Source organism: Salmonirosea aquatica (assembly GCF_009296315.1).
GTDB classification, from domain to species: domain Bacteria; phylum Bacteroidota; class Bacteroidia; order Cytophagales; family Spirosomataceae; genus Salmonirosea; species Salmonirosea aquatica.
The window spans coordinates 4865245-4922915 of record NZ_WHLY01000002.1 but is presented as its reverse complement, the minus strand read 5'-3'; the positions used below and the strand labels follow the sequence as shown (position 1 = coordinate 4922915).

General features: G+C 51.2%; 52 protein-coding genes and 1 pseudogene (2 of these 53 only partly in view). 41 read left to right on the top strand and 12 right to left on the bottom strand.

The genetic code is table 11. The features are described 5' to 3' along the window. From GBK04_RS21450 to GBK04_RS21435, 4 genes are all read left to right on the top strand, one after another. Positions 1-387: the end of an endonuclease/exonuclease/phosphatase family protein gene (locus tag GBK04_RS21450; protein ID WP_152763244.1), read on the top strand. Its footprint begins 672 nt before the window's first position; only the last 387 of its 1059 coding nucleotides appear in the window; the start codon falls outside the window, past its left edge; it ends in the stop codon at positions 385-387. Positions 388-399: 12 nt separating this feature from the next. Beyond that, positions 400-1167 carry a peptidoglycan editing factor PgeF gene (gene pgeF, locus GBK04_RS21445; protein ID WP_152763229.1) on the top strand — a complete coding sequence of 256 codons (768 nt, stop codon included), beginning with the start codon at positions 400-402 and terminating at the stop codon, positions 1165-1167. Between the two features lie 444 nt (positions 1168-1611). After that, positions 1612-4923 carry a SusC/RagA family TonB-linked outer membrane protein gene (locus tag GBK04_RS21440; protein ID WP_152763227.1) on the top strand — a complete coding sequence of 1104 codons (3312 nt, stop codon included), beginning with the start codon at positions 1612-1614 and terminating at the stop codon, positions 4921-4923. A 36-nt stretch (positions 4924-4959) separates the two neighbouring features. Continuing rightward, complete coding sequence (locus tag GBK04_RS21435) at positions 4960-6723, top strand: RagB/SusD family nutrient uptake outer membrane protein (RefSeq protein ID WP_152763225.1); 1764 nt, start codon at positions 4960-4962, stop codon at positions 6721-6723. A gap of 103 nt (positions 6724-6826) precedes the next feature. On the opposite strand, the gene GBK04_RS21430 is transcribed toward GBK04_RS21435, so the two are convergent. Further along, positions 6827-7747, bottom strand: coding sequence for a hypothetical protein (locus tag GBK04_RS21430; RefSeq protein ID WP_152763223.1), 921 nt, complete (start codon positions 7745-7747; stop codon positions 6827-6829). A gap of 346 nt (positions 7748-8093) precedes the next feature. On the opposite strand from GBK04_RS21430, the pseudogene GBK04_RS21425 reads away from it, so the two are divergent. Next, a pseudogene (locus GBK04_RS21425) lies at positions 8094-8638 on the top strand (RagB/SusD family nutrient uptake outer membrane protein); the annotation flags it as partial. A gap of 98 nt (positions 8639-8736) precedes the next feature. Further along, a complete protein-coding gene (locus tag GBK04_RS21420; RefSeq protein ID WP_152763221.1) occupies positions 8737-12378 on the top strand; it encodes a VCBS repeat-containing protein in 3642 nt (1213 codons plus the stop codon). A 6-nt stretch (positions 12379-12384) separates the two neighbouring features. Here the strand turns inward: GBK04_RS21420 and GBK04_RS21415 are convergent, their stop codons facing one another. From GBK04_RS21415 to GBK04_RS21405, 3 genes are all read right to left on the bottom strand, one after another. Next, on the bottom strand, positions 12385-12966 hold the full coding sequence (locus GBK04_RS21415) for an HD domain-containing protein (protein WP_152763219.1): 582 nt from the start codon (positions 12964-12966) through the stop codon (positions 12385-12387). A 76-nt stretch (positions 12967-13042) separates the two neighbouring features. After that, a complete protein-coding gene (locus tag GBK04_RS21410; RefSeq protein ID WP_152763217.1) occupies positions 13043-14752 on the bottom strand; it encodes a lamin tail domain-containing protein in 1710 nt (569 codons plus the stop codon). 136 nt (positions 14753-14888) lie between these two features. Next, positions 14889-17441, bottom strand: coding sequence for a TonB-dependent receptor (locus GBK04_RS21405; protein ID WP_152763215.1), 2553 nt, complete (start codon positions 17439-17441; stop codon positions 14889-14891). Between the two features lie 382 nt (positions 17442-17823). Between GBK04_RS21405 and GBK04_RS21400 the strand changes: the two genes are divergently transcribed. The 4 genes from GBK04_RS21400 to GBK04_RS21385 all read left to right on the top strand — a co-directional run bounded on the left by GBK04_RS21400 (position 17824) and on the right by GBK04_RS21385 (position 22001). Then, on the top strand, positions 17824-18864 hold the full coding sequence (locus GBK04_RS21400) for a sensor histidine kinase (RefSeq protein WP_152763213.1): 1041 nt from the start codon (positions 17824-17826) through the stop codon (positions 18862-18864). Beyond that, entirely contained in the window at positions 18861-19601 is a 741-nt protein-coding gene (locus GBK04_RS21395) for a LytR/AlgR family response regulator transcription factor (RefSeq protein ID WP_152763211.1), read from the top strand. The genes GBK04_RS21400 and GBK04_RS21395 overlap by 4 nt, the downstream gene beginning before the upstream one ends. A 108-nt stretch (positions 19602-19709) precedes the next feature. Beyond that, complete coding sequence (locus tag GBK04_RS21390; RefSeq protein ID WP_152763210.1) at positions 19710-20240, top strand: gluconate 2-dehydrogenase subunit 3 family protein; 531 nt, start codon at positions 19710-19712, stop codon at positions 20238-20240. A 45-nt stretch (positions 20241-20285) separates the two neighbouring features. After that, positions 20286-22001 (top strand): GMC oxidoreductase, encoded by a 1716-nt coding sequence (locus GBK04_RS21385; protein WP_152763209.1) that lies wholly within the window; start codon positions 20286-20288, stop codon positions 21999-22001. 119 nt (positions 22002-22120) lie between these two features. Here GBK04_RS21385 and GBK04_RS21380 read toward each other — a convergent pair whose 3' ends face one another. Next, positions 22121-22993 (bottom strand): SMP-30/gluconolactonase/LRE family protein, encoded by an 873-nt coding sequence (locus GBK04_RS21380; protein WP_152763208.1) that lies wholly within the window; start codon positions 22991-22993, stop codon positions 22121-22123. 151 nt (positions 22994-23144) lie between these two features. On the opposite strand from GBK04_RS21380, the gene GBK04_RS21375 reads away from it, so the two are divergent. The 6 genes from GBK04_RS21375 (at position 23145) to GBK04_RS21350 (ending at position 27418) form a co-directional block, all read left to right on the top strand. After that, positions 23145-24716 carry an N-acyl-D-amino-acid deacylase family protein gene (locus GBK04_RS21375; RefSeq protein WP_152763207.1) on the top strand — a complete coding sequence of 524 codons (1572 nt, stop codon included), beginning with the start codon at positions 23145-23147 and terminating at the stop codon, positions 24714-24716. A 48-nt stretch (positions 24717-24764) separates the two neighbouring features. Next, complete coding sequence (locus GBK04_RS21370) at positions 24765-25679, top strand: TIGR01777 family oxidoreductase (protein WP_152763206.1); 915 nt, start codon at positions 24765-24767, stop codon at positions 25677-25679. A 132-nt stretch (positions 25680-25811) separates the two neighbouring features. Further along, positions 25812-26045, top strand: coding sequence for a type II toxin-antitoxin system VapB family antitoxin (gene vapB / locus GBK04_RS21365; protein WP_152763205.1), 234 nt, complete (start codon positions 25812-25814; stop codon positions 26043-26045). Further along, complete coding sequence (locus GBK04_RS21360) at positions 26045-26416, top strand: type II toxin-antitoxin system VapC family toxin (RefSeq protein WP_152763203.1); 372 nt, start codon at positions 26045-26047, stop codon at positions 26414-26416. The genes vapB and GBK04_RS21360 overlap by 1 nt, the downstream gene beginning before the upstream one ends. Before the next feature lie 79 nt (positions 26417-26495). Next, positions 26496-26957 (top strand): GNAT family N-acetyltransferase, encoded by a 462-nt coding sequence (locus GBK04_RS21355; RefSeq protein WP_373331192.1) that lies wholly within the window; start codon positions 26496-26498, stop codon positions 26955-26957. Positions 26958-27037: 80 nt separating this feature from the next. After that, positions 27038-27418: a hypothetical protein gene (locus tag GBK04_RS21350; protein ID WP_152763199.1), complete on the top strand. Its 381-nt coding sequence runs from the start codon at positions 27038-27040 to the stop codon at positions 27416-27418. A 31-nt stretch (positions 27419-27449) separates the two neighbouring features. Here the strand turns inward: GBK04_RS21350 and GBK04_RS21345 are convergent, their stop codons facing one another. Beyond that, on the bottom strand, positions 27450-28874 hold the full coding sequence (locus GBK04_RS21345; protein WP_152763197.1) for a phytoene desaturase family protein: 1425 nt from the start codon (positions 28872-28874) through the stop codon (positions 27450-27452). Between the two features lie 261 nt (positions 28875-29135). Between GBK04_RS21345 and GBK04_RS21340 the strand changes: the two genes are divergently transcribed. From GBK04_RS21340 to GBK04_RS21320, 5 genes are all read left to right on the top strand, one after another. Beyond that, a complete protein-coding gene (locus GBK04_RS21340) occupies positions 29136-30371 on the top strand; it encodes a spore maturation protein (RefSeq protein ID WP_152763195.1) in 1236 nt (411 codons plus the stop codon). Positions 30372-30468: 97 nt separating this feature from the next. After that, positions 30469-30951 carry an amino acid permease gene (locus tag GBK04_RS21335; protein ID WP_152763193.1) on the top strand — a complete coding sequence of 161 codons (483 nt, stop codon included), beginning with the start codon at positions 30469-30471 and terminating at the stop codon, positions 30949-30951. After that, entirely contained in the window at positions 30843-31805 is a 963-nt protein-coding gene (locus GBK04_RS21330) for an APC family permease (protein WP_373331474.1), read from the top strand. The genes GBK04_RS21335 and GBK04_RS21330 overlap by 109 nt, the downstream gene beginning before the upstream one ends. Before the next feature lie 178 nt (positions 31806-31983). Beyond that, on the top strand, positions 31984-33429 hold the full coding sequence (locus tag GBK04_RS21325) for an RNA/DNA-binding domain-containing protein (RefSeq protein ID WP_152763189.1): 1446 nt from the start codon (positions 31984-31986) through the stop codon (positions 33427-33429). A gap of 669 nt (positions 33430-34098) precedes the next feature. After that, positions 34099-34470 (top strand): nuclear transport factor 2 family protein, encoded by a 372-nt coding sequence (locus tag GBK04_RS21320; protein ID WP_152763187.1) that lies wholly within the window; start codon positions 34099-34101, stop codon positions 34468-34470. A gap of 37 nt (positions 34471-34507) precedes the next feature. Here GBK04_RS21320 and GBK04_RS21315 read toward each other — a convergent pair whose 3' ends face one another. Next, entirely contained in the window at positions 34508-35377 is an 870-nt protein-coding gene (locus GBK04_RS21315) for an NmrA family NAD(P)-binding protein (protein WP_152763185.1), read from the bottom strand. Between the two features lie 137 nt (positions 35378-35514). Here GBK04_RS21315 and GBK04_RS21310 point away from each other — a divergent pair, with 137 nt between their 5' ends. The 10 genes from GBK04_RS21310 (at position 35515) to GBK04_RS21265 (ending at position 42753) form a co-directional block, all read left to right on the top strand. Next, the gene (locus GBK04_RS21310) at positions 35515-35943 is read left to right on the top strand and encodes a winged helix-turn-helix transcriptional regulator (RefSeq protein ID WP_152763183.1); all 429 of its coding nucleotides are present in this window, start codon (positions 35515-35517) and stop codon (positions 35941-35943) included. Positions 35944-36133: 190 nt separating this feature from the next. Next, positions 36134-36820, top strand: coding sequence for a ribose-5-phosphate isomerase RpiA (rpiA, locus tag GBK04_RS21305; protein WP_152763181.1), 687 nt, complete (start codon positions 36134-36136; stop codon positions 36818-36820). Positions 36821-36879: 59 nt separating this feature from the next. Then, a complete protein-coding gene (locus tag GBK04_RS21300; RefSeq protein WP_152763179.1) occupies positions 36880-37959 on the top strand; it encodes a DUF5700 domain-containing putative Zn-dependent protease in 1080 nt (359 codons plus the stop codon). Between the two features lie 57 nt (positions 37960-38016). Then, the gene (locus GBK04_RS21295) at positions 38017-38532 is read left to right on the top strand and encodes a putative immunity protein (protein ID WP_152763177.1); all 516 of its coding nucleotides are present in this window, start codon (positions 38017-38019) and stop codon (positions 38530-38532) included. A 211-nt stretch (positions 38533-38743) separates the two neighbouring features. After that, complete coding sequence (locus GBK04_RS21290) at positions 38744-39091, top strand: carboxymuconolactone decarboxylase family protein (protein WP_152763175.1); 348 nt, start codon at positions 38744-38746, stop codon at positions 39089-39091. After that, positions 39088-39885 carry a phytanoyl-CoA dioxygenase family protein gene (locus GBK04_RS21285; RefSeq protein ID WP_152763173.1) on the top strand — a complete coding sequence of 266 codons (798 nt, stop codon included), beginning with the start codon at positions 39088-39090 and terminating at the stop codon, positions 39883-39885. Before GBK04_RS21290 ends, GBK04_RS21285 begins: the two co-directional genes overlap by 4 nt. 76 nt (positions 39886-39961) lie before the next feature. Further along, positions 39962-40711, top strand: a complete 750-nt coding sequence (locus GBK04_RS21280) for a Type 1 glutamine amidotransferase-like domain-containing protein (RefSeq protein ID WP_152763171.1) — start codon at positions 39962-39964, stop codon at positions 40709-40711. A 48-nt stretch (positions 40712-40759) separates the two neighbouring features. Further along, positions 40760-41203 (top strand): DMT family transporter, encoded by a 444-nt coding sequence (locus GBK04_RS21275; protein ID WP_152763169.1) that lies wholly within the window; start codon positions 40760-40762, stop codon positions 41201-41203. Between the two features lie 94 nt (positions 41204-41297). After that, positions 41298-41600 carry a DUF1330 domain-containing protein gene (locus GBK04_RS21270; protein ID WP_152763167.1) on the top strand — a complete coding sequence of 101 codons (303 nt, stop codon included), beginning with the start codon at positions 41298-41300 and terminating at the stop codon, positions 41598-41600. 4 nt (positions 41601-41604) lie between these two features. Further along, positions 41605-42753, top strand: a complete 1149-nt coding sequence (locus tag GBK04_RS21265) for a M23 family metallopeptidase (protein ID WP_152763165.1) — start codon at positions 41605-41607, stop codon at positions 42751-42753. Between the two features lie 31 nt (positions 42754-42784). Here GBK04_RS21265 and GBK04_RS21260 read toward each other — a convergent pair whose 3' ends face one another. Further along, on the bottom strand, positions 42785-43642 hold the full coding sequence (locus GBK04_RS21260) for an SDR family oxidoreductase (RefSeq protein ID WP_152763163.1): 858 nt from the start codon (positions 43640-43642) through the stop codon (positions 42785-42787). A 93-nt stretch (positions 43643-43735) separates the two neighbouring features. On the opposite strand from GBK04_RS21260, the gene GBK04_RS21255 reads away from it, so the two are divergent. The 4 genes from GBK04_RS21255 (at position 43736) to GBK04_RS21240 (ending at position 48710) form a co-directional block, all read left to right on the top strand. Further along, positions 43736-45073, top strand: coding sequence for a DEAD/DEAH box helicase (locus tag GBK04_RS21255; protein ID WP_152763161.1), 1338 nt, complete (start codon positions 43736-43738; stop codon positions 45071-45073). A 48-nt stretch (positions 45074-45121) separates the two neighbouring features. Beyond that, positions 45122-45937: a formate dehydrogenase accessory sulfurtransferase FdhD gene (fdhD, locus tag GBK04_RS21250; protein WP_152763159.1), complete on the top strand. Its 816-nt coding sequence runs from the start codon at positions 45122-45124 to the stop codon at positions 45935-45937. Between the two features lie 135 nt (positions 45938-46072). Further along, the gene (locus GBK04_RS21245) at positions 46073-48373 is read left to right on the top strand and encodes an FdhF/YdeP family oxidoreductase (RefSeq protein WP_152763157.1); all 2301 of its coding nucleotides are present in this window, start codon (positions 46073-46075) and stop codon (positions 48371-48373) included. Positions 48374-48485: 112 nt separating this feature from the next. After that, the gene (locus tag GBK04_RS21240) at positions 48486-48710 is read left to right on the top strand and encodes a VF530 family protein (protein WP_152763155.1); all 225 of its coding nucleotides are present in this window, start codon (positions 48486-48488) and stop codon (positions 48708-48710) included. Positions 48711-48774: 64 nt separating this feature from the next. On the opposite strand, the gene GBK04_RS21235 is transcribed toward GBK04_RS21240, so the two are convergent. From GBK04_RS21235 to GBK04_RS21225, 3 genes are all read right to left on the bottom strand, one after another. Next, on the bottom strand, positions 48775-49914 hold the full coding sequence (locus GBK04_RS21235; RefSeq protein ID WP_152766287.1) for an aldose epimerase family protein: 1140 nt from the start codon (positions 49912-49914) through the stop codon (positions 48775-48777). A gap of 83 nt (positions 49915-49997) precedes the next feature. Further along, positions 49998-51170 (bottom strand): galactokinase, encoded by a 1173-nt coding sequence (galK, locus tag GBK04_RS21230; protein ID WP_152763153.1) that lies wholly within the window; start codon positions 51168-51170, stop codon positions 49998-50000. Positions 51171-51207: 37 nt separating this feature from the next. Further along, positions 51208-52143: a D-2-hydroxyacid dehydrogenase gene (locus tag GBK04_RS21225; RefSeq protein WP_152763151.1), complete on the bottom strand. Its 936-nt coding sequence runs from the start codon at positions 52141-52143 to the stop codon at positions 51208-51210. Positions 52144-52310: 167 nt separating this feature from the next. Here GBK04_RS21225 and GBK04_RS21220 point away from each other — a divergent pair, with 167 nt between their 5' ends. The 6 genes from GBK04_RS21220 (at position 52311) to GBK04_RS21200 (ending at position 56676) form a co-directional block, all read left to right on the top strand. Beyond that, positions 52311-53816: an alpha/beta hydrolase family protein gene (locus GBK04_RS21220; RefSeq protein ID WP_373331191.1), complete on the top strand. Its 1506-nt coding sequence runs from the start codon at positions 52311-52313 to the stop codon at positions 53814-53816. A gap of 106 nt (positions 53817-53922) precedes the next feature. Continuing rightward, the gene (locus tag GBK04_RS21215) at positions 53923-54882 is read left to right on the top strand and encodes an isopenicillin N synthase family dioxygenase (RefSeq protein ID WP_152763147.1); all 960 of its coding nucleotides are present in this window, start codon (positions 53923-53925) and stop codon (positions 54880-54882) included. Between the two features lie 69 nt (positions 54883-54951). Further along, the gene (locus tag GBK04_RS21210; protein ID WP_373331190.1) at positions 54952-55878 is read left to right on the top strand and encodes a chromate transporter; all 927 of its coding nucleotides are present in this window, start codon (positions 54952-54954) and stop codon (positions 55876-55878) included. Beyond that, positions 55791-56126: a chromate transporter gene (locus GBK04_RS30905; protein WP_373331189.1), complete on the top strand. Its 336-nt coding sequence runs from the start codon at positions 55791-55793 to the stop codon at positions 56124-56126. The genes GBK04_RS21210 and GBK04_RS30905 overlap by 88 nt, the downstream gene beginning before the upstream one ends. Positions 56127-56227: 101 nt before the next feature. Continuing rightward, positions 56228-56443 carry a type II toxin-antitoxin system HicB family antitoxin gene (locus tag GBK04_RS21205; RefSeq protein WP_152763145.1) on the top strand — a complete coding sequence of 72 codons (216 nt, stop codon included), beginning with the start codon at positions 56228-56230 and terminating at the stop codon, positions 56441-56443. Continuing rightward, positions 56443-56676: a type II toxin-antitoxin system HicA family toxin gene (locus GBK04_RS21200; protein ID WP_373331188.1), complete on the top strand. Its 234-nt coding sequence runs from the start codon at positions 56443-56445 to the stop codon at positions 56674-56676. Before GBK04_RS21205 ends, GBK04_RS21200 begins: the two co-directional genes overlap by 1 nt. On the opposite strand, the gene GBK04_RS21195 is transcribed toward GBK04_RS21200, so the two are convergent. After that, positions 56639-57671: the 3' portion of an autotransporter outer membrane beta-barrel domain-containing protein gene (locus GBK04_RS21195; protein WP_152763143.1), read on the bottom strand. 401 nt of this gene lie beyond the right edge of the window; 1033 of the gene's 1434 nt are visible here — the last part of the coding sequence; its start codon lies beyond the right edge, outside the window — the gene reads right to left on this strand; it ends in the stop codon at positions 56639-56641. The genes GBK04_RS21200 and GBK04_RS21195 overlap by 38 nt on opposite strands.

Here is a 57671-nt window from a genome sequence, read left to right as displayed (position 1 = left end):
AAGGAAATACTACTCGTAGGCAAACTAGCCAAGAAATCGTCCCTGCCCGTCATCGTCACCGGCGACCTTAACGATGTAGCATGGAGCTATACCAATGCCCTTTTCCAGAGTACCAGCGGATTGCTCGATCCCCGGCGGGGGCGCGGTTTTTACAATACGTTCCATGCGCACCACAGATTCTTTAGGTACCCGCTCGACCATATTTTTTGCTCTACCCACTTCCAGCTGGCCGAAATAGAGCGGCTGCCCGACATCGGCTCCGACCACTTTCCCATGTGGGTAGAGCTCGTGTACGTACCCAATCAAACTTACGAGCAGGAGGAACCCGAAACCGACGACCAGGACGAAGAACTGGCGGAGGAGAAAATATCAAAACCCACCGATTGAGTTAGTCCACTAATGAACACTCCGCCTGCCACAAGTTCGCCCCTTTACCGGTCTCCCGATATTTTCGCGTCTTTTCCTGAGCTACTTGCTGCCGAGAGTACGCGCCACGGTGGTGTGAGTCCGGCTCCATTTGCCTCTCTAAATCTCGGGCTGTCCACCGCCGATATTCCCGAAAACGTGGCAGAGAACCGATCCCGATTCTGGCGGGCTCTGGGCGTTAATCCCCATCAGGTAGCCACCTCGCATCAGGTACATGGGTCGGAAATCCTGACGGTGACCCAACCGGGACATTATTCGGGCTATGATTCCCTAATTACCCGGCATAAGGGAATTCTGCTGGCCGTGACCGTCGCCGACTGCACACCGGTATTGATTTTCGACCTCAGGCATGAAGCAGTGGCTGCCATTCATGCGGGTTGGCGGGGTACCGTGCAGGGAATCGTCACAAAGACATTGGAAAAAATGCAGCTGGAATTCGGCACTGATCCGGCCGACTGCTACGCCTACGTAGGTACCTGCATCGACGAATGTTCTTTCGAGGTAGGTCTGGAGGTAGCTGAACAATTTTCCGATGTACACCAACGATTCGATCCGGCAACGGGAAAGCATCTTGTGGACCTGAAAATAGCCAATCGAGATCAACTCCTAGGGGTGGGTGTAAGAAAGGATCACATACAAATTTCCGCCTATTCAACTGTCCTGCACAATCATACCTACTTCTCTTATCGCCACGAAAAAGGCCAAACCGGACGAATGCTGGTTTGTATTGGAATTGTATGAAATATATTTTCCATAGATCGGATTTCTGTTAAAAGAAATTTGCATTTTTGCATTATTCTACTACGCAAAATAAAATTTCTAAGCAACCTTTTCACTTTCCTTTGCGTATACTTTCTCATATTGGTTACTTTTTATAATCAGGCTTCTGTCTATACAGGGTAGTGCCTTTTGACTACTTTTCAGTAACACTCTGAATTCTAACGTATTCACTAAACGTTAGATATAAATTAATTTTTAATTAAAAGTCTGCTTAAGTTAAGCAGCTAATTCTCTCTTTAAGTGTCAATTAGGCAATTAACGGGCACAGTATAGTTTCATTTTATCAATAAAAATTTGAATATTTTTAGATATTGGTTTACTTTTGTTTTTAAATAATTTAAAGATAATTTTATGTTTATCAAATTGTTTTAACAACCAAATTTTTTTTCAAACCAATCTAACCTAATGAGAAAAAGCTACTTGAATTGGCTTAGGAACTCGGGAATTCTCGCGCTCCTAGCCGTGTTGAATCTCACTGCCTTCGCCCAGGACCGCCGGGTGACAGGAACTGTGAAAGACGCTAGCGGGCAGGGAATCCCTGGTGTGAACATCGTGCAGAAAGGTACCCTGACAGGTACTACCACTGATGCAGAAGGTGCTTTCGGCATCAACGTAAATTCACCGAGCAGCATTCTGGCATTCTCCGCTATTGGCTTTAAAGCCACCGAAGTAACGGTAGGTACCCAAAGCACAATCGATGTCGTGATGGAAGACGACGTCAGCCAGTTAACCGAAGTGATCGTAACGGGTTACACCACTGATAACCGCCGCGAAACGGCGGGTGCCGTAGCTACCGTGAAGGCCAAGGACCTGACCCAGGTACCCTCTGGCAACGTGGAGCAGCAGTTGGCCGGCCGGGTGGCCGGGGTAACGGTTATCACCAACGGACAGCCCGGTACCAACAGTCAGATTCGCGTACGCGGTTTCGGCGCTTTTGGTGGTAACGAGCCCCTGTATGTGGTTGACGGAGTTCCGGTAGGAAACACGAACTTTCTGGCTCCTGACGATATCGAGTCTACCACGGTACTGAAAGATGCCGCCGCTGCATCCATCTACGGAGCACGTGCTGCCAACGGCGTTATCGTTTATACGACCAAGAAAGGCAGCAAAGGGGCTAAGAAGCTGAGTGTCACCTACGATGGTCTGTTTGGTGCGACCGATCCCGGTAAGCCTTTCAAATCGTTGAGCCCCCAGGAATATGCCGACTGGACCTTTATCGCGGCCCGCAATGACGCGATGCAGAATCGGACCGAGCCTAAATACGAACATCCGCAGTTTGGAGCTGGCCCCAATCCGGTGATTCCCGACTACATCAACGTAGGTGGTGCTCCGGGGGTTGTGGGTAACATAGACCTGGCTGCCGAGAAAGCAAAATACAACGTCGATCCCAAGGCGGGGGGCATTTATCAGGTAGTGCGTGCCAATAAGCAAGGTACCGACTGGTACGATGCCATTACGCGGGTAGCTCCCCTCATGCGTCATTCGCTGGGCTTTTCGGGCGGTGGCGACAAAAGCCGGTACTACCTGAGCTTCAGTGCCCAGAACCAGGGCGGTATTCTTATCTATAACGATTTCAAGCGCTATACCTTCCGGGCCAATACCGAGTTCGATCTGTTGAAAAACCTGCGGATTGGCGAGAACTTGCAGTTTACGTATCTACAGGTACTGGGTCAGGGTGGCGGTAATAACGGTGCGGGCGTAGCAGCTGATGAGAACGACATCAACCTGGCCTACCGCATGCCGACGATCATACCAATCTATGACGAATTCGGTGGTTATGCCGGTACGGCAGCCAAAGGCTTCAACAACCCCCGTAACCCGGTAGCGCAACGAGATGGCGCGAAAAACAACCGGGGTTTTAACGGCAACGGTTTTGGCAACGTATATATTGAGTTTGACCCCATTCCAGGTCTGACTTTGCGCAGTTCAATCGGTGGTCAGTACAACAACTACTACTTCTACAATTACAGCCGTCTGCAATACGAAAACTCCGAGAACAACTCGGCTTTCGGCTACGGTGAGGGCGGTGGGTACTCGTTTGGTTATGTATTCACGAACACCGCCAGCTACAAACAGCGTTTTGGCAAACACTCTATTGATCTGCTCGCGGGGCAGGAAGCACTCAACACCGGTATTGCTCGCGGAATCAGCGGAAATGGCCAAAATCCTTTCTCGATCGACCCCAATTACGTTAACCTGAATACGGTGAGCGCCACGGGCCGTACCGTAGGTAGTAGTTACGGCCGCGGGGTGAATTTCTACTCGCTGTTTGGCCGTGCGAACTACATTTACAACGATAAGTACATCCTGACAGGGGTGTTGCGTCGGGATGGTTCTTCACGTTTTGGTGCCAACAGCCGCTATGGGGTGTTCCCGGCGGTTTCGGCTGCCTGGCGGCTATCTTCCGAAGATTTCATGAAGTCGATTCCCTGGATCACGGACATGAAGGTTCGGGGTGGCTACGGGATCATGGGTAACTCCAACAACGTTGATCCCAACAACCAGTACAGCCTTTTCGCTGCCAATATAGGAAACTCTTCGTATGACATCAACGGCACAAATGGTAGCGCTATGGAAGGCTACTACCGGACACGGATCGGTAACCCCAACGCCAAATGGGAAACGTCGGTAACGACCAACATTGGTTTTGATGCTACCCTGTTCAATGGCAAGCTTGACGTGATCCTGGACCTTTGGAAGAAAGACACCAAAGACCTCCTGTATCAGGTACCGGTAACTGCTACGTTGGGTACCTACGCTGCGCCTCCCTCGGTGAATACCGCTAACATGTCGAACAAAGGGATCGACATCCAATTGATCAACAAAGGCAGAATCAAGGGCGACCTGACCTATGAAGTAAACGTAACGGCTGGTCTGCTTCGCAACGAAATCACTAAATTGGCCGGTGAGCAAACCTACCTTACTACGGTAAACCCTGACTTCCGGGGAATTCAGCCAATCAGAAACCAATTGGGCCGCTCAATCTCCTCTTTCTATGGCTACGATGTTATCGGTCTGTTCCAGACTCAGGCCGAGATCGACGGTGCTCCGGCGCAGGATGGTGTTACTTCCACACAGGAAGCTGCTGAAATTAACGCGGCCGATCCTGCCGCCAATGCCGTACCGAATGGTGTTGGGCGCTTCCGCTACCGTGACGTAAACGGTGACGGTCAGATCACCGCCGATGACCGTACTTTCCTGGGTAGCCCCGTTCCTAAATTCTCGGGTGGGATAGCCATTACCTTAAAATACAAGAATTTTGACCTGAACGTATACGCCAATGGTACCGCAGGTAATAAAATTTTCAACGTTTCAAAATGGTTTACCGATTTCTATCCCTCCTTCCAGGGCTCAAGCAAGTCGACTCGCATCCTGGATTCCTGGTCACCTGAGAATACAAGTGCCACGATTCCTATTTACGAATCAGCGTCCAATTTCAGCACGAACACCCAGTCGAACTCTTATTACGTAGAGGACGGGTCGTACCTGCGCATCCAGAACTTGTCCATTGGTTATACGTTGCCCGCCAACCTGCTTTCTCGGATCGGGATGCAGCGGCTACGGGTGTTCGCCTCAACCAATAACCTGCTGACTCTTACCAAATATCAGGGACTTGATCCTTCGGTAGGTGGTAACGCCGACACCAACTTTGGTATCGATGTGGGTAACTACCCAATCACACGCAGCTGGAACTTTGGCGTAAACCTGGGCTTCTGATCTGATTCTTTTTAGAAAAAAATAAACTACAACCTAATGAAAAATATATCATTTAGAAGTGCCGCGATCATTGCTTCTGTTACGGCAGGACTGGCCTTCGCTGCGGTTTCCTGTAAGGATTCCTTCCTGGATATTCCGGCGACGGGCCAGATCAGCGAATCACAATTGACTTCCAAGGACGGCATCGAAGGATCGCTCATCGCGGTTTATTCCAACCTCAACGGACGCGCCAACCGTATGTCCAGCGCCACCAACTGGGTGTGGGGTAGTATCCGGGGTGGCGACGCCAATAAGGGTACCGACCCCGGCGATTTCAGCGACATCAATCCCATCCAACGTTTCGAAACCCGGCCTACGCAGGGTGTGATTCGTGACAACTATGTAGGTAACTACGAGGGGATCGCCCGTGCCAATAACGTTCTGCGCCTGCTGGGGAATGCTAATCCTGAAGTAACGGACGCCGATAAAAAACGGATTTCGGCTGAGGCCCGTTTCCTGCGCGCTCACTATTACTTCCAGTTGGCCCGTAACTTTGGCCAAACACCCATCGTGACCGAAGCCGACGACTATGGTACCGGGATCGAGACGATCAAGAACGATAAGCCTCTGTATCCTTTTATCGAAGAGGACATGAAGTATGCGTACGACAACCTGCCCGCTACGCAGGCAGCCGTAGGACGCGCCAACAAATGGGCCGCTGCTGCCTATTTGGCCAAGATTTATCTTTATCAAAAGAAATACACCGAAGCCAAGCCCCTGTTCGACCAGGTTATCACCAGTGGTGTGACCTCGGACGGCAAGAAGTACGGCCTGGTACCTAAGTACGCCGATATTTACAGAGCGTCGAACGACAACAACCAGGAGTCAATCTTCGCGATCCAGAATGCGGCCAACACGGGCTCGGTCAACAACGCCTTCCCAGAGTTTGACCTGAACTATCCCTACAACACAGGTCCTTCGGGTCCCGGTAACTGCTGCGGTTTCTTCCAGCCCAGCTTCGAGCTGGTGAACTCTTTCCGTACCGATGCCACGGGTCTTCCTTATCTCGATGGCTCCTACAACGATGCAGGAAAAGCAGTAAAAAATGATTTTGGCATCAAAACGGCCCAGCCCTTTACGCCAGATGCTGGAAACCTTGACCCCCGTTTGGATCACTCGGTAGGTCGCCGGGGCATCATGTACCTGGATTGGCAGCCCCACCCCGGTGATGACTGGATTCGTAGACAAGATAATGGCGGGCCTTATTCGCCCAAGAAATACACTTACTACAAGTCAGATGTGGGTTCGTTGCAGGACAACAGTACCTGGACACCCGGCTATACGGCCCTTAACTTCACCATTATCCGCTTTGCTGATGTGCTGCTGATGGCCGCCGAGGTTGAAATTGAAGTAGGTAGTCTGGATAAGGCGCGTGAGTACACCAATATGGTGCGCCGCCGGGCCGCCAACCCCGAAGGATTCGTGATGCAGGATGGCAAGCCTGCTGCCAAGTACACCATTATGGAGTACCCTGCCAGCCAATTTGCCTCCAAAGAATCAGCACGTGAAGCGGTTCGATTTGAGCGCAAGCTCGAGCTGTCAGGCGAAGGCCACCGTTTCTATGACCTGGTACGCTGGGGTATCGCCGAGCAGAAAGTTAACAGCTATCTGACTTATGATTCGAAATTCTTGCCTACAACTCTGGGCGGATCACGCTTCACAGCAGGTAAAGACGAACTGCTTCCCATTCCCCAGGCCGAAATAGACCTGCTGGGAGCTGAAGGCCCCACTACGTTGAAGCAGAATCCCGGCTACAATTAATTTGAAAAGAATACGGTTATAAAGCGTTTCAAAAAGGCAAGCCTACGGCTTGCCTTTTTGGTATCTCTGTAAGAATTTGCTTCCGCTTCTATCAAACTAACTGTCAATTACAGCTTTTGTTCGCAGACCAGTGGTCAGTCACGCTTGAGGTTGACGTTTCCACGTTCAGCGTGTATGTCTTTGATGAGTCATAGACAAACGATAATGTTTCTTGTCCCGCACCTGTACTGAAAGGACTCCCCCAGGGTCCATAATCACTTGTGGTTCCTATGAAGCCATTGTGGCCCTGCCCTTGACCAGATTGCGCAACAGCAGTTCCAAATTGGTCCCTAACTGTGAACCTGTTAGGAACATCTTCTGCAAAAACAGCGATAAAAACTATTTTGCCATTACAGACACCAGGAAAACTTAAAGCAATTGCGGGATAGATGTAGAAACCACTTCCACCGTAATTGCCGTCAAAATATTGCCCACATGGCACCCCACAAACCACGGGATCTACGATTGGACAATTTGTTGTGCATCCTACGGTACTAGTCCAATGGTCAGTTACACCAGAAGTCGATGTTTCCACATTCAGAGTATATGACTTCGATGAGTCATAGATGAAAGTTACTGTCTCTGATCCACCACCAGAAAATGGCCCACCCCAAGGTCCAGAATTGCTTGCTGAGCCAATATAACCATTGTGACCTTGATTGAGTCCAGATTGAACAACGACATTTGAATTCTGATCCCTGATGGTGAACCTGTTAGGGACATCTTCGGCAGAAAAGGAAACTGATACCGTTCCACCATTACATGCTCCTGAGAAGTCCAATGCGATGCTTGGGTAGATGTAGTATCCGTTGCCAGAATAACTTCCGTCAAAGTAGCCTCCGCAAGACAGCGTTCTCGCGTTCTTGTCGGATTTTTGTGCGTTTTTTTCATTTGGGTTGCGGTCGACGCTATTGACATTGCAACCGGGTTGTAGAATCATTATCAGCAGAAGTGCAAACAATGAACTGGTTAGGTTTCTTTTCATAATCGCAGAAGTTTAGTTGATGATATTGAGTACTAAAATTATAATTATGCCAGCAATAAATAGTACTTAAGAACTGTCGAATATTATTTGTAACCATAACTGGATTTAAATTCTGTTTTGGTTTGTTTAATATGTAATTTTCGGTGAAAAAAATACTTTTCATAACTTTTTCTTACTAAAAGTTCTTTTATTGAAAAATACGTTATAACGATATAATTTCCTTTGAAAATTATATCGTTCGTTCTTTTTCGAGAAAAAGACACCCACTATGCGGTTAATAATCTCCATTTTGACGCAGATTTTCTACGTCTTATGTCCTAAAAGCCAATAAACTCGGAATTTGTATAAGAAATGTACCTACGACAAGTCGGATCGCGGTTCGCTGCAAGACAACAGTACTTGGATGCCCGGCTACACGGCCCCCAACTACACAATCATCCGCTTTGCTAATGTGCTGCTGATGGCTGCCGAAGTCGAGATCGAAGTGGGTAGCCTGACTAAGGCCCTTGAGTACACCACTAGCACGCCGCGCGGCTAACCCCGCTGGATTCGTGATGCAGGATGGCAAGCCCGCCGCTAAGTACGTAATAGTGGAATATCCCGCCAGCCAGTTCGCATCCAAGCAATCGGCGAGTGATGCCGTTCGTTTTGAGCGCAAGCTCGAACTGTCAGGCGAGGGCCACCGCTTCTACGACCTGGTACGCTGGGGAATTGCTGAGACAAGTACTCAACAGCTACCTGTCCTATGATTCGAGGTTCCTTCCCACTACGCTGGGCGGTGCACGCTTCACGACGGGTAAGGACGAAATGCTCCCCATTCCACAGGGCCAAATCGATCTACTGGGCGCAGAAGGCCCAACCACCCTCAAGCAGAATCCGGGCTATAATTAATTCCTGTGGGTTTTATTACGTACCAAAAAAGGCAAGCCGCGCGGCTTGCCTTTTTTGGTATCTTTGACCCTGAAATTTGAATTTACAAGTACCTTCCCATGCATTTATCTCCTTTATTATCGGATACATTGTCTTCCTACTGGCCCTCATCTTTGCGATATAGGTACAATTCGATAATACATTTCATTAAAACAGCATTCGTAGTCATTACCCTTTTCCTCACCTCCTGCCAGGAAAAGACTCTTTTTACTCTCCTACCTGCCGAGGATTCGGGTATCTCGTTTTCTAACCGCCTGACCGAAAATGATACGCTGAATATCATCGACTTCGAGTATGTCTACAATGGCGGCGGGGTAGGTATTGCCGACCTGAATGGTGACAGCCTGCCCGATGTGGTCTTTTCGGGCAATCAGGTGAACAGTCAGGTATATTTGAATAAAGGCAACATGAAGTTCACTGATATCAGTGGCAAGGCCGGCCTTTCCAATCAGGGCCGCTGGTGCTCTGGCGTGAGCCTGGTGGATATCAATGCCGATGGACGGATGGATATTTATCTCTCGGCCACCACCTTCAAGACCGAAGCCCAACGCGCCAACCTGCTGTTTGTCAACCAGGGGAATGATGCCGACGGAATCCCGCAATTCAAGGAGATGGCTGCCGAATACGGCATCGCCGACACCGGGCATTCCATGCAGGCGGCATTTTTCGACTACGACAACGACGGAGATCTGGACCTCTACGTACTCATCGACACCATTGATCAATATCCCAACCTATACCACAAAAAATACCGTGACGGCTCCTCCCCGACCACCGATCGCCTCTACCGCTGCGACTGGGACGCCCAAGGCAAACATCCGGTATACGTGAATGTCTCAAAAGAAGCGGGAATCCAGACCGAAGGCTACGGATTGGGAATCAACATCACCGATTTCAACCGCGATGGTTTCCGGGATATTTACATAACCAACGATTATCTCTCCAACGACCTGCTGTACATCAACAACGGCGACGGTACCTTTACCGACCGTGCCCAATCGTACTTCAAGCATACCAGCAATTCGGCCATGGGCAACGACGTGGCCGATATCAATAACGACGGCCTGGTGGATGTGATGGTGCTGGACATGTTACCCCGCGATAATGAACGCAAGAAAAAACTCATGGGGCCGAACAGCTACCAGGGGTACCTGAATAACGACCTCTACGGGTTCACCTACGAGTATGTCCGTAACACCATGCAAATCAATATGGGCAACAAGCCTGGTACCAACGAGCCGATTTTTGCCGACATGAGCATGATGGCCGACGTGGCCGAAACCGACTGGAGTTGGACTCCCATGCTGGCGGATTTCGATCAGGATGGCTTTCGGGATCTGGTAGTTACCAACGGCTTTCCCCGCGATGTGACCGACCGGGATTTTGCTCAATTCCGCGCCGAAAGCAGCACCGTGGCTAGCAAAGATTACCTGCTGGCGCAGATTCCCACGGTAAAAATAAAAAACTACGCCTTCCGCAACAAAGGCGATCTGACCTTCGAGAATGTGACCGAGAAGTGGGGCATCGGGGTACCTTCATTTTCCAACGGAGCTGCCTACGGCGACCTGGATGGCGACGGCGACTTGGACATGGTGGTGAACAACATCAACGATTCGGCGTTTGTGTACCGCAACAACCTGATGGAAAGTAAACCCGCCGACAACCATTATCTGCGGGTGGCCTTTCAGGGTACCAGCCCCAATGTGAACGGACTGGGCGCCCAGGTGGAGATTTACTACGCCGATAGCCTGCGGCAGCTGTACGAACATTCGCCCTACCGGGGGTACCTTTCGTCGGTAGAACCGGTGGCGCATTTTGGATTAGGCAAAACGAAAACCGTGGATCGAATCAGGATCATCTGGCCCAACGGTAAGCAGCAGCTTTTGAAGAATATCCCCGCCGACCAGGTGCTGACCGTCAGCCAGCGGAATGCCACTGAACCGTATACGCCCGATCCCATTTCCAAACAACTGTTCAAGGATTTGACCGATTCGCTAGATATCGTCTACGTCCACGAAGAGCCCGAATTCATTGATTTTAACGGTCAGAAACTCCTGCCCCACAAGCTTTCGCAGTATCCCCCGGCCGTGGCTACGGCCGATGTCAATGGCGACGGACTGGCGGATTTGTTCGTGGGGGGCTCCCGTCAACACAAGGGACGGTTCTTTTTGCAGCAGGCCACGGGTTCATTTTCCGTCGCCGATCTGCTACCCGGAAGCGAAGGCTCCGGAAAAGAATCGGAAGATATGGGCGTACTGCTTTTCGATGCCGACGGGGATGGCGACAACGACCTTTACATCGCCAGCGGCAGCAACGAGCAGCCACCCGGCCACCCCAGTTACCAGGACCGGCTGTACCTTAACGACGGCAAGGGTACCTTCACACTTTCTTTAAACGCCCTGCCCGATGCCAAAGTAAGTACCTCCTGCGTACGCGCCACAGACTACGACCGGGACGGTGACCTCGACCTGTTCGTCGGCGGCCGTATCGATCCCGAGCATTATCCCCGGTCGGTAAACAGCTTTATCCTGCGGAATGATTCATCGAATGGACAACCCAAATTTTCGAACGTAACCCAACAGGTAGCTCCGCAACTTCAAAACGGCGGCCTGATCTGCGACGCTCTGTGGACGGATTACAACAACGATGGATTTGTAGATCTGATCGTAGCGGGTGAATGGATGCCCCTGCAGGTTTTTCAAAACAAAAACGGCGCATTCGTACCCGACGAAGCCCTCAATGCCTATTTGGAAAAATATAAAGGCTTCTGGAACAGCATCATCGGCGGCGACTTCGACAATGACGGCGATACGGACTACGTGGTGGGCAACACGGGTCTTAACAATCTGATGCGTACCTCGGAAAGTACCCCTCTCACCCTGGTGTCGGGCGACTTTAATAAGGATGGCAGCTACGATGCCATTCCGATGGTTTACTACCCTACCGTCGATGGCCAGCGGGTGCTGGTACCCTTCCACGGGCGCGAAGACATGATCAAGCAGATGATCCCGATGCGCGCCAAATACCAAACCTACCAGGATTTTTCCAAAGCCACTTTTGATAATATCCTGTCGGAAGAACAGCGGAAGGAAGCCAATGTATTACAGGCCAACTACCTGCAGTCTTCCTATATCGAAAACCAGGGAAATGGTCGTTTTGACCTGCGGCCTCTGCCAGCGCTGGCGCAGGTAGCTCCCGTCAATGGCATGATCGCCGATGATTTTGACGGGGATGGAAATCTGGATGTATTGCTGGTCGCCAATGATTTCGGAAACGAGGTAAGCGTGGGGCGGTTTGATGCTTCCAACGGGTTATTGCTAAAAGGGAACGGCAAGGGGTACTTTACGCCCGAAACTCAAACCCAAAGCGGCTTTTACGTGCCCGGTAATGCCAAAGGATTGGTACAACTTCCCGGCCTACACGGACAGCGGCTCATTGTGGCTACTCAGAACCGCGGCCCACTTCGGATATTCGGGCAGGCAGCATCTGCGGTGCGCTGGCTGCCGGTGCAGCAGCAGGATGCCTACGCCTTGGTAAAATTCAAAAACGGAAGTACCCGGCGCTATGAGTTGTACTACGGGGCATCGTTCCTTTCGCAGTCGGTACGGCAGCTTCCGGTTTCTGCGCAGGTGGTCTCGGTAGAATTGGTAGATTTTAAAGGAAAGAAACGAAAAGTCGATTTGAATTCGGAAGCCATCTAATCTTCTCTACGTCATGGTATCCCGCAGCTTCTGTAAATGTATCAGCTTGCCGGGCTGCCGAAGGGCGCGGCCCGTGGGGGTCCGGTACCGATGATTTTCCAGGAATTTGATCTGAATCGCGTTCCAGGCCCGCTCATCGGCCACCCTATCCCGGGCTTTCAGCTCGCGGTAGAGGCACCCGGCAATGGCCTCGAAATCGTCCCGGCCCAGGTAATCGAGGTCCGCATCGCAGATAATTTCCTCAAGCTTGTTTTTAGGGTTTTGGGGAATTTTAGTGGCTTCGATCATACCACAAATTGTGTCAATCTGGGGCATGGAATAGCCAAAGCCGGGCAGCAGTTCCCGTGCCAGGCGGCAGCTTTCGTTTTCGTGTCCTTGGTAGGTGAACAGGAATCCTGTATCATGAAATAGTGCCCCCGTACGCAAAAGAGTCAGTGTTTCCGAATCCGATATACCTTCGGCCCCGGCAATACGGATCACCGATTCCATCACATCCAACGTATGATGCAGGCTATGGTAGTACAGCGTATCCGAAAGCTCGGAACGCAGTTTCGGCAAAATAAACGCTTCTGCGTCAGTTAGTCTCATAAACATTCCTTTTTGCAGTCTCTCTCTAGATTTTCCTGTTGTCATCCCCTCTCCTGGAATAACCCGTAGCCTGGAACTAGGGATGTACCACGACCACCTTTTTTTTGAATTGCTGGCTATTACCCGAATTATCGAACGAATCGATCAAAACCAGATAGTAGCCTGTCCGGACGGATTCGCCCCGGTCGTCGGTACCCTCCCAACGGATTTCGCCCCCGGTACCCACGGTTTGATTGGTCACAAGGTCGCGAACCAACCGGCCCTGCGTATCGTAAATTCGGATGCTGGCTATAACTCCCGGGGTACCCAGCGTGTAACGGATGGTAGTAAAATCGTCCGCTCCGTCACCATTGGGGGTAAAAGCTTCCGGTTCCACCCTAAAACCATCGTTCCCTTGCCCCGCATTGCCCTGCGAATTGGCGTAGCCGGGCGTAGCGTACCCCACTACCGAAGCCGCCGACTGCCAATTCTGGGGATCGTTACCCTGTTTTTCGGGGTAGATGCGTTCCAGCGACACGCCTTTGGTATCAGCCAGCAGCGGTGAGTGAAAGTTTTCGCGATACTCAAATAAGTCGAAAAGCCGCCCATTGGCGTCGCGCAGGGCTACTCCGCCCGCTTCGTTGACAAAAGCAGGCATGGAAGGTACCGTCAGGAGAACCCGGTCCCGTTCGGTGGGGTACTGCTCGGCCAGTACCTTGGAATTAGTACTCAACGCCATAAACCCGTTAGGAGCCAGGAGAAGGTCATTGGCAGAAATTATTTTGAACGAACCCGGCTGCCCGTCCTTCACGTTACCCAGCGTCCAGTTCTTCAGGCTGATGTAGTTCTGGGTACGGTTGTGGATTTCGGCAAACTCCACCCCGCCGGTACGCGGGTCGAAAAGTATCTCGCTCAGGATCACATCGCCCGAATCGGCTTTCACGGGCAGCCCTACCGCAAAGGTCATTTCCTTGGAGCGGTTACCCACGCAGTCGGTGGCATTCTTCACCGTCAGTTCGTAACGTTGACCGGCTACCAGGGGTACATCGAGAAAAAGTGACAGGCTGCGGAAAGCGGGGGACTCGATGGATGACTTCCGAATGGTGCGGCCTTTCAATTCGTATAACCCACTTTGAATACTCGCCAGGCTATCCAGCCGCTCGTTAAAAAACACTACGAGCTGGCTCTCCCCGGAAATCTCGACGCGGTCGGCTACCGGCGCCGAGCGGTCAGGATTTTCGCTCGCCGCGGCATTGGGCTGTCCGGGGGTACCCCCTGCCGGAACCGTAGAAACCCGCCAATTGTCGGTTTCTCCACAAGGATTCGCCGGATCGATCATTTCCAGGGCATAGCCACCGTTCCGCTGTTTACTCGGCCACCAGGAATCTTTGTAAGCCACCGAAAAGATGAGCTCGCCGCGGGCATTGCGCAGCACCAGGGTAGCGCCCGTATTGGCCAGTGAGAAAGTGGCCAAACCGAATACCCGGCCATAACGGGTTAGCAAGGGTACCTTGGCCCGGGCGCAAAGGATCGCGTAGCCCCCCGGTGCCAGCGCTGAATCGGGGAGTAGCGCTGTACCCAGCCGCCAGCCTTTCAGTGAAATGGACTGGGAGCTCCGGTTGTAAATCTCGAGGTACTCGGCATCGGGTAGTCCTACCACGGGCGTAGGATCTGCCATGATTTCGGTAATAACCATCGAATTATAGGCCTGAGCATGGACTTCGTTGCAAAAAGTACCAGCCAGAACCACCAGGATGCAAAGGCTTGCCCACCTGACTCTGTATTTCTCCAAACCCTTTGAAGGCATTTGTGGATCGTTATTAGGAATAGTTCGGCGTATTTATCAAAAGTACGCAAAATGACAAAGGAGCGGAAACGCAGGATATAATCCCCATTTCCGCTCCTTTCTTAGCCTGGCTAATTCTGCCGACTGGTAGTCAATATTAATTGTTGGTATCGCCGCCACCCATCACGTCGTCATTCTTCACGCCGCGGGTTTTCTTCTTGGCCACCAGGCTCATCTTTCCTACCTTATAGCTGAACGTCAGCTTGATGTTCTGGTTGTAGATGTTGTTGACCATCACCTGATTGAAGATAGGAGAGGTAAGCGTGCTTTTCATTTTCATACCACCGAAGAAGTTGTCAGCTGCTAAGCCAAGGCTTCCTTTCTTGTTGGCAAATTCCTTTCTGAATCCCAGCGAGTACATTCCCATGCCGCTTTGCGATCCCTGCAGCTGCACGCGGTTGCCGCGGTAGCCACCGAAGGCCTGGATACCCCAGCCGTTTGCTAGTTGCAACTGGGTCTGTAGGCGTCCCCCAATCACAAAACCTGAATTACTCACCTCTTCCGAAAAACCACTCAGACCTACCTGACGACCTTCGATGTAGTTGTAGTACATATCCAAACCACCATTCAGAGTCCATTTTGAGGTCAGGTACACGTTACCGAAAATGTTAGCCCCGAAGGTCTGCTCTTTACCGATGTTCTGGTAGGTAGTCACTACGGCACCGAGTAGCGTATCCGAAGGCATGGTGATGCGGGTAATGGCATTGCTGGTCTGGCGGCCGAAGAGGGCCATGGTCAGGTAAGTCTTTTTAATGGACGTGCTCAGGCTCAGCTCCATGTTATCGGTCAATTCCGGTTTCAGGCTGGGATTACCGATGTTGATATTCTGCTGGTTGGCCGCGTTGAAGTTGGGGTTCAGCTGCTGCAATCCCGGACGTTGAATCCGCTTGTTGTAGGCCAGTTTGAGCGTCGCGGCTTTACCGACCGCCTTCGAAATATTCAGGCTCGGCACCAGGTTGGAGTACGAGGGTATATTGATATCCCGCTCCTGGTCGTTCGCATCGATCATCGTGTGCTCAAAACGAGAGCCTACTTTAAAGGTATACTTATTGGCCGTAGCGAAGGTGTACGACAGGTACCCTGCGCCGATGTTCTGGTTGTAGTTGAGCAGTCCGGCCGGGTTGCGGAGGTCCAATGCAAAATCGCCCGTTGGGCCGGCTACCTGGTAGCGGAAGTTGCTGTTTACCTCCCGCATGATGCCTTTGATCCCAAACTCGATCTGCTGTTTCTTGCCAATGGGACTTACGTAGTCTGTTTGCAACGTGATTTCCTTATTTACATTCGAGTTGAGGTTTTTCTGGCGTCCGGTCAGTTCCTGCGAACCGTTGAGCAGATCGGCATCAAAGTTGTTAGTCAGATTGCTGACACTATACAGGGTCGAAACCGACCATTCCTGTCCTGGCTTGAAAGTTTTGACATAGTCCAGGTTCATATCCACCGAGTTGGATGCATCACGGCTGTCCACATTCCGGTACCCCGTAGAGTTCAGGATATTGTTGGTAAAAAGCTTGGTAGTATAATCCTGATCCCGGTTGAAGTTCCGGGTGCCGAAGTTTACTCCGGCGGTCAGGAACTGATTTTTTCCCAGATCGTAGTCAAAGCCCAGATTGTAGCGGCCGAACATCCCGAAATCGTGGGCATCAGCAGTTTGATTGGTCAGGATACTGTTACCATTCTGAATGGTGCTTTGATTTAATTCAACCAAGGCCTTATTGTAGAAGGCACGGCCAAATCCACCCAGCGTCACACCGAACTTGCCAGTACGCAGGCTGGCGTTCAGGCCCAGGTTAGACCCGCGAAGTCCGGTACCCGTGTCGAGACTCAGGGTAGCACCCTGAATGGTCGATTTTTTGGTAATGATATTGATAATTCCACCGGAGCCTTCGGCGTCGTACTTGGCGGAGGGAGAGGTAATCACCTCTACCGATTTGATCAAATCAGCCGGGATCATTTTCAGAGCGTCAGCAATGCTGCTGGCGATGATCGTCGAAGGCTTGTTGTTGATTAGCACGCGCAAGTTGGAGGTACCCCGCAGCGTAACGTTTCCGTCAAAATCCACGGCCAGCATCGGTACCTTCCGCAGCACGTCTGCCGCATCGCCGCCTTTGGAGGTCAGGTCTTTCTCGGCATTGTACACCAGGCGGTCTACTTTTTCTTCAATCAACGACTTCTCGCCGGTTACCGTGACGGCATCCAGCTGAATGATGGACGCAGACACTTTGATGACACCCAAATCCAGGTCATCTCCTTTTTTGATTTTGATGTCCGAGATTTTCTTATCGGTATAGCCAATGAACCGTACCAACAGGTAGTACTCTCCTTCGGCAATCTTTGTCAGAGTGAACTTTCCTTTTTCGTCAGCCACGGTACCATCGATCGGTTTTTGGGTAGCCTTATCGAATAAGGCAATCGTAGCATATTCAACCGCACTCGTCAGGGAAGAGTCAACTACATAGCCCGTTATTTTTGAGTTTCCCTTGGTTTGGGGTAATTCAAAAGCCTGGGGTTGGTTGCTCTCGCTCCGGGGCCGGCCGTTACCGTCACCGGAGGGACGGCCACCCATACCGCCGGGGCCGCCGCCCGGAAACTGGGCCTGGGCCGCAAAGCCGCCGAGTAATAAAGCGAGGACGAGGAGTAGGTTCTTTTTCATGGTCTTTTGGTTTTGAAAAAAATGGGATGTTTCGGGGTTATGGGAACTGGTTGTTTCTGATTTTCGATTCAAAACAACTACAAAAGATTGGCTCTATTTTAAAGAATAGACTATTAGGCCGAATTACTCGACAAAAACCCGATTTTGTACTTTTTCGGTATCATTCCTGAGTTATAGATCAAAAGGGGGTAGTAATCGAGGTATTCGGGTTAATGGTCGAATAAGAAGGGCTTTTCGTGGTTTAATCCCGCGAAAAGTTTGCAATCATCCGTTGACTTTGTGGAGATTTGGGAAAAAGTCGGAGTCCTGAAGCCGGTAGGGCCCCTGAAATCCAAGTTTCCGGCAACACTTCCAGGTACCGCTGATTTCGGTGCATTCTTATATGTCAACCTTGCAGCAACGTTCCCGTATTGTCCTCCTGCACCTCTCTTTTTGGGCGGTTTACTTCTCTTTTTTCTTTTATCAGGTCACTTATGCGCGCCGAAACGAAGAGATCGTGCTCTGGCGCAGCCTGCTGGATGCTACCACGCATGTCCTTATTATGGCCGGCATTGCCTACCTGAATTACTTTTACCTGCTACCCCGTTTCTTGAAACACAAGCAGTTTGGACGCTATATTCTGGAAATCCTGCCCCCGCTGGTATTGACTGTCGTTTTCCATATCTACATCAAACGGCTCATCTACGCCGGTATGCCCGGACGGGGAGGGTTTCTCTACTCCGACAAATTCATTATTCAGCACACGTCCAGTGTCATTTTCATCGTCATATTTATCGGGATGCTGCGATTCGCCGAGGACTGGTTTCAGCTGGAAGCCCGGAAGAAAGAAATAGAAAACGAAAAGCTGACCGCCGAACTGCGGTTCCTGAAAGCGCAGATCAACCCGCATTTTCTGTTCAATACCCTCAACAACCTGTACTACCTGGCCTTCACGCAGTCACCCAATACCACCGTGGTGATCGACAAGCTGTCGCAGATGATGCGGTATATGATCTACGATTCCAACCATCCGAAGGTACCCCTCAAGAAGGAGATCGAGTACATGGAAAACTACATCAGCCTCGAACAGTTGCGGCTCGACAACCAGGTACCCATCACCCTGGAGGTAAGCGGTAACACGGCACCGGTGATGATCGAACCCTTCCTATTCATAACATTTCTGGAAAATGCCTTCAAACATGGGGTGAGCAATAATGCCGAAAATTCCTGGGTAAAGGCAAGGATTGAGGTGGCTGAGCGTCAATGTACCTATACGGTCGAAAACAGCGTTCTTCCCCCCAAAGAAAACCACGAAGGGAAATCGGGCATCGGCCTGCAAAACCTGCAACGCCGGCTACAACTCAGCTACCCTGACCGCCATACGCTGGAAATAAAGGAAACCCCCGAGATGTACCACGTCGAACTCACCCTGGAATTGTCATGAGCTACACCTGCCTGATTGTGGACGACGAACCTTTCGCCCGGAAACTCATGGAACAGTACGTAGCCAAAGTCCCCGAGCTCACTCTAGTCCAATCCTGTTCGAGCCCGTTGACGGCGATCGAGGTACTGCGCCAGAATCCGATCGATATCATGTTTCTCGACATCAACATGCCCGAAATCACCGGACTGTCGCTGCTAAAGGTACTTCAAAAAAAGCCGCTGGTGGTGCTGACGACCGCCTACTCGGAATACGCCCTCGAAGGCTACGAGCTCGATGTGGCCGACTACCTGCTCAAGCCCATCACGCTGGAACGCTTCCTCAAATCCGTTGAAAAAGTGCTGGGGCGGCTTCGTAGCGCGCCTTCCGCGGCGGGGTTGATCCCACCGGATGTACCCCAGGTACCCAACGCATCGAATGCATATATTTTTGTGAAGGATGGTACCCGGCTGGTAAAGATTCAGCTGCGGGACATTCTGTACATCGAAGGGCTTAAAGACTACGTGGGAATCTATACCAAAGATAAGAAAATCGTCACGCTGCAAACCATGAAGGCTTTGGAAACGCAGCTTCCCGAGAATCAGTTTATCCGCATCCACAATTCTTTCATCGTAGCCTTCGCGGCCATCGATGCCATTGACCGGGAGAAAGTACAGATCGGTAAGGCCTTTTTGCCCGTAAGCGACACCTACAAAAAATCATTCAAGGAATTTATTGAAAAACATCAGGTAGGGGGATAGGAATAGGGTAAACATTTTCGTTTAACGTCTTATTGTTTATTAGCCTGAAAGACGTACAAAATCGGACCTTTCAGATCCCCATTCATTACTATATAAACCAACCACCCAATGAATCGCAGAGAAGCCGTTCAAAGAATCAGTTTGCTCATGGGAGGGGCGCTCTCCGCCCCGGCTATGGCGGGCATCCTCGGGCAAAAAACCAACCTGGGCGAAAGCGTACAGGTGACCGCGCAGCAGGAAGCCCTGCTCGCCGAGGTAGCCGACGTCATCATCCCAACCACCTCCACGCCCGGAGCTAAGGCCGCCGGAGCCGAGAAATTCATCGTCCGCGTGATGCGCGACTGCTACCCGATGGAGGATCAGAAGAAATTCTACGCAGGACTGGCCAAACTGGACAGCGATAGTCAGGCTGCGTACGGCAAAGGCTTTGTAGCCCTGAGCAACGATCAGAAAATCGACATGGTCAAAAAGCTCACCACTACCGATCAGGCCTTTTTCCGCCGCCTGAAAGAGCTGGCCGTTACGGGGTACTTTACCTCCGAAATCGGCGCCAGCCAGGCTTTGGAATACGTGGAGGTACCCGGCCGGCTGGAAGCCTGCATTCCCTACAAAAAAGGTCAGAAAGCCTGGGCAATCTGACCTTCTAACCGTGATTCATCATACAATCCATTACTCTATCTTACGATGTCTTATCTAAACATTGACGCCCAGAAAGAAATGACCTACGATGCCATCGTGATTGGCTCGGGGGTATCCGGCGGCTGGGCCACCAAAGAACTGACCGAAAAAGGTCTGAAAGTACTCATGCTCGAGCGCGGCAGGCAGCTCGAACATGTGACCGGTTACGAAAACGCCACCAAAGCTCCCTGGGAGCTGCAATACAATGGCAAGCTGACCGAAGAGCAGAAGGAAACCCACCCCAAGCTGTCGCGTGACTACCCGTACAACGAGATGACCGAGAAGTACTGGATGAAGGACACCGACGCGAACTACAAAGAAGAAAAGCGGTTCGACTGGTTCAGGCCCAACATCGTGGGCGGCAAGTCCATCATGTGGGGACGGCAATGCTACCGCCTGTCGGACATCGACTTCGAAGCCAACGCCAAAGAAGGCATCGCCGTCGACTGGCCCATTCGCTACAAGGATATTGCCCCCTGGTACTCCTACGTAGAAAAGCACGCGGGCATCTCGGGCGAAAAGCTGGGCCTACCCCAACTCCCCGACAGTGATTTCCTGCCCCCGATGGAGATGTTCTGCGTGGAAAAAGAAGTCCGCAAGCGGATCGAGAAAAATTTCCCCGGCCGGAATATGACCATTGGCCGCGTGGCCAACCTCTCCGAAGCCCGTAAGGAGCAGCTCGGCGTGGGTCGCGCCCCGTGCCAGTACCGCAACAAATGCTCGTTGGGCTGTCCCTACGGGGCGTATTTCAGTACGCAGTCATGTACCCTGCCACCGGCCGCTAAAACGGGCAACCTGACCCTGCGTCCCGATTCGATGGTGACCAACCTCATCTACGATGAAAACGCCAAGCGCGCCACGGGTGTGCGCGTGGTGGATGCCGTGACGCTGGAAGAGCGCATCTACAATGCCAAACTCATCTTTGTGAACGGCAGTACCCTGGGCTCCACCATGATCATGCTCAATTCCAAATCCAACCGTTTTCCCAACGGCATGGGCAACGATTCGGGACAACTGGGCCATAACCTGATGGACCACCACTTCCGCACCGGTGCCAATGGCGATTGGGAAGGTGACCTGGACAAATACTACTACGGCCGCCGGGCTAATGGCATTTATATTCCGCGCTATCGCAACATCGGCAACGACAAGCGTGACTACCTGCGGGGCTTTGGGTACCAGGGACGCGGCAGCCGCGAAGACTGGAAGCGGGGCATTGCAGAATTGAGTTTCGGTGCCGACTTCAAGGAAGAAATGACCGAGCCGGGCAACTGGCAGATGGGCATCGGGGCATTTGGTGAAACCCTACCCTACTACGAAAACCAGATGTACCTGCACCCCACCGAGAAGGACAAGTGGGGCATGCCGCTGGCCGTATTTGATGCCGATTTGCGGGAGAATGAGAAAAAAATGCGGGTAGATATGGCCAACGATGCCGCCGAAATGCTGGAAAGTGCAGGCCTGAAAAACGTAAAAACCTACGACCGGGGCTCCTACCTGGGCATGGCGATACACGAAATGGGTACCGCCCGCATGGGCCGTGATCCGAAGACGTCGGTGCTCAATGGCAACAATCAGGTACACGCCGTGCCCAACGTCTTCATGACCGACGGCGCTTGTATGACTTCCGCCTCCTGCGTGAATCCCTCGCTTACCTACATGGCTCTGACGGCCCGCGCCGCCGACTTTGCGGTGAAGGAAATGAAGAAGAAGAATATCTAGATTGGCAGTCGGCTTTCGGCGACCAGCCTCTTTTAAATAGTGAAGGCTGCAAAAACACAAGTGTAATTCCCGTGTCTTTGCAGCCTTTGTCATTATTCTAATTCGCAGTTAGCGGATTGCTACTTCAACTGATACGCCACTACGGTATTCTTAAAGAACGTGGGTACGTATACGATTTTCTTCGCAGCGTCGTAGCCGATGTCGGCCGTATTGCTTTTGGCGTCTTTCGTGTCGAGTAGTTTTTGGGTGGTACCATCAGGCTTCACGTGATATACCTCACCCGCCCAGCATGATACCAGGTACTCACCCGGGCCTACCTCACTGATGCCATCGGTACTTTTATCCATTCCTTCGGCCAGGGTCGTTACGTTTTTCTGTGCATCCAGCTTCTGAAGCTTGCCGCTTTCGGTATAGAGCAGCCCATCGCTTATCGCCAGTACGCCGTTCGGATTGTCGATTCCCTCGTGGTAGGTACCTACCTGTCCGTCTTTGTAGGTATGGATTTTTCCGGCATTCTTGTCCGAAAAATAAATGGTACCGTTTCCGTCCACAGTGACGTCATTCAATCCCTCGGCGCCATCGACGGCAATCTTCTTCGCTATTTTCCCGGTAGCTAAGTCTATCTGCACAAGTTCCGTGAGGTCCGTCACGTAGAGCTGCCCGCCCGTGATGGCCATGCCTTTGGGAGCGCTTAGGCCGGTGACCCAGTTGGCGTCGATGATCTTGCCGTCGGTACCTACCTTGGCAATGCCGCCCTTACCGTCCTTATCGCCTCCCTGCCCATCGATGAGCGATACATACAGCATATTGTTCGCATCATCCAGCAAAACGGATTCGGGAGTCCGGAGGGTTGTGTCGGTAGCCCATACCTGCTCCAGAGTCATGGTAGCTACGGCGGTGGTGTCCTGGCCGGTGCCTTCTTCTTTTTTGGAAGAATCACAGGCGGCAAAAATCGCCAGCGATGCCAGCAAAACAAGAGGTTTGGTATTCATGAATTCAGGTGGTTTTGGTTGATGGAAAATGATTTGAAAAGACCAGGTTACCAAAGTAGAAAATAGTGTTTTTCTAATCTGATTATCCGCATTTTTAATAAATTGACCTATATTCGTCAGTACGACATTCCCTGGTTAAACTCCCTCACCCATGCGCTTCTCTCCCACTCTGCTGCTGGCCCTTACTTTCCTCCCGCCTACCCTTTTGGCGCAGTCGCTGGACGTGCTGATCAAAAACGGCCGCATCATTGACGGAACCGGAAACTCGTGGTTTTACGGGGACGTAGGGATAAAAGACGGCAAAATTAAGACCATCGGAAAACAGATTCAGGAAGAGGCCCGGCAGATCATCGACGCCAAAGGGCTGGTGGTGACGCCCGGCTTTATCGACGTACACGCGCACATCGAAGGTGCCGAAGCCGTCACCCCGACGGCCGATAATTTCATCTACGACGGCGTCACGACTGTCGTAACAGGCAACTGCGGGGGCTCCAATCTGGATATGGGGCGTTACTTTGCCCAGATGGATTCGCTCAAAACCTCCATCAATATTGCTTCCTTGATCGGTCATAACACCGTGCGCCGGGCCGTGATGGGCGAAGCCCAGCGCGACCCTACTCCCGCCGAACTGGTCCAAATGGAAGCGCTGGTCGAAAAAGCCATGCGAGAAGGAGCCGTAGGTATCTCGACCGGGCTCATCTACGTGCCGGGTACCTACTCCAAAACGCCCGAAGTGCTGGCCCTCTCCAAAGCAGCGGCCCGACAGGGGGGTACCTATGCCTCGCACATCCGCGATGAGGGCGATGACGTAGCCGAGGCCGTCAATGAAGCCATTTCCATCGGGCGGGAGGCCAACATGCCCGTTGAGATTTCACATTTCAAAGTCACCTACAAACCTAACTGGGGCCGCTCGGCCGAAACGCTGGCGCTGGTGGAAAAAGCCCGTCGGGAAGGACTGGACGTAACCGTGGATCAGTACCCCTACGTGGCCAGCAGCACCACGCTCGATACCACCGTACCGACCTGGGCATTCAGTGGTGGGCGCGACTCCCTGCACGCCCGGCTCAGCGATCCGGCTATTCGTCAGCAGATTAAAAAGGAAATGACGAACAATCTGAAAAAGAAAAAACTCAAAAGCTTCGACTATGCACTCGTGGCCCGCTACGCGCCGGATACCACCTACAATGGCAAAACTATCAGCCAGATCAACCTACTCAAAGGCCGCAAAGCCAAAGCCAGCGATGAAGTGGAGACCATTCTGGACATGGTAACGGCCACCAACCGTACCCAGATGGTATACTTCAGCATGGATGAAAAAGACCTGGTACGCATCATGCAGTACCCCTTCAATATGTTTGCCTCCGATGCCGGCATTGCACGCTTTGGCGCCGGCATGCCGCACCCGCGCGCTTATGGTACCAATGCCAGGGTCCTGGGCCGGTATGTTCGTGACCAGAAAGTGATCCGCCTTGAGGAAGCCATCCGCCGCATGACCTCGCTACCCGCCCAGAAGTTCAACCTCCGCGACCGCGGCCTGCTCTTGCCCGGCATGGCCGCTGACCTTGTCATATTCGACGAAGCTACCGTATCCGATGCGGCGGAGTTTGCCCAACCCCACGCCTATTCAGTAGGGTTCAAGTATGTCCTCGTGAATGGAGCCTTGACGGTCGATGAGGGGAAGCATACAGGTGTGAGGAATGGGTCAACGTTAAAAAAGCAATAAGCGAACAGCTGTTTATTGTATTCCCACCATTATCAACTCCCAGGTTAAATGGAAAAAGTAGTAATCTTTGGAGGTACAGGTTTTATAGGACAAAGTCTTGCCAATCATTGTATTAAGAAAGGAATTCATCCCATCGTGGTTGCCCGGCATAAACCGAAAGGACCCATACAATATGATTTCAGAAGTTGGGATTCCATTTCGATTGGGGAATGGGTAAGTGAACTATCAAATTCCAAAGCACTGGTAAATCTGACAGGCAAGACCGTAGATTGTATCAAAACTCCTGATAATTGTGATTTGATTCTTAGATCGAGAGTGGATTCTACCAGAATCATTGGAAAAGCCCTCACTCTGGTTGACAATCCCCCAAAAATATGGATACAGATGTCGACCGCCCATATTTATGGAGATCCACCCGAGCAAGTATGTACAGAATCTTCATCAACTGGCTATGGCTTGGCTCCATTTGTTGGAAAGGCCTGGGAAAAAGCTTTCAAAGAATCAATCCCTGGCGATACAAGAGGAGTTATCCTCCGAACTAGTTTTGTAATCGGGAAAAATGGGGGCGCACTGGCTAGTTTGCAAAAAATAGTCCGACTTGGTTTGGGAGGTACCGTAGGGCATGGCCGCCAAGGAATGAGCTGGATACACGAGGATGATATGAATGAGATCATATACCAGGCGATCATGAATGAGTCGTATAAAGGCATCTATATTTCAAGCGCGCCCAGTCCTGTATCCAATGAAGAATTCATGCGGTTGATGCGAAAGAAAATGCATATTCCCATTGGGGTACCTGCGCCGGAATTCATAACCCGAATCGGGGCAAAATTCATATTCAATACCGACCCGGAGTTGGTACTTTATGGAAGGTATGTGAAATCCGAAAGGATTGAGCAAGAAGGATTCAAATTCAGGTACCCTACCTTGGAGCAGGCATTGGACGATCTTATCGTTCGCTAGTTCTAATCTGTGCTTCTCCAGCCCCTTGTAAAGCTGGATGTTACGAACCAATCAGCGTCGGGAGTGAACTTGGTAATCAGGCCATAAAACGCTAGATTTGATCGTTAGACTTTGACAAAAACGCATAGCATCATGTCCGTTTCAGAAGAAATCCAGGAAAAAGCCAGTCAGCTACCACCGGAGCTCCAGGCCGAGGTGCTGGACTTTATCCAATTTCTGGCTTTTAAAAAAGCTAAAAGCCAAACTACCAGCCAGGAATCGTTTGCCCGTTTACCCAATAAGTTTGGAGCAGGAAAAGGTTTGATCACCTATATGGCCGAAGATTTCGACGCACCGCTCGATGATCTAAAAGATTACATGTTCTGATGCGGCTACTGCTCGATACCCACATTCTTATATGGTATATCATGGGCGATGAAACTTTGCCTATGAGCTGGCGTGAGCAAATTCAATCACACCGTAATCAAAAATTCGTAAGCATTGCGTCTCTCTGGGAGATTGCTATTAAGACCAACATCGGCAAGCTTACTATCATCTATCCGCTCGACCAATTAATTCCGGCCGAGTTTGAGCTACTTCCTATTGCCACTTCGCATCTATTGGCTTATCAGCAACTTCCCTTGCATCATCGCGATCCCTTTGACAGAATTTTGATCGCTCAGGCCCAAACCGATGGTTTTACAATCATGACCAAAGACTCCAATTTTGCGCTTTACGATGTGGATTTGCTGGCTTGAAAGTTATATAGTTTGATTTACGTAAGGGTACCTTGGGTGGTGGGTCATCGGTATATACGAGCCAAAAACCAATTTGGAAGTGGAAATCAACATACTGCAACCCAGCGATGGGCGAGACTTTCAGGCTCTACTCCGAATCTTCGAGAAGGTTTTCGAATGGCAGAACGTCAAACCACCCCAGATAGGGTACCTTGAAAAAATAATGGGCAATCCCAATTTCAAGGTTTTCGTGGCCAGACAGGAGAGCACCGTGATCGGTGGCCTGACCGTCCATATTCTTGAAAACTACGAAGTGGGTTTACCCTCGGCTTATGTATACGACCTGGCGGTGGCTACGGAATATCAGCGTAAGGGGGTAGGTAAAAAGCTGATGGCCGCAGTAATGGAGTATGGCCGTCAGAATGGATTCAGGGAAGTGTTCGTGCAGGCAGAAGCAGACGACGATCAGGCTGTCGATTTCTATCGCTCCACGCCCGTGAGCGGTGAATTACAGGCTACCCACTTTTTTTATATCTTAAATCCGGAAAGCAAGCCCAATTAGATAACTCCCATCGCTAGGCCAGGCGTGCCGGAGCAGAAGCCTCACTTCATTCAACCTTCAAGCTCAACCGACCTCAGCTCATGCTAAGCACATTGAAAAAACTCAGGTTCAAGAACGATGGTATTGTTCTGAATGCGCCGAAAACCATCGAGGAGGAATTCCTGAAACTCGGCTTGAAGTCCGGCTTTGATAAAGAGTCAAAAAGTACCGATACTCTGGTTTTTGTCAACAACAACCAGGAATATGTGAGCTTCCTTGAAAGCGATTTGGATACTATCGAACCAGACAGCGTGCTATGGTTTGCGTATCCCAAAGGTACCTCAAAGCTAAAAACCGACATCAACCGCGATACCCTCCGGGCCACCGGCGAAGAATATGGTATCACGACCGTAGCCGCTATTTCCATTGACGACACGTGGAGTGCGCTGCGTTTCAGGCCAGTGGATAAAGTTGGCAAATAAGGTACCCTGCCCAGCTAGCGGGCGTATCAGCTCATTGACCAAAGGTGCCCCGTAGTGCCGCCCGCGCGGCATTGTACCCACACATGCCGTGTACGCCTCCACCGGGCGGTGTAGATGACGAACAGATGTATAGATTCGGGTCCGACGTTTGGTAGGGATTGAAACTCACAATCGGCCGGGTCAGGAATTGTCGCCAATCCATGTTTCCGCCGTTGATATCGCCGCCGATGCAATTCGGATTCCAGTGCTCGACCTGCGCCGTATTCAGGGTGCTTCGCGCCAGAATAGTATCCTGAAATCCCGGCGCAAAGCGCTCGACCTGACGCTCGATGCGTTCGGTCATATCGACCAGCGAGCCATTGGGAACGTGGCAGTAAGCCCAGGCCGTGTGTTTTCCCGCCGGACTCCGGCTCGAATCGAACCGGCTCGGCTGCGCCAGTAGCACAAACGGTTTCTCGGGCAGGTACCCATCGGCGGTCATTTGCTCGGCCTGTCGGATTTCTTCCAGCGAGCCACCGATATGTACCGTTCCGGCCCTTTGGCACTCAGCATTCAAAAAAGGAATCGGTCGGTTCAAAGCCCAGTCGACCTTGAAGACCCCGGGGCCGTAGCGGTAGTTTTCCAATCGTTTCCGATAAATACCAGAAAACCGGTCTCCGGCAATGCGTAGAATCTGGCGGGGCGTCAGGTCAAAAAGGATGGCTTTTGCCTTAGGAAGCTCGCTCAAATCATTCACCTGGCGATTCAGTTCTATGCGGCCCCCGAGTGATTTGAAATACGATCCCAGCGCATTGGCAATGCTTTGAGTACCTCCCTGGGCCACGGGCCAACCCTGGTGGTGTCCCGCAGCCATCAGTACCAGAGCAATCGCAGCGGTAGTGGCGCTGGTGAGGGGTTGAAACGAATGGGCCGCCATACCCGCCAGCATTGCCCTGGCCTCGGCGGTCTTGAAACGTCGGGCCAGGATCGTAGCGGGCAACAGTCCTTTTATGCCAAATTGCACAAAATCGACCGGATGCCGTGGCCACTGCAAAGGACTCAACAGATCGTGGGCCAGGCCGGGCCACTGCCGCACCAATGGCCCGAGCAAACCTTCATAGGTACCCCCATCCCGGCCCAGGGTACGGGCCGTGTCGCTTACCGAGCCAACCAGCGTGGCTACAGCGCCGGTATCGAACGGATGGGCCAGGGCCACCGGAGGAAAAATGAATTCAAGCCCGTGCTGGTGTAACGGCAGGCTTTGAAAAAAGGGCGAACTGACGGCCAGCGGTACCACCGCCGCGCCCACATCATGAATAAATCCGGGCAGTGTAAGCGATTCGGAACGCGCACTCCCCCCCAGGGTACCCGCCCGCTCGACGATCAACACCGAAAGTCCGGCCCGAGCCAGTACGATTCCCGCCGACAGACCGTTGGGCCCTGCACCTACCACTAGGGCATCATATGTTACGGCCATTGGCCTATGGTTTTAATATACAGGGACTACCTCATCGCTTCTTCAATTTCCCCGACAGGTACCCCTTGTCGAGCCACCGATTGCCTTTTTACTCTTTAAAAGAAGAGAACATGTCAGCAGCATCGGGCTGGAATTTAGAAAGTTTGTCAGTCAATTGCCACCACCGGGTAATTTTAACCGCCCTGCACACGGAATTTTACCCCAAAGAACGCTATTTTGCAAAGTCTGGCTGAACAGCGACCCGAACCGATCCTCCTCCGCATGGCTTTAAACTACATTTTTGTTTTCTTCTTTCTCATCGCGTTTGTCATCGCGCTGATCAAATTCATTTTCCTGGGCGACACGCTTACCTTCAAACTCGTGGTGGAGGGCATGCTCGATATGGCCGAAGTGGCCGTGATGGACATTGCTCTGCCGCTGGCGGGTGTTATGACTTTCTTTCTGGGTATTCTGAATGTGGGTGAGAAAGCCGGGGCCATCAACGTGCTGGCGCGGGTCATCGGCCCTTTTTTCAATAAACTGTTTCCCGAAGTACCCCGCGATCACCCCGCGAACGGCGAGATGATCATGAATTTTGCTGCCAATATGATCGGCCTCGACAACGCCGCCACACCTTTCGGACTGAAAGCGATGCAGAGTCTGCAAACCCTCAATCCCGATCCCGACACGGCCTCCAATGCGCAGATCATGTTCCTGGTCCTGCATACCTCGGGCTTGCAGATCATTCCGTTGAGCATCATTGCCCAGCGCGCCATTCTGGGAGCCGAAAGTCCTTCCGACGTGTTCATTCCGTGCGTGGTGGGTACCTACGTCACCACGGTGGTGAGTATGCTGATTACGGCGGCCTGGCAACGGCTCAACCTGTTCAACCGCACGGTGATGTTCGGCCTGGGCGGATTGACGCTGTTCATCGCGCTGGGACTTTATTTTCTCGCGCAACTTCCCAAGGAACAGATCGAGGCGGTATCGGTCGTCGTGGGGAACGCCATCCTGCTGCTCATCGTTGCGTCGTTTCTTTTGGGGGGATTGTACAAGAAAGTGAATGTATTCGATGCGTTCATCGAGGGGGCCAAGGGGGGCTTCAGTACGTCGGTAGTCATCATACCCTACCTCGTGGGGATGCTGGTGGCGATTGCCGCGTTCCGGGCTTGTGGGGCGATGGATTATATGGTTGATGGCTTCAAGTACCTCTTTTCGTTTGCCAATTTCAATACCGAGTTTACCGATGCTTTGCCCGTAGCCCTGATGAAACCTCTCAGCGGCAGCGGTGCCCGTGCCCTGATGATCGACGCCATGAAGGAGTTCGGGCCGGATTCGTTCATCGGGCGGCTGGTGTGTATTTTTCAGGGCTCGGCGGATACTACGCTTTATATCATCGCCTTATACTTTGGTTCGGTGGGGATTAAGAATACCCGCTACGCCATCGTCGCCGGACTCATCGCCGATTTTGTCGGGGTGCTGGCCGGGATTTGGCTGGGGTACCTCTTTTTTCATTGATTAACGCTGACCGCGTTTCAGCACCGGCATCTTTCCCATTTTTATATTTCAAAAGCTTTTTCATTCAAAAAGACGGGCCGTATCCCATTTACATCCTATGCCTGAACCTATCTCCAACGAAATTCGCCCGCAGATCAACGCCTTCGACGTAGGCATGATTGTCATCAGCCTCGTCATCGGCGTGGGCATTTTCCGCACGCCCGTCATCGTGGCGCGGCAGGCGGGCTCGCCCGAAATCTTCTTTTCGGCTTGGGTCGTGGGCGGCATCGTCAGCATGATCGGTGCGCTGGTCTTTGCCGAAATCGGGTCGCGGCACCACTTTCCGGGCGGATTTTATAAGCTCATTTCCACGGCCTTCCACCCGCTCTACGCCTTCATGATCAACTGGGTACTGGTGCTCACCTACGGGCGGGCATGGCCGGCGTGGCGCTGCTGGGATCGGAGTACATCAATCCACTGCTGCCGGAGGTACTGCACAGCCGCCGGGGCATACAGGGGACCGCCATCGTCACGCTGCTGCTTTTTTATGTCATCAATTTGCTGGGCATCCGGGCCGGCTCGCGCACCCAAAACCTATTGAGCGGTTCCAAAATTATCATGATGCTGGTACTTTGCCTGGGCATTTTCTCGACCGGCTCGTCCGACACTGGCCCTTATTCCGTCATTATCCCGCCCATGCCGGGTACCTCCTGGTTTACGGCCTTCGGGGCCAGCCTGATCGCCGTGTTTTATACCTACGGCGGCTACCAGCAAACGCTCAACTTCGGGGCCGACATCAAAGATCCCGTGCGCAACACGCCGCGGGGTATTTTCATCGGCATGGGCCTGGTGCTGGGCCTGTACCTGACGATCAACTTTGCCTACTACCGGGCGCTGGGCTTCGTGGGGCTCCAAAGCTCCAACCTCATCGCCGCCGACCTGGCGCGGGTACTTTTCGGGCCGTGGGGCGAAATCTTTTTCTCGCTGGCCATTTTTATGTCGGTGCTGGGGTTCATCAATGCCACCATGCTGTCGGTACCTCGTGTGTATTACGCCATGGCCGACGACAATATTCTGCCCGCTTCTTTTAAGAGAATCAACCCCAAAACCCAGACGCAGGAGTTTGCCCTCACTTTTCTGGTGGTGACGGCCATCGGCTCGCTGTGGTGGCTCGATACCTTCGAGAAAATCGTGAACTACGTGATGTCCATCGACAGCCTCGCCATCGCCAGTGCCGCCGCCACGCTGTTTGTGTTTAGGCGGCGGGCAGGTACCTCCGACCCGCACCGGGGTTTCAAAATCTGGGGGTACCCCTGGCTGCCCGCCTTCTTTGTGCTGTTTCTGCTGGTGGTAGCGGCCAATGTGATTATAACCGATCCCTCTTCGGCTTTGATTGGGTGGCTGCTGTTTCTGGGAGGCGCGCCGTTGTATTGGGTGCTGCGGCGGGGGAAGTAGGAAAATGTTACAGTTGGCTACGCGTAAGGTCTGTGGACATAAAGAAAACGTTGAAGAGAAAGTGTGGGACAAAAGATGGAAGGTCTATAATGACGAAAACTCCAAGTAAATAAGTTGGATGTAATTATAAATTATTAGTAATATATTGTAAATAATTTTCACTCCTAATCATCTGTTTATGAGCATAGATATAAAAAAAATAAGCGATGAGCAAAGAGATAGGGTACTAAATCTATCTGAGGGACATTTTTACGAATTAAAATCGAAAGATATACAACCTAGGAAATTAACCAAAACTATATCTGCTTTTTCGAATTCTGATGGTGGAGATGTATATATTGGCATTTCAGAAATTAAGCATAATGGTATTATTAGCCATAGAGTATGGGACGGCTTTAATACTCAGGAGTCAGCTAATGGTCATATTCAGATTTTTACTGAATTGTTTCCATTTGGGAATTACTTCTCTTATGAATTTTTGGAGACCGAGGACGAATCTAGTTTCGTACTTCATGTATCTATAAATAAAACTAATGCAATATGCAAAGCCTCAGATGGTACTCCCTATGTAAGAAAAAGTGCTCAAAATATCCCTATAAAAACTCTCGAAGACTTAAAAAGGCTTGAATATGATAAAGGCATTACAACATTTGAAAGGCAGACTATTAATATACCAAAAACAACAATTATTGATAGTGAAATACTTCAAAGATTTATTAAAATTGTAATTCCTACAACTACACCTGAAAGTTGGTTAAAGAAACAGATTTTAATTATTAACGATCTACCAACTGTAGCCGGAATATTGTTATATAGCGATGAGCCGCAAGCTGCTTTACCTAAACAATCAGGAGTAAAAGTATATAGATATAAAACAAGAGATGAGATTGGAAAGAGGGAAAATTTAGCATTTGAACCTATTACGGTTGAGGGGCCAATGTATGACCAGATTTATGAAACAGTAAATAAAGTAATCAAATTGGTTGAAGATATTAAAATTCTTACGGATAAAGGATTAGAAAAAATAATCTATCCTATAGAAGCACTACATGAAATAATAACCAATGCCATTTTACACAGAGATTATAGCATAAATAAAGACATTCACATAAGGATCTTTGATAATAGAATTGAAATTGAAAGTCCGGGGCGACTTCCTGGCCATATTTCCCCAAATAATATTTTATCAGAGCAACTTGCAAGAAATGGGTCGCTTGTCAGGATTATTAACAAATTTCCTAATCCTCCTAATAAAGATATTGGAGAAGGTCTAAATACTGCTTTTGAGGCTCTAAAAAAGTTAAAGTTAAAGTTCCCTGTTATTACGGAAACAGATAACTCTGTATTAGTGAAGATTCTCCATGAACCATTAGCGTCTCCTGAGGAGATTGTTATGAATTATATTCAAAAACATAATGAAATTACAAATACTAAGGGTAGAGAGTTAACTGGCATTGAGTCTGAAAATGAAATGAAAAGAGTCTTTCAAAGACTACAAAATAGAGAATTAATATATTTGGATCCAGCAAGGAAAGGCCCGTCTTCGCGCTGGTTATTAAAAGGAAAACCTGAAAATTCAGGCAACAATAATCTTGACAATAAAGGGCAGTTATCCATCTTTTAAGCTATTTTCCTAATTCCCTAATCCGTGGCCTGTGTCCCTATAAACCTTGGCACAATTAATTTGTGAGGGTACCTAATAAGGCCATAGGGAAAGAATTTGCAAAAAGACCTCGGTAAAAAAAATACTTTCAACTATTTATGGTACTAGATTTTCTGAGAAGTTTTAGAGACTACTGCTATAATGAAACTAAACATAACAAAGATGACGCATACGCGGAATCGCAATACCAGTTTTTTTTGGTTTAGGTCTGCTTTTTTATAATTTCACACTACTAGCGATAGTTCTCATACCCCTCGGTAAAATAGGTCTAAAACCATCCGCTTTATTTGATTTAGTAAATTATTTTACAATAGCCATTTTTTATGCATTGATATTAATTATTACTATTTATATACCACATTTTCTATTAAAAAGAATAGCAAGGTATCCGATTGATAAAAACTGGCCATCCGATCAACTTAAAGAACTGAGGCCTATCTATATCATTTTTATGCTATTTGGGCCCTTGATTATGGTAGGTATATTGAGGGGATTAACAATAATACTATATGAATAAAATAATAGTATTATAGATAGTCACGGTTAAAGATTTTATGTATACGACAAATCTAAAAATGAAGTGAAATCGAACTTGGAAAATAAATAAAATTAATTGATAGAGAAAAGGCTATGACTGAAAATAATAAAGCCATACTGAAAAAAGCAAACGATGCTGTTACTACGGGTAATTATGAAGAATTTCTTAATTACTGCACCGACGATACAAAATGGACATTTATCGGAGACCAGGTTCTAAACGGAAAAGAGGAAGTACGAAATTGGATGTTGAACGAATACATTGAACCACCAAAAAATGTTGTGAAAAATTTAATTGCCGAGAATGAGTACCTTACTGCGCTTGGTGTTATTACCGTATTAAATAAAAATGGAAAAACGGACACATTTTCTTATTGTGATGTCTGGAAGATTCGCGATGGAAAATTGGCAGAACTTGTAGCGTTCGTAGTTGAATCTGATGAATTAAAAGATAATAATTTTTAAGTAAAAATTGCACAGCGAAAAAACTATCGGAAGTATTCTAACCTAATGTTGTTTCCATGAGTTCTCTGAAAGTCTTTGTCTTTCTGCCTATCAACCCCTCCAAATCACCTGATTGATATGCGAATTCACCTCCTTCAATGGCCAGCACCCAACCCGTTATAAATTCGGCAACCTGACGGGGAACTCCTTTCACAACTCTCTCATCAATATATTCTTCTGCGGTAATGGTAGTAAAAGCAACAGGCTGTCCTTTTATGTCCGCAAGAATTCTTGCCATGTCAGAAAACGAAATAGCATTAGAACCACCTAATGAATAGGTTTTGTTTTCGTGCCCTGGGGTAGAAAGAATTACCGCATGCGCTTCCGCCAGTTCATCTCTTGTTGCCGGTGCCATTTTTCCCTCGTTGGCCGGAACTTTTATTCCATTTTCATAAGGATTGGGACCATAGTAGAGCGGTAAAGCATCCGTAAAAGGCGGGTGGTATACAATGGTATAATCAAGCCCTGAGGATTTAAGTACCTGTTCCGTAAAAAGGTCTGATTCCGTAACTTCAGGTATAATACGTCCCGAACCTTCTTTACGCATAATTGCCATATACACTACATGCTTAACCCCAGCTTGGCGGGCAGCGGTAATCGCATTATAATGTTGGGTAAATCGGTCTGTAAAAGCTACTGTACTGGTAAGCATTACTTTCTCAACTCCGTCAAACGCACGTAGTAAGGAGTCATAATCAAAATAATCACCTTCACGTACTTCCACGCCTTTTGCAGCTAAGTCCTCCAGACTTTCCTTTTTTCTAGAAAGTCCGATAATTTGACTTGCGGGGACACCTTTTTTTAACAAATGCTCAACGGTACTTTTTCCAATTGCTCCGCTAGCTCCTGTTACTACTATTTTTGCCATGATATACTATTTTACTGTTTCAAATGATTAAATTGCTTTTGATATGCAAGTGATAAACAAAATTATTACTTGCATATTGCAAGCACAAAGTTAAACTTTTACTTTCGATATGCAAGTAGAAAACAAACAAAAAAGTTATGAAATCAGCTGAAATGCGCTCCGATTGCCCAATAAGCTCGTCATTGGATATTTTCGGAGACAAATGGTCGCTATTGATAGTGAGGGACTTAATGCTATATAAATCTCGTACGTACGGGGATTTTAGAAAGTCCGAAGAAAAAATAGCAACGAATATATTGGCCAACAGACTACAGCTCTTGGAGGATAATGGAATAATCACCAGATTACCATATCCGGGTAATCTGGTAAAAGGACTTTATAAACTCAGCCCAAAAGGTATTGCTTTAATACCTGTTTTAGTCGAAATTGCTCTATGGGGAGGGGAGTATCTATCTAACACCGATGATAGTTCGTCGTTTCTCACAGATGTAAAAAAGAGCAAAACAAAATTTCTAAAAAATATTATGGATAACCTTTCGGCTGATGATGAGGCCGCTACGGATTAGCCATTATTCTTAATGCTAAGTGTTGACGTTTTTCTTTACAAGTCACTTTTCGGCTCTCCTTTAAGAACACAATTCATACCCCAACCGAATATTCTTAAAACCATGGAATAGGTAGGTGGTAGATGAAACATTTCACATACTAATTTTGATGACCTTAGCCTCACAAAGCAAAAACCGAATCTCTGGGTAGATGAATACCTCCATCGAATTTGAGAAAGAATTAGCGGCCAAAGAAGCAGTCAAACTCTTGTCCAACGGCCAGATCGTCGGACTCGGTAGCGGCTCCACGGCCGGGTATGCGATCCGGGAGATCGGCAAGTTGGTCAAAAACGGCTTGAAGATCAGGGCCATTCCCACCTCCGACCACACCCGGGATCTGGCGGCTTCCCTGGGTATTCCTCTGGTAGATATCAATAGCGTCGATGCCATCGATATCACCATCGACGGCGCCGACGAATTCGATTCTTCCCTCAACCTGATCAAAGGCGGCGGTGGGGCACTGCTCCGGGAAAAAATCGTGGCTTCCATGAGCACGGACCTCATCATCATGGCTGATTCTACCAAAAAGGTGGAGGTGCTAGGTACCTTCAAACTACCGATTGAAGTGATCCCTTTTGCTTCCAACTTCGTCTTGAAGCAAATCAGTCAATTGAATGGGACAGGTACCGTAAGAAGGGCAGGAACGACCGAATACGTGACTGATGAAGGAAATTATATCATCGATGTCGACTTCGGTCCCATCAACGACCCCTCTTCGCTCGCGGCGGAACTGAACGGAATCGCCGGATTGGTAGGTCATGGCTTGTTCGTGCAGATGGCGAAAAAAGTGATTATGGGGGTCGGTTCAACGACAAGAACTTTCGACCTCAATCCGTAGCTTTCTATGACAAAAGCAAAGAGAAATTCGCAACATTCAATACTAGTACTACCCCTGCGATGAAAGCCCTTCTACCCGTACTATTTTGGTGTATGTCCGTTACCCACGTAATAGCGCAGCAGATTCAGTTCAACCTCGACCTTTCGAATCCGCATACTACCCTGAAATTGTTGCAGGCCGATCGCCTCGATGACGCGGGCATTCGGGGCCTGATGGCGCTGCCGACTACCCCCAAGCTGCTGCGCAAACTCAATATCGATTCGCTGGATATGGTATCCGCGCTGAAGAAAGCCAAGGCAGGCGAAAAGCCGAATGCCAAAGAAGCCCGGCTGCAATACGATATGATCGTGCAGAACCTGGATTCCATGGCCGTTTTCATCAAAACGGTGGAAGCAAACAAAGACCGGCTGTCTCGCGACTTACAGGCTTCACTCGGCCCGTATTTTCCGCCCGAAACCAAGCTGACGGTCAACATCTACGCCATGCTGGGCGGCTGGGCGACCGGCTACACCTTTGGAGAACGCGACGAGTTTTTTATTTCGCTGCAGAAGTTGCAGCTTGATTACAACGTACTCTATTCAATCGCCGAACACGAGCTGTTTCACAACGCGCAGAGCGCGTATTTTACCGACAATTCATTTCAGGAGCGACTCGACAGTCTCGGACTGAGCGCAGACCTTACGGTACTGGGGATGCTGGAAAACCTGTGGAGTGAAGGATCGGCCAGTTATATTGCCAATCCTGATAAGTACGAACAAACCAAAGGTATCGTCGCCTCTTTCCGGCCGTTTCAGGAAAATGAGCAGCGAATGGGGCAGGCGTACTATCTCTTCGACCACCTGCTGGTAGATGCCTATCATAATCCTGAGCGTGACTTTGACCGGCTTTACGGCGTATTTTTCAGTAGCAATTGGGACGAAGTAGGGTACTATATGGGCTACCAAATGCTCAACCGCCTGTCAAAAGGCAAGTCGGAAGCAGAGAAAGCGGCGATGATCCAGCGCTACCTGAAAGCGAATCCTCTCACGTTTATGCGGGACTATATAGCCCTGACCAGGGTACCTGAGAATAACTATTACCAGTTCTCAAAGGAATTTGAGCGCATCGTCGAGCGGCTGGCACTTATGGCAGGGTTGTAGGTACCTGACTTCCAGGTACCCATTCAAAAAACAGCCATTGAAAATAAAGGTAGATTCATGATTTTACCCAAAGAAAGAGATCCACGATTCATAACTCTCCGGCGCGGGGGTACCTTGACCGATTCCGATCATCAATTGCTCGCCTTGTGGGCGGCTACTTGCGCCGAACACGTGCTGCCTCTGTTTGAGCAGGCTAATGCTGACGACACCCGCCCCAGACAAGCCATAGCCTTGACGCGCGCCTGGGTGCGGGGTGAGATTCCTATGAAAGAGGCGCATCAGGCGGCTTTTGCCTCCAACGCCGCTGCCAAAGGCCTGCCTGATGCGGCCCGGTTTGCCGCTCTGGCCGCCGGACAAGCTGTGGCGGTAGCCCACGTGGCGGCGCACGAACTGGGTGCCGCCGCCTACGCGATCAGAGCCGTCAGAGAGTCGGTGGAAGAAGAAGAAAAGGAGAGGGCGGGACATAAAGAATGCCAATGGCAACGGGACCAACTTCCGGATGCGATCCGTGAACTGGTTCTGGATGACCAAAAAGTAAGAAACCACCTCTGCTGGTTTGTTTTCAATGACTGACCGGACGTTAAAAAGTAGCTCCAAATCCTAAGGGGTACCTTCTGATAGTATCCGGAGTCAGCGACAATCCTGTAAGTTATATCCAGAAAAACACCCGATAAAAACGCTTTTTTGCGATCCGTAATTTCGTTTTTTTATACCTTGTCTTTTTGCTGGCGACTATGGCCAGAGGTACCCCATTCGCCCATTTTGTTCACTATCTCCATACTCCATGACCGAAGAATACCAAACGCCCAAAGACCGGGCGTACGTAAACACCTTGCTGAATGCGGCTCCCCAGGAATCGGCGGCCTTCATGAACCTGAAGCACACGGCCGAGCGGGCCGACGGCGTCATTCCGGTCAAGTACCGCGAACTGATGTCGGTGGCCGTAGCCCTGACTACCCAATGCGCCTACTGCATCGAGTCGCACATCCAGAACGCCGTCAAGGCCGGAGCTACCCGCGAGGAGATTGCCGAAACCGTCTTCATTGCGGCCGCCCTGCGCGCCGGGGGGGCTGTTGGCAACGGGCTGATGGCGATGCGCCTTTTTGATGAAGTAAGTCCGGCGAAGCAATGAAGGTAGATACAGGATTGACGACCCAACAAATAGAGGACTTCATCGAATTGGGATACGTCCGGGTGGACCACGCGTTTCCTCGGGCGGTTGCGGATGAATGCCGCCATATTCTGTGGAAAGCAACCCAGCTCGACCCCGAAAAGCCGGAAACGTGGACGCAGCCCGTAATCAGAATCGGAGAAATTGGCCTGGAACCTTTCCGAAAAGCGGCCAATACGGACAGCCTGCATCAGGCCTTTGACCAGCTGGTCCACGACAATTGGCTACCCCGGATGTCCCTGGGTACCTTTCCGATCCGATTTCCGAGTCCGGAGCCCGCCTCCGACACGGGCTGGCACGTCGATGCCAGTTTTGCGGGCGAAAACCCTGGCAACTATCTGGAATGGCGGATCAACAGAAACTCCAAAGGAAGGGCGCTGCTGATGCTGTTTCTGTTCTCGGACGTAACCCAGCGGGACGCCCCTACCCTGATTCGGGAAGGCTCGCATCGCGACGTGGCGAAGCTCCTGGAACCTGAAGGCAAAAAGGGTCTTAGTTTCATGGAACTGGCTCAAAAACTCGACGCATTACCTTCCCGAAGGGAAGTACTGGCTACGGGAGAAGCCGGCACGGTGTACCTCTGCCATCCTCTTTTGGCCCACGCTGCGCAGGATCATCGGGGTACCTTGCCCAAATTCATGGCCCAGCCGCCTCTGCTGACCAAAACAGACTTCAGGCTCGACCAAGAATATGCGTTGCTTTGTCCGGTTGAAAGGGCCATTGTGGATGGATTTAAATACGGAACGTTTTTCTAACCCTACCTATAATTCGGCAGAAGCAGTATCTTGGGCGACAGAAAACTATCCCCCTATTTTTAACCTATTTTATTCTATGAAATTAACCCTACTCCTTAGCCTGATCACTGTTTTTGCGGTCAGTCGCGCCACGGCACAGGACCAGTACATTTTCCCCAGTGGTGGAGGACCTTCTAAACAATTCATTCTGGAAATCGTCAAACTGACCGGTAAGGAGCGCCCCAAGATCTGTTTCCTGCCCACGGCTTCCGGCGACAGCGAACAGGGCATTATCCGCTGGTACGAACTGGTACACGACCTGCCGGTAGAACCTTCGGTACAGAAAGTTTGGATCAGTTCGTACAATCAGAAAGCGTCGTTCGAGGAGGTACTTCTGAATGTGGACGCGATTGTGGTAGGCGGCGGAAACACGCTCAACATGATTGCGATCTGGAAAGCGCAGGGAATCGATAAGGTACTTAAGAAAGCCCTGGAAAAAGGAATCGTACTGGCCGGGGGCAGCGCCGGATCGCTCTGCTGGTTCGACAACGGTACCACCGATTCGCGGCCTGCGGAGTTGAGCGTAGTGGAAGGTCTGGGTTTTCTACCATTCAGTCATTGCCCGCATTATCACAGCGAGGAATACCGTCGTCCGCTGTATTTCAAGAACATCGAAAACGGGATTTTCAAGGCGGGCTACGCCATCGACGATAAAGCGGGTATTATTTTCAAAAACGGCAAAGTATTCAAAGTACTGACCGTCAGCGAAAAAGACAACGCCTACTTTGTTTCCATGAAAAATGGAAAAGTCGTGGAGGAGAAACTGGAAGCCACCCTACTCAAATAAGGTACCCTCCTTGATTCAGCACAGCATAAACAGCAGATTTATAACACGATGGACAAAGTCATCTGGATCGTATTGGCCTTTTTGAAGGGCGCTTTTCTCCCTATTCAGGCGGGCCTCAATACAAGACTGGGCAAAGCGGCGGGAAGTCCGGTCTACGCCTCCATGTTTTCGTTTGTCGTGGGAGCCATCGGTCTGATTATCTACATCCTCCTCACCCGCCAGAGCATCTCTTGGTCCGGCGTCAGGGAAGCACCGGGCTACGTCTGGATCGGGGGCTTGCTGGGAGCGTTTTATGTCACGGTCATTATTCTGGCATTTCCCAAGCTGGGGCCGGGCCTGACGTTCGGTTTGGTCGTGGCCGGCCAGATGATTCTATCCGTAGTACTTGAGCACAACAACATACTCGTCGCGCAGCAGAACCCGATCAATGCCATGAAAATCCTGGGCATCGCCCTGGTCATCGCGGGAGTCATTATCATTCGAAAATTCTGATTTTCCAATTTCACCAAAAATAGGTAATCTGCATCGTCAAATCATTGTTGACGCCAGCCAGGCGACAGTGGTACCTTACTAAATTCATGAACCAATGATCTACATTACGCAACTTATTTATATTCTTGATGGTCAAGAAGAAACCTTCAACGAGTTTGAAGCAGTCGCGATCCCTTTGATTGCGAAGTACAACGGACGCCTTCTGTTTAGAAACCGACCCGCTGCCTCCACCATGATAGAACAAACCATAGAAACCCCCTACGAAATACATCTGGTGGAATTCGACGGTGAGGAAGATCTGGATGCTTTTTTCAAAGATGAGGAACGGAAAAAATATGTCCATTTGAAGGAGCAATCCATCCGATCCGTTTGGCTGCTCAAAGGCGTAAAATTATAAGCCGATGCAGGCATCCGGGAAACGTTGGTTCCATGCCCTGGCATTTGCCCTCACGATGGCGACGGCTTGGGGGCAGCCTTATCGGACAACCCTGCATGTACAACTTCCCGATTCGGTACAGCCAGTCGATATTGACGGAAAACCCACCGTCTACTACGAAATTTACCTGACCAATTTCTCCCCGGATACCTTCCAACTCCATGCGCTGAATGTAGTAGACAGGGGTACCTCCGCCCCTTATTTGGCCCTGCAAGGCCCCATGCTGCAAAAAGCTTTATCCCGTATTGGTTCGCCCAGTCAAGATACCACGACCCGGCTTCTTCCGGGCGCTACGTCGATTCTGTACCTGGAATTTGCTCTGCCCAAACAAACCGTGCCCCAACTGACGCACCTCATTACTTTTCATGCAGTAGGAAAAGAGCATTGGGGCGAATTAACTATTCAGACCGCCGCTTTGAAATGCCTTTCAGGTACCCCGCTGATTTTAGGAAATCCGCTGGCCGGGGGACCCTGGACCGCCGTCTATGATCCGGCCTGGGCGCGGGGACACCGTAGGGTACCTTATACCGTGCACGGGCGGGCCCGCATTCCGGGGCGCTTCGCCATCGACTTTATCAAAATGGATGCCGGGGGGAAATATGCCCACGGGAACGAAGACTTTGTAAAAAATTGGCTAGGGTACGCTACCGAGGTACTGGCCGTGGCTGACGGCGAAGTCACGGCCATCCGGGATGATTTTCCGGAAAGCCCGGCATTATCGGAGCATCCGGAATATAGTGCTGATCAGGCTACCGGCAATTATATCTCCCTGAGTATCGGCACCAATCGGTTTGCCTTTTATGAACACCTGAAACCGAACAGTATTAAAGTAAAACCGGGACAAAAAGTGAAGAAGGGAGAAGTCATCGCTTCGCTGGGCTTCACCGGGCAGACCACCGGGCCTCATTTGCATTTTCACGTTGCCGATTTTGACTCCCCGCTGGGCGCCGAGGGGGTACCTTATGTCTTTGAGGAGTTTGAGGTGCTAGGCTCGTACGATGATTTCGGAAAATTCGGAAAAGCACCCTGGACTCCGGTACCTCCTACCCAACCAACTCTTCGAAATAGGGAACGCCCCGCGCCAAATTCGGTGGTCCGGTTCGGAGCAAACTAGCGTGAGGCGCCCGAAAGAATATTTCCCTCTCTTAGGTATTCAAAACCGAACCGCCGTTGGGATGCAGCACCTGTCCGGTAAAGTAGGAAGCATCCTCGCTCGCCAGAAACACGTAGGCGGGTGCTACCTCGCAGGGTTGTCCGGGACGTTTCAGGGGTACGTCTTTGCCAAATTTCTTCACATGGTCAGCGTCAAACGTGGACGGAATGAGCGGCGTCCAGATCGGCCCCGGCGCTACGGCGTTGACGCGGATGCCTTTTTCGGCCAGATTGCCCGACAGTGAGCGCGTAAAGGTCACGATGGCACCTTTGGTCGAAGAGTAGTCTAGCAGTCCTTCGCTGCCCCGGTACGCCGTGACGGAGGTAGTATTGATGATGGCATCGCCTTCCTGCAAGTGCGCCAGCGCAGCCTGCACAAAGTGGAACATCGGAAATACATTAGTCGCGAAGGTACCCTCCAGTTGCTCGGTCGAGATGTCGCGAATATCGTCTTTCGGGTGTTGTTCGGCGGCGTTATTCACCAGAATGTTGAGCCCGCCCAGTTCCTTTACTGTTTTCTCGACGGCCTGCTTGCAGAAACTTTCCTGGCGGATATCGCCTTTGAGCAAAAGACACTTTTTGCCCTCCGCTTCTACCATCGCCTGTGTATCTTTGGCATCCTGCGTTTCTTCGAGGTACACGATGGCCACATCGGCTCCTTCGCGGGCGAAGTGCACGGCCACGGCGCGACCAATGCCGCTATCGCCGCCCGTGATGAGGGCTACTTTTCCGTCCAGCTTGCCGCTGCCCCGGTAGCTATCGCGGATCACGACGGGTTCGGGATCCATTTTTGTCTCGCGGCCCGGCTGTTGATTCTGGGTTTGTCCCTTGGTATTGATGTTAAAGTCCATGAGTTGGTGTAGGTTTAGTTGTTAAATGGGGTAGGTAGAAAACTTTGTGCCAGGACGGGCAAGATGGCGGTACCACATTTTGTACCTTTGTATATGACATTCGACGATCTCAACCTCACCCGGCCCCTGCTCAACGCCCTTGGCGATCTGGGTTTTATAGAGCCGACCCCCATTCAGCAAAAAGTATTTTCGGCCGTGATGTCGGGACGTGACGTGTGCGGCATTGCCCAGACGGGTACCGGCAAAACCCTGGCCTACCTCCTGCCCATGCTACGGCAGTGGCAATTTTCCAAGGAAAAACTACCCCAGCAGTTGATTCTGGTGCCCACGCGTGAGCTGGTGGTGCAGGTGGTGGAAACCATTCAGCAACTAAGTACCTACACCAATCTGACGGTGGTGGGCGTATACGGCGGCGGTAACATCAAAGTGCAGATGGCCGAACTGGCGGGGGGGGCGGACGTGGTGGTCGCTACGCCCGGACGCCTGATCGATCTGGTGATGAACAAAACGCTGAAACCGAAAGGCATCAAAAAACTGGTGATCGACGAAGTGGACGAAATGCTGAACCTCGGCTTCCGTGCCCAGTTGAATACAGTACTCGACCTTCTGCCGCCCAAGCGGCAAAACCTGCTCTTTTCGGCCACGATGACCGAGGAAGTAGAGTCGCTGATGGCCGTACATTTCAATAATCCGCTGCGCATCGAGGCCGCGCCCGTAGGTACCCCCCTGGCCAGCATTACGCAGAAAGCCTACGAGGTACCTAATTTTTATACCAAAATCAACCTGCTGAAAAAGCTGGTCACTCAGGATCTTGACATGACCAAAGTGCTGGTTTTCGTCAGTACCAAGAAACTGGCCGACCAGCTATTCGACGAAATGGAAAACCGTTTTCCCGACCAGGTAGGGGTGATCCATTCCAACAAGGCGCAGAACAACCGTTTCGAAACCGTGCGTAAATTTCAGGAGGGCGAAGACCTGGTGCTGATCGCCACCGACATCGTGGCGCGAGGACTGGACCTGACGGGCGTGTCGCACGTTATCAATTTCGACCTGCCCGAAGAACCCGAAAACTACATCCACCGCATCGGCCGCACGGGCCGCGCCGACCAGGAGGGTATCGCCATCAGTTTTATTTCGGAGCGGGAAAAGGAATTTCAGGAGAAAATCGAGGAGCTGATGAACTACGAAATCCCCAAGGTACCCCTACCCGAGGATCTGGAAATCTCGGAAGTACTGACTCCCGACGAAGAACCACAAATCCAGATGAAAAATGTGCTGATCAAAGCGCCCAAACGCGAAGAAGCAGGACCGGCTTTTCACGAAAAACTGGAGAAGAACAAGAAAGTGAACGTGCGGCGGGACATCGCCGCCGAGAAGATGGCCAAGTACGGGCGTCCGATCCGGCGGGGAGCGAAGAAGAAAGGAAAGTAGATTTGAGATATGAATTATGAGATATGAGATTTTTAAGTCTCGGCTTTTATGGCATCTTCTACCCGATCGATAACTATTACAAAGTACAGCACGGGTGAATCTTCGTCTCAGGAAGATGCGCTGTCGGTGGAGGAGCCGTTGGAAATCGGGGTTCGCTTTGGCTTGAATCTGGAACCCAAAAACCTGTCCGTGACCATGCGGACGCCCGGCCACGACGAAGAGCTGGCACTGGGTTTTCTGTTGACCGAAGGCATCATTTCCAGTTATGAACAGGTAATTGGCACGGTGCAGGACGAAGAAAACCGCATCACCGTGATTCTCCACGAGGAGGTACCCTTCGATCCAAAGCAATTTGAGCGGCACATCTATACCACCTCGAGTTGCGGCATCTGCGCCAAATCGTCCATTGAAGCCGTGCGGGTACAGGGTACCCTACCCCACGCTCCCCAAAATTGGTCGGTCGAAGCCTCAACACTTTACCCGTTGCCATCGTTATTACGAGAACGGCAGGCTGATTTTGAAAGCACGGGCGGTTTGCATGCGGCTGCGTTATTTTCGCAAACTGGTGAATTTCTGTATTTACGGGAAGATGTAGGTAGGCATAACGCTCTGGACAAACTGATCGGTCATGCCCTGCAAACGGAAAGGTACCCTTTGCAAACCCAGATTCTGCTGCTGAGCGGACGAGCCAGTTTTGAACTGATCCAGAAAGCTACCCTGGCGGGTCTTTCGTTTGTTGCCGCCGTAGGGGCGCCTTCGACGCTGGCCGTGGAACTGGCCCGGGAAATGAACATCACGCTGGTTGGTTTTCTGCGAAACGAGCGCTTTAATGTGTATACAGGCGAGGAGCGGGTAAAAGGGTAAGGGGAAAGTTTCTCCTACTAGCTCTTCGGGAGGCTAAAGCCGCCCGGCATTGCTAGCTATGGCTTTTCTTGATTCTTTCGCACATGACACCCTTGCCCATTAACCGTTGACCTTTATAAACCCAAAATACGAACCATGTCATTACCTGCCGCCGAAAACCCCGCCAAGCTTACCAATAATATAAAACTCGACGAACCCCGCACCGTAGCTGCGGGCATGACCGCCGTGGCCGTGGCTCTCAAAATGGTAGTGGAAGAAGCGGGCGTGGTGCGCGGCAACAAGGCTTTACTCAAAATGAACCAAAAGGACGGTTTCGACTGTCCGAGTTGTGCCTGGCCCGACCCTGATTTCAAGCGCTCTCCGGTGGCCGAATATTGTGAGAACGGGGCTAAAGCCCTTGGGGAAGAAGCTACTGACAAAGCACTGTGGGCCGATTTCTTTGCCCAAAATTCGGTGTACGATCTGTCGTTATTATCCGATCTGGAAATAGGTAAAAAAGGCCGACTGGCCGAACCCATGTACCTTCCCAAGGGAGGTACCCATTACCAGCCGATCAGCTGGGCGGACGCTTTTCAAAAAGTAGCCGATCACCTCCACGCGCTGGAATCGCCCGATGAAGCGATTTTTTACACCTCCGGCCGGGCGAGCAACGAGGCGGCCTTTGCGTACCAGCTTTTCGTGCGGGAGTACGGTACTAACAATCTGCCCGACTGCTCCAACATGTGTCACGAGTCGAGCGGGGTGGCGCTGAGTGAGTCGCTGGGCATTGGCAAGGGTACGGTGATGCTGGAAGATTTTTACGACACCGACATCATCATGATTATGGGCCAGAACCCGGGCACCAACCATCCCCGCATGATGACCGCTCTGCAAAAAGGCAAGCGGAATGGTGCCAAAATCATCGCCGTCAACCCCCTGCACGAAACCGGGCTGGTGGGTTTCAATGATCCCCAAACGGTAAAAGGAATACTGAGTCTTGATAATAAGCTAGCCGAATTATTCGTCCAGATCCGCATGAATGGCGACATGGCGTTTCTTCAAGTGGTAGCTCGCTTGCTTCTCGACGAAGAGGAAAAAGCCCCCGGCACCGTGCTGGACCAGGATTTTATTAAAAACAAAACTTCGGGCTACGAAGCCTACGCGGCGCATTTGAAACAGCAGGATGTGAACGCACTGGCCGAACTCAGCGGGGTACCTTTGGCCAAAATCCGGGAGGTAGTCGAATTAATAAAAAACAAAAAACGTATCATCATTTGTTGGGCCATGGGCCTGACCCAACATGCCAACTCGGTGGAGACGCTGAAAGAGCTGGTGAATGTGCTGTTGCTCAAAGGCAGCGTCGGCATACCCGGAGGGGGTACCTGCCCGGTGCGCGGCCATAGCAATGTGCAGGGCGACCGCACCATGGGCGTCTGGGAACAGGTCAAGCCCGAATGGCGCGAGAACATCCGTGAAGTATTTGGCTTTGAGGTACCTGAGAAGAAGGGTTACGACACCGTAAATGCCATCCGCGCCATGCACGACGGCAAGGCGAAGGTTTTCTTTGGGCTGGGCGGCAATTTCCTTTCGGCCACGCCCGACACGAATTATACCGCGAAAGGGCTGCGGCAATGCAAGCTCACGGTTCACATTTCCACCAAACTCAACCGCAGCCACCTCGTCCACGGTGAGGAAGCGCTGATTTTGCCCACGCTGGCCCGCAGTGATCAGGATATCCACGACGGGACCGAGCAGTTTGTGACCTGTGAGAACTCCATGGGCGTCATACAGGCTTCGCGGGGGGTACTTGAACCCATTTCAAATCAACTGCTGAGTGAGATCCGGATCATCTGCGGCGTAGCTCAGGCTACCCTGGGCAAAGATTCCAAAGTCAACTGGGCGCAGTATGGCCACCATTACGACAACATCCGCAACGACATCGCCCGGGTTATTGAAGGTTGTGAAGACTTCAACCGCAAGGTACGTCAACCCGCAGGGTACTACCTACCCAACTCGGCCCGGCACGGGGAGTTCAAGACTGCTACCGGAAAGGCGATGTTCAACGTCGCTGAAGCGACCGCGCCGAAGCCCGGTCCCGGCGAATACCTGATGATGACCATCCGCAGCCACGACCAGTTCAATACGACCATCTATGGCCTGGAAGACCGCTACCGGGGTGTCCACAACGAACGTCGGGTGGTATTCATGAATATTCAGGATATTATCGAAGCGGGCTTCTCCTCGGGCGACATCGTGGATGTGTACAACAATCACGGCGGCCGGGAGCGCGTGGCCCGTACCTTTGTATTGGTGGCCTACGACATTCCGAAGCGTTGCATCGCCACCTACTTTCCCGAAGCCAACGTGTTGGTACCCATTGATACTATTGCCGAGCACAGTAATACGCCAATTTATAAGTCGGTTCTGGTGAAGATCAGAAAATCTGGGAGTTTTTGAGTTATAGCAAATTCTGCTTTTAGGGGTCTCAACTCCTGGTTTTTGTAAAAATATCATTATTTCGCGTTCCAGAACTTTAGAACTTTGCCATTCTAGCACCCGTAAGCGATACATGAATTCTCCCCAAGAAACACAACCCAACAATCCTCTCCATGGGGTAAAACTGGAAGACATACTCAATTACCTGGTCGCTACCTACGGTTGGGAAGAATTGGGCGAAATAATTCAGATTCGTTGCTTTACGCACGATCCCAGCATCAAATCCAGCCTGAAATTCCTGCGTAAAACGCCCTGGGCGCGAGCGAAAGTGGAGGAGCTTTATCTAGTGGACAATTGACAGTGGACGGTTGACAGTGTAGGATAAGAAAACCACTATCCTCTGTCAACCGTCCACTGTCAACTCATTTCACGGTCATTCTGAAAATCGTCGACGTGTTGTAGGTTTCGCCGGGACGCAGCACTACCGATGGGAATTGGGGCTGATTGGGAGAATCGGGGTAATGTTCGGTTTCGAGGCAGAAGCCCATCCGCTTGGTGTAGGTTACGCCTTTGCCGCTCACGGCTCCGTTCAGGAAATTTCCCGTGTAGAACTGTACGCCTGGTTCGGTGGTAGATACCTCCAGCGTCCGGCCGCTTTCGGGATCGGTTACCGTAGCCACCTTCAGCATACTTTCGTCGGCGCGGTTGATCACCCAGCAGTGATCATAGCCTCCGCCCATTTTGATTTGCTCATCACTCGTTTCGTCAATGCGCGCACCAATAGGCTTGGGCGTTCTGAAATCGAAGGGGGTACCTTCCACTGGAATCAGCTTTCCAATAGGAATCAGGGTAGCGTCTACGGCCACCAGGCTATCGGCTTTGATACTCACCTCGTGAGCCAGCACGTCGCGCTTCATGCCCGTCAGGTTGAAGTAGCAATGGTTCGTGAGGTTTACCACAGTGGGCTTGTCCGTTGTGGCCAGGTAGTCGATTTTCAATTCGCCGCTGTTGGTGAGCGTGTACGTGACCGTCACGTCGAGTTTGCCGGGGTACCCTTCTTCCATATCGGCACTGGTGTAGGTGAGTTTGAGCCCCACGGTCGAATCGCCTTGTATTTCCTCGGCTTTCCAGATTTTCTTATCAAATCCTACGGTACCTCCGTGCAGGTGGTTGGGGCCATTGTTGGTCACCAGCGGGTAGGTTTTTCCGTCCAGTGTAAACGATCCCTTGGCGATGCGATTCCCGTAGCGCCCTACCAGGGCACCGAAGAACGGGTTGTTTTTCACATAGGCTGATAGCGAATCGAAACCCAGCACTACATCGGCCATCTGCCCGTTTTTGTCGGGAGCCATCCATTTGGTAATAATGCCACCGTAGTTGGTAATCTGTACCACCATGCTGTCCGCGTTGGTGAGCGTGTACAGATCGGCCGACTGACCGTCGGCCAGGGTTCCGTAGGCTTCTTTGGTAATGGTGGGCTTCATGGTTTGGGTATCTTCAGTTTTGGATTGACAGTTTAAAAAAAAGACGCTCAGCAAGGCGAAAGCGACATAGGAAATCATGCCTCTGGCTGACTTTGGTTCATGGGGTTTTGTGTTCATAAACAAGGGTAGTTGGGGTTTGGGAGATATGAATTATAGGATTGTTACGAAACCAGCTCGGAGGTACCTTTAGTTATATTGACACGGTAACAGGGAAGGTCGATGCCGAATTCGGCGTGGTAGGCGGCCTTCATGACCGTTTCGAACGCATCTACCCCCGAGCGACGCACGAGGTTGATGGTGCAGCCGCCGAAGCCGCCACCCATCATACGGGCGCCCGCCACATCGGGGTTGGGGCGGGTTTGGGCTACCAGAAAATCCAACTCGGGACAGCTTACCTCGTACTCATGCTGTAGGCCGTCGTGGGTAGCGTACATTTTTTTACCAAATCCTTCCAGGTCTCCTTCCAGCAGTAGTTCACAGGCCTGCTGTACACGCTCGATTTCTTCGGTCATGTATTTACAGCGGCGGTACACAGTGGGGCCCAGTTCGGCTTCATGCTGCTTGACCAATTCCGGGGTAGCATCACGCAGGCTGTGCATATGGGGATGATACTTGTGCAGGATGGCCACGCCCTGCTCGCACTCCTGACGCCTAAGGTTGTACGCCGAATCGGCCAGCGAGTGTTTTACCGTTGTATCACAGAGAATCAGCAGGTACTCGTCCATCGGAAAGGGAAAGTACTCGTATTCCAGCGAGCGGCAATCCAGCCGGATGACCGATTGCGACCGTCCGAATACTGACGCAAACTGATCCATGATACCACAGTTGACGCCTACATATTCATTTTCAGCTTTTTGGGCCATTTTCACAATTTCCAGCCGATCGAGCCCTAATCCGAACACTTCGTTCAGGGCAAAAAGCAGGCAGCATTCCAGGGCCGCCGAGGAAGACATGCCGGCCCCAACGGGTACGTCACCGCCAAAAGACGCTTGAAAACCGGAAATTTCAATCCCACTTTTCTGCAATTGATCCAGCACCGAAAGCTGGTAGTAGGGCCACTCCTGCGCGGGCTTGGAAAGATTCCCCAACCGGAACGAGTAGGTCTTGTCCAGATCCACCGCATGCAACTGCACTTGGTCGTCGGTGCGGGGGCTTATGGCAAAGTAGACGGCCTTGTCGACACTGGCGGGCAGAACGAAGCCCGCATTGTAGTCGGTATGCTCACCGATCAGGTTGATTCGGCCCGGTGACCGGAACAAACGGGGTGTTTCATTAAATTGCTCCACAAAGGCCTCCCGAATGCGGTCGGCGGTCGAGATCAGGGTTTTTTCCATAAGATTCAGTTTCAATAATCAACGGTGGGGCAGGTTGTCAGTAGCCGCGTGTCAGATCGACTTCACTCTCAATCGCCTTCCCGTTTTCCAGATTTTCCACATTGCGCAGAAACAAATCGACCTTGCCCACATCTTCATCGGCCTGCCCTCCACCCGTATGCTGGGTCAGAATCACATTGGGCAGAGTCCAAAGCGGGCTATCGTCCGGCAACGGTTCCCGTTGGGTCACGTCGAGTACGGCACCACTCAGCTGACCGCTTTTCAAGGCTTCGATCAGGGCGGCCTCATCGGTGGTATTGCCGCGCCCCACGTTGGCATAGATGCTGCCGGGCCTCATGGCGGCGATGACTTCACGATCCACAAAATTGTCTGCCGTACCAGGTAAAGTATTCACCAGGATATCCACCGTGGGTAGTTCGGCCAGCAGTTCTTCTTTCGTGTGCAGCTCGGCCCTGGGGGAGGTGCGAGCGAGTGTTTTCACCTGACAACGGAATCCATCCAGAATAGAGCGTGTGGCCATGCCAATGGTACCACTGCCCAACACCACCACCTTGCTACGGTCCAGCAGCCCCAGGTGAGGGCGCATGGTGTGGCCCACCCACTGTTTGTTTTGTTTCAAAAGGGTAAGGGCGTCGATCCCCCTCAATAGGGCCATCAGTCCACCCACGATAGTTTCGGCGCAGGGACGGGCAAACCAATCACCCATATTGGCCGTCCGGGCTTCCAGGTGCAGGTGTTTGTACTTGTCAAATCCCGCTGAATCGAGTTGCCAGAATTCCAGTGATTTATTTTTCCCACTCAGCCATCCGGCTGGCACATTTCCCAGAACCCACTGAGCCTGACCGAACTTCTCCAAAGCCTCGGCTTCGGTGTCGTCAGTCTCCCGAAATACCACCGTATGTTTACCGGAAAACGCACTTTGCAGTTTCTTCCTAAGGGTAGAATCGAGGGTTGAGTGAATGTAAATTTGCATTATCTTTATTGGTTAAAGAGCGGCAAACGGCCGTTATTACCCACAAGTCTACAAAGATTTTCTGTAAAATGATTGGTAACTCCGTTGATGACGGCTCACTGAGGTTCTAAACCTTCTACCAATCCGACTGCAAATCGCACTTTATGCCCTTACCCGGAAACCTTGCTATGAAAAGACGTTCCCTCCGAACCCATAGAGTCCCCCAAACCATCGACATCATCCAGCCCCGGCGGGCGGTGCTCCGGTACTGGTTCAGCCTATGCTTATGCGCCTGTTTCCTCCTGGCAGAAAGTACCCCTGCCCTGTCGCAGGTACCCGGCCGCTGGCAAGGTACCGCCGAAGTCAACGGCAAACCACTGCTCATTCTTTTTGATATTTCATCCCCCGAAACAGGAGTGTTTTCCGCTACCATGGATGTACCCGCCCAGGGCGCAAAGGGGCTACCCTGTGACGAGGTAAAAAGTCAGGGGGATAGCCTATTTATTACGATAAAAATGATTGGGGGCCGTTATTTGGGGCGGTTCAACGCCGATCGTTCGGCCACCACGGGTACCCTCCGGCAGGGTAATTTCACCACGGCTCTCGACCTGAAACGAACGGGCGATGCGCTGGCTCTCAACCGCCCCCAAACACCTAAGCCGCCTTTCCCGTACGCCAGTGAAGACGTCGAATATGACAATCCGGACAAAACCGTCCACCTGGGAGCTACCCTCACCCTTCCGGCGGGCGCAGGGCCGTTTCCGGCCGCGATTCTTATCAGTGGCAGTGGGGCGCAGGACCGGAACAGTACCTTGTTCGGACACAAACCTTTTTGGGTGATCGCCGACTACCTCACGCGCCGGGGCATCGCCGTGCTGCGCGTGGACGACCGGAATGTGGGCCAGTCGACGGGTCCGGCCCAGGGTACCTCGGCCGACTTTGCGCAGGACGTCATTACCAGCCTTGAGTTTCTTAAAAATAGAAAGGACATTGACCCGAAGAAAATCGGCTTGATCGGCCACAGCGAAGGCGGGATGCTTGCCCCCATGGTGGCGGTGGAACGGCCCAAAGATGTGGCTTTCATCGTGTCACTGGCTGGGCCGGGTGAGAAAATCACGGACCTCATGGTGCAGCAAAACGTCGCTACTCTGAAAAGCATGAAGGTTTCCGATCCCATTGCCGAGGGCTACGGTACTATGATGGGCGCGATGATTGGCGCGGCCAGTACCGAACCCGACACGGCCAGTGCTTACCAGAAAGCCACCACTGCTTTCTACGCCTGGCGAGCCACCGTGCATCCCAACGTGGCGGCCATGCTGACGGGCGTCGCCGATAGCAGCGGGGTAGGTAAATACATCCGTACGGTTGTCAATTCGCTGCGCAAACCCTGGGAACGCTACTTCTATGCCTACGATCCCACCGACAATCTGACCCGGCTTACCTGTCCGGTTCTCGCCCTGAACGGCGGAAAGGATATTCAGGTACTCGCCGGGCCCAATCTCGCCGGATGGGAAACAACGTTGAAAAAAGCAGGAAACAAGCACGTGACTGTACAGGAATTGCCCGGCCTCAACCATCTTTTTCAGCATTGTACCACCTGCACCGTGGCCGAGTACGGCGAACTGACCGAAACCTTCGATCCCGAAGTCCTGAAACTCATGACCGACTGGATTACGGCGGTAGTTCTGCCCTGACAACCGTCGAGTCGACCGATCGAACGGGTTTTTATTTGCTAACAAATCAGTTGCATCCCTCATCTTTGTACTCTACTTTGCGTGGCACAACAACCTGCAACCTATTATGGAAAACGAATTATTGAATGAGGTACCTTCCCTGGATTTGCACGACTTTACTTCGGGCGATCCGGCGGTCAAGGATAAATTTGTGGCCGACCTGGGTGCGGCTTTCAATACCATCGGTTTTGTGGCCATCAAGAACCACGGCCTTACCGAGGAAATGCGCACGAAGCTCTACGAAGTAGTAAAACGTTTCTTTTCACTCCCCGAAGAGGAAAAAAAACAATACGAGCACGAGGAGCTTTTCGGACAACGAGGGTACATTGGCAAAGGAAAGGAAACCGCCAAGGGTTTCAAGGTAGCCGATTTGAAGGAGTTTTACCATGTCGGCCAACCCGAGCCCGCCGAAGGCATGGCGGGTAACGTTTTTCCCGAGAACATGCCTGAATTCGAGGCCTACACTACGCTGGTGTACCGGACTTTTGAAAATACAGGTCGTGCCCTTTTGCAAGCCCTGGCGCTGTACCTCAATCTGCCCGAACATTATTTTGATGACAAAGTAGAAAAAGGCGACAGCATCCTGCGGGCTTTGCACTATTTTCCAATTCCCAATCCCGATGCCCTGCCCGAGGGCGCGGTACGGGCGGCGGCGCACGGCGACATCAACCTCATCACGCTGCTGATGGGCGCAAGCGCCGAGGGCCTGGAAGTACTGCGCCGCGACGGAACATGGATACCCATCACTGCCCTACCCGACCAAATCGTGGTGAACGTGGGCGATATGCTGGATCGGTTGACCAATCACAAATTGAAGTCCACCATCCACCGCGTGGTAAATCCACCCCGCGAAAAAATGGGCAGTTCGCGCTATTCCATCCCCTTCTTCATGCACCCCAGGGGCGACATGAATCTTACTTCCCTGGAAAGCTGTATTGATGCCGAACATCCTAAACTGTACGTGGATATGACGGCTGGCGAATTTCTAGACGAACGCCTGCGGGAATTGGGGCTAAAAAAGAGTTAGGAGGGAAAGTGGAGAGTGGTTGCATCCTATCCACCACCTTAGTACCTTGACATACTTTTCCCCCGGTTCATGCGTCGTATTCGGTATATCATTTTCCTCAAAGATGTGCTCATCCTGGCCTTTACCGCTTTTGGCGGGCCACAGGTGCATCTGATGATGATGATCGACCTACTGGTAATCAAGAGACGCTATCTGACCGAGGAAGAACTGCTGGAATTGCAGGCGCTATGCCAGATTCTGCCCGGCCCTACTTCCACGCAGACCATCACCGCACTGGGCTTCAAAATCGGTGGGCCGGGCTTGGCTTACCTCACGGTGCTGGTGTGGTCGCTGCCCGCCATGACCCTGATGACCGTGGCGGCATTAACCATATACTTTCTCGAAAAAAGAGAAATCTCGCTCGGTTTCACCCGGTTTGTCGGACCCATGGCCGTGGCCCTGTTGATGCACGGTGGCTACCGGATTGCCCGCCGGGTGGTACACGATCAGCAGGGCTGGCTGCTGCTGATCAGTTCGGCTACTGTGGCCTACCTTTTCCCTTCACCCTTTATGACTCCCATCGTGATCGTGATGGGTGGCGTAGTAGCTTCACTCAATTACCGCAAACAGCCCCGGATGGAAAAAACTCCAATGCGGATCGAATGGTCCAATTTCATTCTTTGGCTGGGTGTGCTGGTGGGAGCGGCGGTGCTGGGGGCCATTACCAAATCGCTACCCGTGCGATTGTTCGAGAACTTCTACCGCAACGGCAGCCTGGTGTTCGGCGGCGGACAGGTCCTGATTCCGATGTTGTACAACGAGTTTGTGGAGTTCAAGCACTACCTCACCCAGGAAGAATTCCTGACAGGCATGGCCCTGACCCAGGTGGTACCCGGCCCGGTGTTCTCCATCTCGACCTACGTGGGGCCATGTCCATGCAGCACCAGGGCGTTAGCGGGCAGATCATCGGTGCGTTGGTGGCTACGGTCGGGATATTCCTGCCGGGTACCTTTCTGATTTTCTTTGTCTATCGTTTCTGGGATCAGCTCAAAAAATACCGGGGTATCCGCGCTTCGCTGCAAGGCGTCCACGCCACGAGCGTCGGATTGACGCTGGCGGCGGCCGCCACGATTTTTGTACCTATGGCCACAAGCTGGCTTCCCCTTCTGACGGTGTTAGGTACCCTGGCGTTGCTTTTTTATACGAAGCTACCTCCTTATGTTTTGATTTTGGGAGGTTTGGTTTTGGGAATAATTTTTAGTTGAAACAGCGGCTTGTCAAACCACGTTATTCTCTGCATACTTCCGGGAAATACTTGCGTTTTCATCCGAAAAGCTTCAAATTTGACAAACATTCACCCTGAGCAATGAAACTTCACTTTCCCATCGTTCTCGAACAGGACGAAGACAATATCTTCATCGCTTCGTGTCCCACTTTCGAAGGCTGCCACTCGTATGGAAAAACGGTTGAAGAGGCTATGATTAATATCAAAGAGGTAATCGAGCTTTGCCTGGAAGAACAGTCCATAGAGTCGTACAATCAATTTGTCGGTTTCAGGGAACTTGAACTCGAAGTAACCTAGTGGGTAGGCTACCCACCATTTCCGGAAAAGATTTTCTCCGACTACTTCAAAAGAATGGTTTTGAAGTAGTGAGGGTTAAAGGTTCCCACCACCGCATGAAGCATCGGGATGGTCGTGTCACAACTGTTCTCGTTCACAAAAACGACGATCTTCCAAAAGGCTTGCTGCATAAAATCATCCGGGAAGACCTCAAAATCACTTTGGAGGAGTTTGAGACTTTGATCGCTGAATGAGTGAACGTAGCTCCGCCACCTCTTCCCTCAGAATCTTCACTTCTTCATTCTTCTTCTCCAACGCCACCACGTACAGCGTCAACTCCTCGATTTTCTCTAACAGCTTGGCATTGAAAGCCGTGGCTTCCATACCCTCCGCCACCATTTTCTCCGCCGAAGGTACCCCCGGCAGGTGCTTATTCTTTTTCACAAAATCCTCCACTTCGCCCAAAGGCCGCAGCGCGTAGTCTTCTTCAAATACCTTATCCGACCAATCGGCCACGCTCGCTACCTGCACGCGCGGCTGTGCCAGGATCAATTTGCCTTGCTTGTTGACGGTGAGGTACTGCCCGGCGTGGGGCAGGTAGGTCCCTAGGAGGCTGGGAATTTGCACAGTCATTTCGTCACTCCCCAGCACCAGCGTTTTTTCCGTACCAATGGGAATTTCTGCTCCCAGGCCGAGGGCCAGACTCTCATGCTCATTAAAGTGCAGGAAGGGTTGATTTTTGAGCATCATCGAGTTATCGTAGGCCACGAAGTTCATGTTTCCTCGAAGGGTGAAGCGCTCGTTGGGGTAGGCCGTGCCGATGCCAACTTTGACATGAATAGTGTCGCCGAGTACGAGGCCGTCGTTGATGCCCACCAAGGCATTATTGCCTAAAGCAGTGGCACGTTGCAGAGCGTCTTTGTTAGCCCCCGTCGCGTCGGCGTAGATTCCAAGGTAGGTGTTGAAGCTGCCTGTCTTGTTGTTAAGCCCAGCTTGAAAGCCAGTAAAGACGTTACTGCCGCCGGTCGTGTTGCTAAACCCGGCTTGAAAGCCCGTGAATAAGTTGCCAATGCCGGTTGTATTGGAATAGCCTGTGAAGCCGCCCAGAAAGACATTTTCGCGTCCGGTCGTATTTACCCTCCCGGCCACTAAGCCAGTAAAGACGTTATTGAGGCCAGTCGTGTTGTAGCCTCCCGCGTAGGCTCCTATGAAGACGTTACCGCGGCCGTCTGTATTGGCTTTCCCTGCT

Bases quoted from the DNA above. Each gene is read 5' to 3' on its own strand.
- GBK04_RS21210 (WP_373331190.1), top strand. From the start codon at position 54,952: ATGCGTCGTATTCGGTATATCATTTTCCTCAAAGATGTGCTCATCCTG.
- GBK04_RS21265 (WP_152763165.1), top strand. From the start codon at position 41,605: ATGCAGGCATCCGGGAAACGTTGGTTCCATGCCCTGGCATTTGCCCTC.
- GBK04_RS21320 (WP_152763187.1), top strand. From the start codon at position 34,099: ATGACTGAAAATAATAAAGCCATACTGAAAAAAGCAAACGATGCTGTT.
- GBK04_RS21410 (WP_152763217.1), bottom strand. From the start codon at position 14,752: ATGCCTTCAAAGGGTTTGGAGAAATACAGAGTCAGGTGGGCAAGCCTT.
- GBK04_RS21240 (WP_152763155.1), top strand. From the start codon at position 48,486: ATGAATTCTCCCCAAGAAACACAACCCAACAATCCTCTCCATGGGGTA.
- GBK04_RS30905 (WP_373331189.1), top strand. From the start codon at position 55,791: ATGTCCATGCAGCACCAGGGCGTTAGCGGGCAGATCATCGGTGCGTTG.
- GBK04_RS21430 (WP_152763223.1), bottom strand. From the start codon at position 7,747: ATGAAAAGAAACCTAACCAGTTCATTGTTTGCACTTCTGCTGATAATG.
- GBK04_RS21360 (WP_152763203.1), top strand. From the start codon at position 26,045: ATGCGGCTACTGCTCGATACCCACATTCTTATATGGTATATCATGGGC.
- GBK04_RS21245 (WP_152763157.1), top strand. From the start codon at position 46,073: ATGTCATTACCTGCCGCCGAAAACCCCGCCAAGCTTACCAATAATATA.
- GBK04_RS21420 (WP_152763221.1), top strand. From the start codon at position 8,737: ATGCATTTATCTCCTTTATTATCGGATACATTGTCTTCCTACTGGCCC.
- GBK04_RS21350 (WP_152763199.1), top strand. From the start codon at position 27,038: ATGCTAAGCACATTGAAAAAACTCAGGTTCAAGAACGATGGTATTGTT.
- GBK04_RS21335 (WP_152763193.1), top strand. From the start codon at position 30,469: ATGCCTGAACCTATCTCCAACGAAATTCGCCCGCAGATCAACGCCTTC.
- GBK04_RS21340 (WP_152763195.1), top strand. From the start codon at position 29,136: ATGGCTTTAAACTACATTTTTGTTTTCTTCTTTCTCATCGCGTTTGTC.
- GBK04_RS21385 (WP_152763209.1), top strand. From the start codon at position 20,286: ATGTCTTATCTAAACATTGACGCCCAGAAAGAAATGACCTACGATGCC.
- GBK04_RS21235 (WP_152766287.1), bottom strand. From the start codon at position 49,914: ATGATTTCCTATGTCGCTTTCGCCTTGCTGAGCGTCTTTTTTTTAAAC.
- GBK04_RS21280 (WP_152763171.1), top strand. From the start codon at position 39,962: ATGAAATTAACCCTACTCCTTAGCCTGATCACTGTTTTTGCGGTCAGT.
- GBK04_RS21400 (WP_152763213.1), top strand. From the start codon at position 17,824: ATGTCAACCTTGCAGCAACGTTCCCGTATTGTCCTCCTGCACCTCTCT.
- vapB (WP_152763205.1), top strand. From the start codon at position 25,812: ATGTCCGTTTCAGAAGAAATCCAGGAAAAAGCCAGTCAGCTACCACCG.
- GBK04_RS21270 (WP_152763167.1), top strand. From the start codon at position 41,298: ATGATCTACATTACGCAACTTATTTATATTCTTGATGGTCAAGAAGAA.
- GBK04_RS21275 (WP_152763169.1), top strand. From the start codon at position 40,760: ATGGACAAAGTCATCTGGATCGTATTGGCCTTTTTGAAGGGCGCTTTT.
- GBK04_RS21315 (WP_152763185.1), bottom strand. From the start codon at position 35,377: ATGGCAAAAATAGTAGTAACAGGAGCTAGCGGAGCAATTGGAAAAAGT.
- GBK04_RS21255 (WP_152763161.1), top strand. From the start codon at position 43,736: ATGACATTCGACGATCTCAACCTCACCCGGCCCCTGCTCAACGCCCTT.
- GBK04_RS21260 (WP_152763163.1), bottom strand. From the start codon at position 43,642: ATGGACTTTAACATCAATACCAAGGGACAAACCCAGAATCAACAGCCG.
- GBK04_RS21290 (WP_152763175.1), top strand. From the start codon at position 38,744: ATGACCGAAGAATACCAAACGCCCAAAGACCGGGCGTACGTAAACACC.
- GBK04_RS21325 (WP_152763189.1), top strand. From the start codon at position 31,984: ATGAGCATAGATATAAAAAAAATAAGCGATGAGCAAAGAGATAGGGTA.
- GBK04_RS21205 (WP_152763145.1), top strand. From the start codon at position 56,228: ATGAAACTTCACTTTCCCATCGTTCTCGAACAGGACGAAGACAATATC.
- pgeF (WP_152763229.1), top strand. From the start codon at position 400: ATGAACACTCCGCCTGCCACAAGTTCGCCCCTTTACCGGTCTCCCGAT.
- GBK04_RS21285 (WP_152763173.1), top strand. From the start codon at position 39,088: ATGAAGGTAGATACAGGATTGACGACCCAACAAATAGAGGACTTCATC.
- GBK04_RS21405 (WP_152763215.1), bottom strand. From the start codon at position 17,441: ATGAAAAAGAACCTACTCCTCGTCCTCGCTTTATTACTCGGCGGCTTT.
- GBK04_RS21295 (WP_152763177.1), top strand. From the start codon at position 38,017: ATGATTTTACCCAAAGAAAGAGATCCACGATTCATAACTCTCCGGCGC.
- GBK04_RS21390 (WP_152763210.1), top strand. From the start codon at position 19,710: ATGAATCGCAGAGAAGCCGTTCAAAGAATCAGTTTGCTCATGGGAGGG.
- GBK04_RS21375 (WP_152763207.1), top strand. From the start codon at position 23,145: ATGCGCTTCTCTCCCACTCTGCTGCTGGCCCTTACTTTCCTCCCGCCT.
- GBK04_RS21225 (WP_152763151.1), bottom strand. From the start codon at position 52,143: ATGCAAATTTACATTCACTCAACCCTCGATTCTACCCTTAGGAAGAAA.
- GBK04_RS21215 (WP_152763147.1), top strand. From the start codon at position 53,923: ATGGAAAACGAATTATTGAATGAGGTACCTTCCCTGGATTTGCACGAC.
- GBK04_RS21415 (WP_152763219.1), bottom strand. From the start codon at position 12,966: ATGAGACTAACTGACGCAGAAGCGTTTATTTTGCCGAAACTGCGTTCC.
- GBK04_RS21310 (WP_152763183.1), top strand. From the start codon at position 35,515: ATGAAATCAGCTGAAATGCGCTCCGATTGCCCAATAAGCTCGTCATTG.
- GBK04_RS21435 (WP_152763225.1), top strand. From the start codon at position 4,960: ATGAAAAATATATCATTTAGAAGTGCCGCGATCATTGCTTCTGTTACG.
- GBK04_RS21345 (WP_152763197.1), bottom strand. From the start codon at position 28,874: ATGGCCGTAACATATGATGCCCTAGTGGTAGGTGCAGGGCCCAACGGT.
- rpiA (WP_152763181.1), top strand. From the start codon at position 36,134: ATGAATACCTCCATCGAATTTGAGAAAGAATTAGCGGCCAAAGAAGCA.
- GBK04_RS21220 (WP_373331191.1), top strand. From the start codon at position 52,311: ATGAAAAGACGTTCCCTCCGAACCCATAGAGTCCCCCAAACCATCGAC.
- GBK04_RS21370 (WP_152763206.1), top strand. From the start codon at position 24,765: ATGGAAAAAGTAGTAATCTTTGGAGGTACAGGTTTTATAGGACAAAGT.
- GBK04_RS21440 (WP_152763227.1), top strand. From the start codon at position 1,612: ATGAGAAAAAGCTACTTGAATTGGCTTAGGAACTCGGGAATTCTCGCG.
- GBK04_RS21395 (WP_152763211.1), top strand. From the start codon at position 18,861: ATGAGCTACACCTGCCTGATTGTGGACGACGAACCTTTCGCCCGGAAA.
- GBK04_RS21300 (WP_152763179.1), top strand. From the start codon at position 36,880: ATGAAAGCCCTTCTACCCGTACTATTTTGGTGTATGTCCGTTACCCAC.
- fdhD (WP_152763159.1), top strand. From the start codon at position 45,122: ATGGCATCTTCTACCCGATCGATAACTATTACAAAGTACAGCACGGGT.
- GBK04_RS21380 (WP_152763208.1), bottom strand. From the start codon at position 22,993: ATGAATACCAAACCTCTTGTTTTGCTGGCATCGCTGGCGATTTTTGCC.
- galK (WP_152763153.1), bottom strand. From the start codon at position 51,170: ATGGAAAAAACCCTGATCTCGACCGCCGACCGCATTCGGGAGGCCTTT.